Origin of the sequence: Vibrio sp. Vb339, assembly GCF_902751245.1 — a bacterium.
Lineage (GTDB): Bacteria > Pseudomonadota > Gammaproteobacteria > Enterobacterales > Vibrionaceae > Vibrio > Vibrio coralliirubri.
This window is the reverse complement of sequence record NZ_CADDIS010000001.1, coordinates 515,988-573,658: the sequence shown is the minus strand read 5'-3', so window position 1 is coordinate 573,658 and position 57,671 is coordinate 515,988. Positions and strand designations below refer to the sequence as shown.

Annotated in this window: 53 protein-coding genes and 2 pseudogenes (2 of these 55 cut by a window edge); 33 read left to right on the top strand and 22 right to left on the bottom strand. The window is 44.4% G+C overall.

From position 1 onward, the window contains the following. On the top strand, nucleotides 1–586 hold the 3' portion of the coding sequence (locus HRQ85_RS02610; RefSeq protein WP_172378604.1) for a Crp/Fnr family transcriptional regulator. 89 nt of this gene lie to the left of the window's left edge; 586 of the gene's 675 nt are visible here — the last part of the coding sequence; its start codon lies off the left edge, out of view; it ends in the stop codon at nucleotides 584–586. A 103-nt stretch (nucleotides 587–689) separates the two neighbouring features. Here the strand turns inward: HRQ85_RS02610 and HRQ85_RS02605 are convergent, their stop codons facing one another. The 3 genes from HRQ85_RS02605 to HRQ85_RS02595 form a co-directional block, all read right to left on the bottom strand. Then, nucleotides 690–2,174: a sulfatase family protein gene (locus HRQ85_RS02605; RefSeq protein WP_172378603.1), complete on the bottom strand. Its 1,485-nt coding sequence runs from the start codon at nucleotides 2,172–2,174 to the stop codon at nucleotides 690–692. 30 nt (nucleotides 2,175–2,204) lie between these two features. Then, entirely contained in the window at nucleotides 2,205–3,413 is a 1,209-nt protein-coding gene (locus tag HRQ85_RS02600) for an anaerobic sulfatase maturase (RefSeq protein ID WP_253918822.1), read from the bottom strand. Nucleotides 3,414–3,696: 283 nt separating this feature from the next. Beyond that, nucleotides 3,697–4,578, bottom strand: a complete 882-nt coding sequence (locus HRQ85_RS02595) for a LysR family transcriptional regulator (RefSeq protein ID WP_172378601.1) — start codon at nucleotides 4,576–4,578, stop codon at nucleotides 3,697–3,699. A gap of 281 nt (nucleotides 4,579–4,859) precedes the next feature. Here HRQ85_RS02595 and HRQ85_RS02590 point away from each other — a divergent pair, with 281 nt between their 5' ends. From HRQ85_RS02590 to HRQ85_RS02550, 9 genes are all read left to right on the top strand, one after another. Then, nucleotides 4,860–6,050 carry an MFS transporter gene (locus HRQ85_RS02590; protein WP_172378600.1) on the top strand — a complete coding sequence of 397 codons (1,191 nt, stop codon included), beginning with the start codon at nucleotides 4,860–4,862 and terminating at the stop codon, nucleotides 6,048–6,050. 391 nt (nucleotides 6,051–6,441) lie between these two features. Next, nucleotides 6,442–7,200: a helix-turn-helix transcriptional regulator gene (locus HRQ85_RS02585; RefSeq protein WP_172378599.1), complete on the top strand. Its 759-nt coding sequence runs from the start codon at nucleotides 6,442–6,444 to the stop codon at nucleotides 7,198–7,200. A 33-nt stretch (nucleotides 7,201–7,233) separates the two neighbouring features. After that, complete coding sequence (locus HRQ85_RS02580) at nucleotides 7,234–7,878, top strand: helix-turn-helix transcriptional regulator (protein ID WP_108093054.1); 645 nt, start codon at nucleotides 7,234–7,236, stop codon at nucleotides 7,876–7,878. A 122-nt stretch (nucleotides 7,879–8,000) separates the two neighbouring features. Then, on the top strand, nucleotides 8,001–8,663 hold the full coding sequence (locus HRQ85_RS02575; protein ID WP_102434231.1) for a hypothetical protein: 663 nt from the start codon (nucleotides 8,001–8,003) through the stop codon (nucleotides 8,661–8,663). A gap of 52 nt (nucleotides 8,664–8,715) precedes the next feature. After that, complete coding sequence (locus HRQ85_RS02570) at nucleotides 8,716–9,393, top strand: fimbrial biogenesis chaperone (RefSeq protein WP_108093055.1); 678 nt, start codon at nucleotides 8,716–8,718, stop codon at nucleotides 9,391–9,393. Nucleotides 9,394–9,437: 44 nt separating this feature from the next. Continuing rightward, on the top strand, nucleotides 9,438–11,852 hold the full coding sequence (locus HRQ85_RS02565) for a fimbria/pilus outer membrane usher protein (protein ID WP_172378598.1): 2,415 nt from the start codon (nucleotides 9,438–9,440) through the stop codon (nucleotides 11,850–11,852). Beyond that, nucleotides 11,845–12,726 carry a hypothetical protein gene (locus tag HRQ85_RS02560; RefSeq protein WP_172378597.1) on the top strand — a complete coding sequence of 294 codons (882 nt, stop codon included), beginning with the start codon at nucleotides 11,845–11,847 and terminating at the stop codon, nucleotides 12,724–12,726. Before HRQ85_RS02565 ends, HRQ85_RS02560 begins: the two co-directional genes overlap by 8 nt. A 52-nt stretch (nucleotides 12,727–12,778) precedes the next feature. Beyond that, nucleotides 12,779–14,134 (top strand): GGDEF domain-containing protein, encoded by a 1,356-nt coding sequence (locus tag HRQ85_RS02555; protein WP_172378596.1) that lies wholly within the window; start codon nucleotides 12,779–12,781, stop codon nucleotides 14,132–14,134. 156 nt (nucleotides 14,135–14,290) lie between these two features. Then, nucleotides 14,291–15,214, top strand: a complete 924-nt coding sequence (locus HRQ85_RS02550; protein ID WP_172378595.1) for a LysR family transcriptional regulator — start codon at nucleotides 14,291–14,293, stop codon at nucleotides 15,212–15,214. A 24-nt stretch (nucleotides 15,215–15,238) separates the two neighbouring features. On the opposite strand, the gene HRQ85_RS02545 is transcribed toward HRQ85_RS02550, so the two are convergent. From HRQ85_RS02545 to HRQ85_RS02525, 5 genes are all read right to left on the bottom strand, one after another. Beyond that, nucleotides 15,239–15,799 carry a sugar O-acetyltransferase gene (locus HRQ85_RS02545; RefSeq protein WP_061037884.1) on the bottom strand — a complete coding sequence of 187 codons (561 nt, stop codon included), beginning with the start codon at nucleotides 15,797–15,799 and terminating at the stop codon, nucleotides 15,239–15,241. Between the two features lie 202 nt (nucleotides 15,800–16,001). Continuing rightward, complete coding sequence (locus tag HRQ85_RS02540; RefSeq protein WP_050643444.1) at nucleotides 16,002–17,000, bottom strand: LacI family DNA-binding transcriptional regulator; 999 nt, start codon at nucleotides 16,998–17,000, stop codon at nucleotides 16,002–16,004. Between the two features lie 99 nt (nucleotides 17,001–17,099). Continuing rightward, nucleotides 17,100–18,539 carry a 6-phospho-beta-glucosidase gene (locus HRQ85_RS02535; protein ID WP_172378594.1) on the bottom strand — a complete coding sequence of 480 codons (1,440 nt, stop codon included), beginning with the start codon at nucleotides 18,537–18,539 and terminating at the stop codon, nucleotides 17,100–17,102. A gap of 169 nt (nucleotides 18,540–18,708) precedes the next feature. Continuing rightward, on the bottom strand, nucleotides 18,709–19,233 hold the full coding sequence (locus tag HRQ85_RS02530; protein WP_172378593.1) for a hypothetical protein: 525 nt from the start codon (nucleotides 19,231–19,233) through the stop codon (nucleotides 18,709–18,711). A gap of 51 nt (nucleotides 19,234–19,284) precedes the next feature. Then, nucleotides 19,285–19,674: a VOC family protein gene (locus tag HRQ85_RS02525; RefSeq protein WP_048609928.1), complete on the bottom strand. Its 390-nt coding sequence runs from the start codon at nucleotides 19,672–19,674 to the stop codon at nucleotides 19,285–19,287. Nucleotides 19,675–19,883: 209 nt separating this feature from the next. Between HRQ85_RS02525 and HRQ85_RS02520 the strand changes: the two genes are divergently transcribed. After that, nucleotides 19,884–20,783, top strand: a complete 900-nt coding sequence (locus HRQ85_RS02520; protein ID WP_082242634.1) for a DMT family transporter — start codon at nucleotides 19,884–19,886, stop codon at nucleotides 20,781–20,783. On the opposite strand, the gene HRQ85_RS02515 is transcribed toward HRQ85_RS02520, so the two are convergent. Further along, entirely contained in the window at nucleotides 20,780–21,682 is a 903-nt protein-coding gene (locus HRQ85_RS02515; protein WP_048609931.1) for a LysR family transcriptional regulator, read from the bottom strand. The two genes, HRQ85_RS02520 and HRQ85_RS02515, sit on opposite strands and share 4 nt — an antisense overlap. A gap of 188 nt (nucleotides 21,683–21,870) precedes the next feature. Between HRQ85_RS02515 and HRQ85_RS02510 the strand changes: the two genes are divergently transcribed. Continuing rightward, a complete protein-coding gene (locus HRQ85_RS02510) occupies nucleotides 21,871–23,943 on the top strand; it encodes an alkyl/aryl-sulfatase (RefSeq protein WP_081229243.1) in 2,073 nt (690 codons plus the stop codon). A gap of 127 nt (nucleotides 23,944–24,070) precedes the next feature. Here the strand turns inward: HRQ85_RS02510 and HRQ85_RS02505 are convergent, their stop codons facing one another. Together HRQ85_RS02505 and HRQ85_RS02500 are read right to left on the bottom strand one after the other, a co-directional pair. Then, entirely contained in the window at nucleotides 24,071–24,985 is a 915-nt protein-coding gene (locus tag HRQ85_RS02505; RefSeq protein WP_172378592.1) for a LysR family transcriptional regulator, read from the bottom strand. Nucleotides 24,986–24,994: 9 nt separating this feature from the next. Further along, on the bottom strand, nucleotides 24,995–26,368 hold the full coding sequence (locus HRQ85_RS02500; RefSeq protein WP_172378591.1) for an MATE family efflux transporter: 1,374 nt from the start codon (nucleotides 26,366–26,368) through the stop codon (nucleotides 24,995–24,997). A gap of 327 nt (nucleotides 26,369–26,695) precedes the next feature. On the opposite strand from HRQ85_RS02500, the gene HRQ85_RS02495 reads away from it, so the two are divergent. The 3 genes from HRQ85_RS02495 (at nucleotide 26,696) to HRQ85_RS02485 (ending at nucleotide 29,664) form a co-directional block, all read left to right on the top strand. Further along, entirely contained in the window at nucleotides 26,696–27,541 is an 846-nt protein-coding gene (locus HRQ85_RS02495; protein ID WP_048609935.1) for an enoyl-CoA hydratase/isomerase family protein, read from the top strand. Between the two features lie 210 nt (nucleotides 27,542–27,751). Beyond that, a complete protein-coding gene (locus tag HRQ85_RS02490; RefSeq protein ID WP_172378590.1) occupies nucleotides 27,752–28,573 on the top strand; it encodes an SDR family NAD(P)-dependent oxidoreductase in 822 nt (273 codons plus the stop codon). 215 nt (nucleotides 28,574–28,788) lie between these two features. Next, on the top strand, nucleotides 28,789–29,664 hold the full coding sequence (locus tag HRQ85_RS02485) for a radical SAM protein (RefSeq protein WP_172378589.1): 876 nt from the start codon (nucleotides 28,789–28,791) through the stop codon (nucleotides 29,662–29,664). 131 nt (nucleotides 29,665–29,795) lie between these two features. On the opposite strand, the gene HRQ85_RS02480 is transcribed toward HRQ85_RS02485, so the two are convergent. Then, nucleotides 29,796–30,380, bottom strand: coding sequence for a TetR/AcrR family transcriptional regulator (locus HRQ85_RS02480; RefSeq protein WP_172378588.1), 585 nt, complete (start codon nucleotides 30,378–30,380; stop codon nucleotides 29,796–29,798). A 119-nt stretch (nucleotides 30,381–30,499) separates the two neighbouring features. On the opposite strand from HRQ85_RS02480, the gene HRQ85_RS02475 reads away from it, so the two are divergent. Both HRQ85_RS02475 and HRQ85_RS02470 read left to right on the top strand, forming a co-directional pair. Then, nucleotides 30,500–31,387, top strand: a complete 888-nt coding sequence (locus HRQ85_RS02475; RefSeq protein ID WP_172378587.1) for a DMT family transporter — start codon at nucleotides 30,500–30,502, stop codon at nucleotides 31,385–31,387. 35 nt (nucleotides 31,388–31,422) lie between these two features. Further along, nucleotides 31,423–31,824 (top strand): SAM-dependent methyltransferase, encoded by a 402-nt coding sequence (locus HRQ85_RS02470; protein WP_172378586.1) that lies wholly within the window; start codon nucleotides 31,423–31,425, stop codon nucleotides 31,822–31,824. Nucleotides 31,825–31,881: 57 nt separating this feature from the next. Here HRQ85_RS02470 and HRQ85_RS02465 read toward each other — a convergent pair whose 3' ends face one another. Beyond that, on the bottom strand, nucleotides 31,882–32,583 hold the full coding sequence (locus HRQ85_RS02465) for a lipoate--protein ligase family protein (RefSeq protein WP_172378585.1): 702 nt from the start codon (nucleotides 32,581–32,583) through the stop codon (nucleotides 31,882–31,884). A gap of 183 nt (nucleotides 32,584–32,766) precedes the next feature. Here HRQ85_RS02465 and HRQ85_RS02460 point away from each other — a divergent pair, with 183 nt between their 5' ends. The 6 genes from HRQ85_RS02460 (at nucleotide 32,767) to HRQ85_RS02435 (ending at nucleotide 37,636) form a co-directional block, all read left to right on the top strand. After that, nucleotides 32,767–33,051 (top strand): hypothetical protein, encoded by a 285-nt coding sequence (locus HRQ85_RS02460; RefSeq protein WP_017059448.1) that lies wholly within the window; start codon nucleotides 32,767–32,769, stop codon nucleotides 33,049–33,051. After that, nucleotides 33,048–33,326: a type II toxin-antitoxin system RelE/ParE family toxin gene (locus HRQ85_RS02455; RefSeq protein ID WP_048610373.1), complete on the top strand. Its 279-nt coding sequence runs from the start codon at nucleotides 33,048–33,050 to the stop codon at nucleotides 33,324–33,326. Before HRQ85_RS02460 ends, HRQ85_RS02455 begins: the two co-directional genes overlap by 4 nt. Before the next feature lie 203 nt (nucleotides 33,327–33,529). Continuing rightward, nucleotides 33,530–34,429 (top strand): homocysteine S-methyltransferase family protein, encoded by a 900-nt coding sequence (locus HRQ85_RS02450; RefSeq protein WP_172378584.1) that lies wholly within the window; start codon nucleotides 33,530–33,532, stop codon nucleotides 34,427–34,429. A 113-nt stretch (nucleotides 34,430–34,542) separates the two neighbouring features. Next, nucleotides 34,543–35,553 carry a Gfo/Idh/MocA family protein gene (locus tag HRQ85_RS02445; protein WP_172378583.1) on the top strand — a complete coding sequence of 337 codons (1,011 nt, stop codon included), beginning with the start codon at nucleotides 34,543–34,545 and terminating at the stop codon, nucleotides 35,551–35,553. 10 nt (nucleotides 35,554–35,563) lie between these two features. Then, the gene (locus HRQ85_RS02440; RefSeq protein WP_172378582.1) at nucleotides 35,564–37,084 is read left to right on the top strand and encodes an SgrR family transcriptional regulator; all 1,521 of its coding nucleotides are present in this window, start codon (nucleotides 35,564–35,566) and stop codon (nucleotides 37,082–37,084) included. A 153-nt stretch (nucleotides 37,085–37,237) separates the two neighbouring features. Then, nucleotides 37,238–37,636 (top strand): DUF1090 domain-containing protein, encoded by a 399-nt coding sequence (locus tag HRQ85_RS02435; protein ID WP_172378581.1) that lies wholly within the window; start codon nucleotides 37,238–37,240, stop codon nucleotides 37,634–37,636. A 101-nt stretch (nucleotides 37,637–37,737) separates the two neighbouring features. On the opposite strand, the gene HRQ85_RS02430 is transcribed toward HRQ85_RS02435, so the two are convergent. The 4 genes and pseudogenes from HRQ85_RS02430 to HRQ85_RS02415 form a co-directional block, all read right to left on the bottom strand. Next, nucleotides 37,738–38,832, bottom strand: coding sequence for an HDOD domain-containing protein (locus HRQ85_RS02430; protein WP_172378580.1), 1,095 nt, complete (start codon nucleotides 38,830–38,832; stop codon nucleotides 37,738–37,740). Between the two features lie 235 nt (nucleotides 38,833–39,067). Further along, complete coding sequence (locus HRQ85_RS02425) at nucleotides 39,068–40,123, bottom strand: alcohol dehydrogenase family protein (RefSeq protein ID WP_172378579.1); 1,056 nt, start codon at nucleotides 40,121–40,123, stop codon at nucleotides 39,068–39,070. Beyond that, nucleotides 40,120–40,638, bottom strand: coding sequence for a TetR/AcrR family transcriptional regulator (locus HRQ85_RS02420; RefSeq protein ID WP_017085532.1), 519 nt, complete (start codon nucleotides 40,636–40,638; stop codon nucleotides 40,120–40,122). The genes HRQ85_RS02425 and HRQ85_RS02420 overlap by 4 nt, the downstream gene beginning before the upstream one ends. A gap of 167 nt (nucleotides 40,639–40,805) precedes the next feature. Further along, nucleotides 40,806–41,103 (bottom strand): annotated as a pseudogene (locus tag HRQ85_RS02415) (MFS transporter); the annotation flags it as partial. A 149-nt stretch (nucleotides 41,104–41,252) separates the two neighbouring features. Between HRQ85_RS02415 and HRQ85_RS02410 the strand changes: the two are divergent. Beyond that, a pseudogene (locus HRQ85_RS02410) lies at nucleotides 41,253–41,399 on the top strand (DUF1090 family protein); the annotation flags it as partial. A gap of 142 nt (nucleotides 41,400–41,541) precedes the next feature. On the opposite strand, the gene HRQ85_RS02405 reads toward HRQ85_RS02410, so the two are convergent. The 4 genes from HRQ85_RS02405 to HRQ85_RS02390 all read right to left on the bottom strand — a co-directional run bounded on the left by HRQ85_RS02405 (nucleotide 41,542) and on the right by HRQ85_RS02390 (nucleotide 46,805). Beyond that, nucleotides 41,542–43,371: a glycoside hydrolase family 28 protein gene (locus HRQ85_RS02405; protein ID WP_172378578.1), complete on the bottom strand. Its 1,830-nt coding sequence runs from the start codon at nucleotides 43,369–43,371 to the stop codon at nucleotides 41,542–41,544. Nucleotides 43,372–43,539: 168 nt separating this feature from the next. Then, complete coding sequence (uxuA, locus tag HRQ85_RS02400; protein WP_172378577.1) at nucleotides 43,540–44,724, bottom strand: mannonate dehydratase; 1,185 nt, start codon at nucleotides 44,722–44,724, stop codon at nucleotides 43,540–43,542. Between the two features lie 207 nt (nucleotides 44,725–44,931). Continuing rightward, entirely contained in the window at nucleotides 44,932–45,714 is a 783-nt protein-coding gene (locus HRQ85_RS02395) for an FCD domain-containing protein (RefSeq protein WP_172378576.1), read from the bottom strand. A 107-nt stretch (nucleotides 45,715–45,821) separates the two neighbouring features. After that, nucleotides 45,822–46,805: a TRAP transporter substrate-binding protein gene (locus HRQ85_RS02390; protein ID WP_171349907.1), complete on the bottom strand. Its 984-nt coding sequence runs from the start codon at nucleotides 46,803–46,805 to the stop codon at nucleotides 45,822–45,824. Between the two features lie 300 nt (nucleotides 46,806–47,105). On the opposite strand from HRQ85_RS02390, the gene HRQ85_RS02385 reads away from it, so the two are divergent. From HRQ85_RS02385 to HRQ85_RS02345, 9 genes are all read left to right on the top strand, one after another. Next, on the top strand, nucleotides 47,106–47,618 hold the full coding sequence (locus HRQ85_RS02385; protein WP_165906435.1) for a TRAP transporter small permease: 513 nt from the start codon (nucleotides 47,106–47,108) through the stop codon (nucleotides 47,616–47,618). Nucleotides 47,619–47,633: 15 nt separating this feature from the next. Then, the gene (locus HRQ85_RS02380) at nucleotides 47,634–48,941 is read left to right on the top strand and encodes a TRAP transporter large permease (RefSeq protein WP_050651086.1); all 1,308 of its coding nucleotides are present in this window, start codon (nucleotides 47,634–47,636) and stop codon (nucleotides 48,939–48,941) included. A 96-nt stretch (nucleotides 48,942–49,037) separates the two neighbouring features. Continuing rightward, a complete protein-coding gene (locus HRQ85_RS02375) occupies nucleotides 49,038–50,501 on the top strand; it encodes a fructuronate reductase (RefSeq protein WP_172378575.1) in 1,464 nt (487 codons plus the stop codon). Between the two features lie 12 nt (nucleotides 50,502–50,513). Continuing rightward, entirely contained in the window at nucleotides 50,514–51,926 is a 1,413-nt protein-coding gene (gene uxaC / locus HRQ85_RS02370) for a glucuronate isomerase (protein WP_172378574.1), read from the top strand. 3 nt (nucleotides 51,927–51,929) lie between these two features. Then, nucleotides 51,930–52,922 carry a sugar kinase gene (locus tag HRQ85_RS02365; RefSeq protein ID WP_172378573.1) on the top strand — a complete coding sequence of 331 codons (993 nt, stop codon included), beginning with the start codon at nucleotides 51,930–51,932 and terminating at the stop codon, nucleotides 52,920–52,922. A gap of 9 nt (nucleotides 52,923–52,931) precedes the next feature. Continuing rightward, entirely contained in the window at nucleotides 52,932–53,558 is a 627-nt protein-coding gene (locus HRQ85_RS02360) for a bifunctional 4-hydroxy-2-oxoglutarate aldolase/2-dehydro-3-deoxy-phosphogluconate aldolase (RefSeq protein ID WP_017068137.1), read from the top strand. A gap of 130 nt (nucleotides 53,559–53,688) precedes the next feature. Beyond that, nucleotides 53,689–54,192, top strand: a complete 504-nt coding sequence (locus tag HRQ85_RS02355) for a YgjV family protein (protein WP_172378572.1) — start codon at nucleotides 53,689–53,691, stop codon at nucleotides 54,190–54,192. Nucleotides 54,193–54,464: 272 nt separating this feature from the next. Then, the gene (locus HRQ85_RS02350) at nucleotides 54,465–56,513 is read left to right on the top strand and encodes a glycoside hydrolase family 3 protein (RefSeq protein WP_172378571.1); all 2,049 of its coding nucleotides are present in this window, start codon (nucleotides 54,465–54,467) and stop codon (nucleotides 56,511–56,513) included. 64 nt (nucleotides 56,514–56,577) lie between these two features. Then, the gene (locus HRQ85_RS02345; RefSeq protein ID WP_172378570.1) at nucleotides 56,578–56,958 is read left to right on the top strand and encodes a hypothetical protein; all 381 of its coding nucleotides are present in this window, start codon (nucleotides 56,578–56,580) and stop codon (nucleotides 56,956–56,958) included. 117 nt (nucleotides 56,959–57,075) lie between these two features. Here the strand turns inward: HRQ85_RS02345 and HRQ85_RS02340 are convergent, their stop codons facing one another. Further along, on the bottom strand, nucleotides 57,076–57,671 hold the 3' portion of the coding sequence (locus tag HRQ85_RS02340; protein WP_172378569.1) for a glutathione synthase. The gene runs 859 nt beyond the window's last position; the window shows 596 of its 1,455 coding nt (coding positions 860–1,455); its start codon lies off the right edge, out of view; its stop codon occupies nucleotides 57,076–57,078.

Genomic DNA, 57,671 nt, shown 5'->3' with positions numbered 1-57,671 from the left:
TACAATTAAGAAAAGCGATCCTATATTTCAACAGGGGCAAGAGATAAACGACATCATCTTCATTACTGGGGGAGCTATTTCGTTGTCTCGCAGTTCACGTTACGGTCGTCGATATCAGGTAGGGACATTCAACCACAATGGTTTTCTTGGGCTTATGGAGTTGTTTTCAGGGAAACCCTGCTTCTACTCAGTGAAAGCAGAATCTGATTGTGAAGGATTCATTATGAATGGAGCGATGTTTGCCGAGCTCATCTGTCAAACCCCTACCTTGGCAGCACATACTTTTAAACACCTCACCTCCAAATGGTATTTATCGGTCGAGAGAATGTCGCGTAATATTCTCCACTCAATCACCTATTGTGTAATTGATGATTTGTTGCAGTTTCACAGTATGAATCCAGACAAAGATTACATCGTAAACAAAAGCTTAGAGTGTGAACGACTAGGCACAAGCCTGCGCGTTTACAATCGAATTTTAAAGCAATTGAATGACAGCGGCGCGATTTCCGTTACAAGAAAAAGTATTCGAATCATCAACCTAGAAAAACTCGAAGCGACTCGTTTGAAAGAGTCCGAAAAGCAATAACGCCACTCACACTCGTTTCAGCGGTTTCCACAAACAAAAACGGTGGCACATAGGCCACCGTTATTTCGACTATCAATAGTCACTAGCTTGAACGAACTATGGGTTAGTTCCAGAGTTCATGTTTAATTATGTCCTCAGTGGTGAAGTTAGGGTAAGCCATCTTCCACATGTTCAAGCCAGAATATTCATCACTGGAGTATTGAGCAAAAAACTCATCCAGCGCTTTTGTCATCGTATCTTGAACCGCTTGACGTGGTGGCTCTGCGATATACGCCTCCCCCATAGGGTTACTCAAATCATACCAATGATCGATCGGCTCATTTTTCTTATTGTAGTAACGCACCAACTTCCAATGACCGTTAGTGATCATTCGTGCATTGCCACGCTCTGAGAATTGGTACTGACGCCAATCACGAACGCGCTCACCCTTCATCATAGGTAACAAAGACTTGCCTGGGCCATAGCTCGTATCATAACCTTTACCTTTGCTGGCGAGCTCCATGATGGTGGTATGCAGATCTAAGATATCAACAAACTCACCACGCACTTGTTTCTGACGCACCATGCCTTCAGGGCCTTTGATGATGAAAGGCACGCGAATCGTCTCTTCATAGAAATTGTATGGGAAGCTGGCGTTGATCTTACCGTATAAGCCATATTGCCCCATCAACAAGCCATGATCAGAAACAAAAGCGATCACGGTATTATCCATCAAACCACGTCCCTCTAAACCATCGATCAACTGGCCGACTTGTTCATCCAGTAAAGTCACTGCAGCCAGATACTGCGCCAGCTTCTCTTCATGATCAGACGGCACCAAGGTATAAGCACTCATGTGTTCGAGTACTGAATTCCCACCGTAAGACACCACTTTATGGGCAATATCGCGGTATTTCTCTACCAATCGTTCTGGTAAACCTTCAAAGGGGAAATGCGGCTCAACATAGTTAAGGCTAACAAAGAAAGGCTTATCACTTGGCTCATCAATGAACTTGATCGTCTCTTTAGTTAAGAACTGAGCTTGAATACCTGTGTGCTCTTCGTTTTCGCCATCACGAGAAAACAACACAGTTCCAGAATGGAGGTATTGGTTTTTCCAACCCGCTTCTAACGCGTCGTAACTCAACCAACGATCAAAACCGCGAATCGGATCTTTACTATCAGTCGTGGCGTGCCATTTACCAATTAATGCAGTGCGATACCCTTCCTCTTGCAAGCGCTCAGACAACAGTTTTTCGCCATCCAACCAATCAGCATCGTACTTAGGGTCTTCAGCTAAGAAGTCATACACACCATGCTGAGAGGGCATTTTACCGGTATGAAAAGAAGCGCGAGCGGCGGAGCTCACCGGTGCTGGTGTCATACCATTTTCGAAGCGAACACCTGTCTCAGAAAGATATTCTAGATTCGGGGTTTCAACATATTGGTTATGATGGCTCGTGGCCCAATCACCAAGATCGTCGGCCATAATGACCACAATATTCGGTTGTTGGGGTTGTTTGACTTCTTCAGCGATAACACTGCCTGAGCAGGTCATTGCCGCAAGCGCGAACGCTTTTGAAACCGCACTAAGCGGAAATTTTTTCATGTTCGACTCCATGAATATTCAGGGGATGAGTTATTGGGATTCTTTGTTTTTGATGATTTGCATGATGGCAGCAGGAGGATGCCCGGCTTGATAGAGCTTCTTCATAAGATCAATGTAAGGCGCTGAATACGAGAAAAACGTTTTATAGCCATGACAAAGGTAGTTTTGATCAGGCTTACCCGAAGAGGAGAAAGAAAAACGATGTTTAGGGCAGCCGCCATTGCACACCGCACGATATTCACAACGCAAACAATCTTGAGAAAGTGATTGCTTTTTATCTTGACCAAATTCTTGGTTCGCGCGGCTTTCGTTTATCTCTTTGATGGTAGTGGTATGGATATTCCCAAGCTTAAATTCTGGAAAGACATAATGGTCACAGGCGTAAATATCGCCATTGTTTTCCATCGCAAAGGCACTGCCACACGTTTCGGAAAACACACATAATTGTGCTGGCTGGCCACATGTCATTGCAAAGGTATTCTCAAATAGCTGTACCCACACCTTTCCGACATCTTGCCGTACCCACTCTCTAAAAATTGCAGCCATAAACAAGCCGTAATGTTCTGAACCCACGCTCCAATCACAAAGAGCTACCGCTTCCGACCGCCCAGGATGTAACAGGGTTAAGCCATCTTCCGTTTGCTGCTGCGCTTCACGTTCCACCAACGGAATGAACTGCATGTGCGCACTTCCGATCCCCTTAAGGTAGTGATACACCTCTAACGGAGATTTGGCATTCACATCACTGATAACGGTTAGTGTATTAAACTCAACACCAAAGGATTTGAGCAGATTAATCGCCGCTTCAACTTTGTGGTGAGTAGGTTTCCCTGAGCGTGTTTTACGATAGGCATCATGCAGATGTTGTGGGCCATCAATCGAAATGCCAATTAAAAATTGATGATCTTTGAAGAACCGACACCACGATTCATCAAGCAGTAAACCGTTGGTTTGCAGAGTATTGGTGATGGTTTTACCTAAGCCGTATTTAGCTTGCAGAGCCATCGCTTTTTCGAAGAAAGCCAACCCTAACAACGTCGGTTCGCCACCTTGCCAAGCAAAAGTCACCTCATTGGACGATTGCGCTTCAATATGTTGGATAACATAACGCTCCAACGTGGCGTCATCCATCTTCCAAGAGGTCGGTGAACTGGCAGATTCAGGATAGAGTTTTTCTTTTTCAAGATAAAAACAGTAGCTGCAATCAATGTTGCATTTAGAACCCGAAGGCTTTGCCATAACATGACAGCCTTGAGGTGAAAAAGTATCTATACCCATCTTCGATTACCTACTCAATTTCGATATGGGCATGCTAAAAACTGATAAGCTTCGTCAATAGGACAAATGTCCGAAAAGCGGTGGTTTTAATCAGTGAAAGTCAGTAAACGCTATTGAGATCACATCCACTGATCGAATATCAATACAACAATATGTGCTCTCCAAACATTGATACGAATACCCGTTCTCAAACGATTCAAATAACGATTTGGCTGTGTGCTACTAAAGAGTGCTTCATGCTTCCCTACAAGCTCAAACGGGGCTGAATAAAGTCAATAAACGCCGAGATACGTTTAGAGACCGATGACGACTTGTAGTAAACCGCATTCACTCGCTCTCGGTCTGTGTTGGCAAGTTTGTCTTGTTCCAGAATAGGGATTAGACGCCCTGCTGCCATATCTTCCTGCACCATAAACCCCGATAAACAAGCTATCCCATTTCCAGCTAATGCCAGTTGACGCACGGTTTCACCATTACTGGCTGTCACGGTAGGCGCGACATCACTTTGGTTTGGTAAAGGCCAATGGTTAAGCACTTTGTTCCCTGAAAAACCCACAATTTGATGTGAACTCAAATCTTCAGGTTTGGTGGGTAGCCCACGCTTAGCGAGATAATCAGGTGACGCCACAATATGGAGTAAACTTTTGCCTAACGGGCGCGCGTGCAGTGTTGAGTCGGACAACTTACCGATTCGAATCGCAACATCAGTTCTCTTTTCCAGAAGATCAACGAAGCCTTCGTTGGAAGTGAGTTCCAACTCAATGTCTGGATAAGCCTCTTTGAATGACTGCACCAAAGGCACTAGCTGATGGAATACGAATGGACTGGCGGCATCGACTCTTAAACGACCTTTTGGCAACTCTCCGCGCGACACGATTTCTTCTTCCGCGCTCTGGATCATCTGTAACCCCAACCTGACTGAATCGACAAACTGCCGTCCTTCTTCCGTCAATTCCACGCGTCTCGTTGTTCGGTTGAATATTGAGACGCCGAGTTGCGACTCAACCTTACTCACCGAGCGAGACACCTTGGCGACTTGCACGTCCAGCGCCTCTGCCGCCGCAGAAAAACCACCAGCATCGACGACGGTGAGTACTATTTCTAAATCATCTGAACGGGTTAACATGAGGCTCCTTCGCTATCTTCATTTTGTTTAATGTCATCTCGCTTGTGCTCATCACAGCTCTAATCATCTGTGTCTTTTCGATCTCATCAGCTTAATCCAATGATCGGCTAACTCTCCAATTATTGCAAATAACACAAAGGTTATTTGTTAATGACGGCATTTTTCACAAATATATTTTGCTAGATAATCCTCGCCATCAAACGAAGCGCTCCTATTGCAGTCACAAGCTGCCCCATTTTATCGCGCTCGGTATTTAACAAAGAACAGTAAGAGAGATGATTATGCCACTAGCATTACTCGCATTGACGCTCAGCGCCTTTGCCATCGGAACCACAGAATTTGTCATCGTAGGCTTGATTCCTACCATGGCGAGCGACTTGAATGTATCTCTGCCATCAGCAGGTTTATTAGTCAGTTTATACGCGCTTGGCGTTGCTATTGGCGCACCAGTATTAACGGCATTAACCGGCAAATGGAATCGTAAATCGGTGTTGCTGGCCGTGATGGCATTGTTTGTCATTGGTAACTTATTGGCGTGGCAAGCTCCAGGCTATAACACGCTGATCGCCGCACGAATTTTGACTGGCCTTGCCCATGGTGTGTTCTTCTCGATTGGGTCGACCATCGCGACAGGTTTGGTTTCAAAAGATAAAGCAGCCAGTGCCATTGCGATCATGTTTACGGGTTTAACGGTTGCATTGGTGACCGGCGTACCACTGGGCACTTATATCGGCCAAACCTTTGGCTGGCAAGCAACCTTCTTGATCGTGACTCTGCTTGGTCTTATTGCTCTTATCGGTAGCGCTATCTTGGTTCCAAGCAACCTTAAGCAACCACCAGCGGCGAAGATTTCGGCACAGCTAAAGGTTCTAACTCAACCACGCTTACTGTTGGTTTACGCTATCACAGCACTAGGTTATGGCGGCACATTCACAGCGTTTACGTTCCTTGCTCCAATACTGGAAAACGTATCAGGGTTTGATTCGAGCTCAATCAGCTTAATCATGTTAGTCTACGGTGTGTCAGTAGCGGTCGGTAACATCTGGGGCGGTAAAATGGCCGACAAGATGGGCCCAATTAAAGCACTGACCGTTATCTTCTCTGGTTTAGCCGCAGTACTGGTGGTATTCAACTTTACCGCAGTAAACCCTTACGCAGCTGTTGCCACCATTTTGGTTTGGGGTGCATTCGCATTCGGTAACGTTCCAGGGCTACAAGTGTATGTTGTTAAACTGGCTGAGAAATACACACCAGACGCCGTCGATGTCGCTTCTGGATTGAACATTGCAGCCTTCAACGTCGGTATTGCATTAGGCTCATGGGGCGGTGGTTTGATTGTCGCAAAATCTGGATTAATGAACACCCCTTGGGTAGGTGCTGTGATCGTTTTGATTGCTCTTGTTCTGACTCGATTCAGTGGTGCGTTAGATAAGAGAGGTCAACAAGTAGGCTCTCCTATCCAAAACATCTAGTTGGTCACTCAATAAATAAAATGGCGAATAGACTATCTATTCGCCATTTTTCTTTATTGAAAATCACCTTACTGATAAGTTCACCGCTAATACCTGATATAAGCGAATCAACATTGCTTCAGAAATAATTAGTATGGATACTATCAAATGTATTTTTTTAATATCAATTAGTTATTTAATTTGTTTTTTAATAATTTACTCATTAACTTTGATTTAGATCAATACTAATTAATTAACAATAATACCTTACGAAATCAAAGCCATATTATTTAGTTTTCACCCAATTGGGTGATGATAAAGACATCAATTGGTGACTAATATCTAGATAAGATAGTGGAAAACATAAGACAATATGAAAATATCCGCTTGATGCAAGCTTAAGGAATGAGAGATGCAGATATCAGAAAACACAATTCCATTAGATCATGGGTTTAATAAATCCCCTTCTGAATTAGAAGAGGAAATTAAAGATGGGCTCATAGAAATTGGGATTGAACATGCCACTTTAGTTATCATGTCAAAAAACAAAAAACCTGTTTTCAAGTATATAAAAAGTGTTAATGATAGAATCTCTATTTCAAAGCGAGTCACAGAGAAGCTTGACTCTTACCTATCTTTACTCTCAATGGATAAGAAAGGTCAATTATTCCATAGCCAGGACACCATAATTGAAAATCGAATCTTTGATCATCAAGAGCTGTCGATCATTACCCATGCTCTAAATCACTATTCAATCACTGATGAACTCTCTTACAATTATGAGATAGTCATTGTTCTCCACAGCATAAATGCACTGAATCCAGAAGAATTCCGCCAACTTGAGCTCATCTGTGACATCACTATCGCTTGGGCAAATTCTTGGATAGCTCACCATACAATGTTGTTGCATTGGAACCGCTACGCCGAACCTACAACCACAACCCTGCCCCCGATTCTTACAAAATCGGAGCTTGTTGTTTTAGAACTAATAATCAAAGGGTTAACTGGTTCAGAAGTAGCGAAAATACGCAATGTATCCAAAGAAACAGTCAGAACCCAAATCAAAAGCATTCTTCACAAAACTCAATGTAAAAATCAAAATCAGCTGATATCACGCTTTGGACAAGGCCAGTGGTTGATGAATAAATCAGCGCGCTTAGTTTACACATAATTCCGTCGAAAAACGCAACAAGGTAGGGTACTTATGTCACACCACCTTCCATCTCCATATATATGTTTAATTACTAGAGATGTCGTTTTATCTAGGGTTATACAAGACATTTTGAAATTTGCATTCCCATTGAGTCAGTTTCAAGTTCTTGAATCGTTTTCTGAACTTAATGTTAGTTATAGAGGCATCGTCATTTACGATAGGCAAACCATCCCCATGCCAAACAAATGTGGTTTATCTATCGTAAATAGGAAGGACAAATGGATTGCGATCAACATTACTAGTTCAAGTTGTTATGACTATTTACAGCTTGGATTCTTTGGTCAAATTGAAACCAATCACTTTGAATTTCTGCCTAAAGCCATTAAGTCTATTCAAGATGGTGAATTATGGTTCCCACGTCATGTGATGGAAAGTTTCATTATTGATTTATGCATTAATGACACACAAAAAACACCGATATCTATAACAGAAAAAGTTACGAGTAAATTTTCTTTGACGAAAAAAGAAAGGCGCGTTTTTGAGTTAATGTTACAAGGATTTTCGAACATTCAAATAGCAAGAGACACTAATGTGAGCATAAATACTGTAAAGACTCACGCTTACAACGTGATGTCTAAGTTAGATGTTCACTCGCGGTATGAATTATTTGCAAAAGCACATGAATTAACTGTTTAAAATTAGCACTCTTTTCATACTTGTTTATTAGATATATCACCCACCTTTGCGAGGCATATATCTCAACGACAAATTATTATCTAGTTGTTGTCAGTAATAACACAGGTAATGAGGGAATAATTATGAAAAAGTTAATGATAGCAGTAGCGGTAGCAGGAGTGATGTTTAGTGTAAATGGTTTTGCAGCATCAAATAGCGCATCTCCAGTAAGCTTCCAGGAGGTTGGGTTTCAATACAGTAATGATGCTCTGTTTGCTAACGCAAGTAACAGCGATGGTGCACATATTCGTATGGAAGGCACTATCCCACAACGTTGTGTGCTCAACTTACAGGCAGAAGGGCAAGCAAACTCAGTAAATGGCGATATCCGTTTAACAGGTATGCTCGATGACAGTAAAAACACAATTCTAGGTCTAACTAGTAAACCTGTAGCTAAACTTCGCGCGTGGTGTAACTACGGAAAATCAATGGATGTCGATATGACCGCAACACCATTCAAAATGACTCGTTTTGGCATGGCCATTGGTAAAGAACGCATCGATTACACATTACAAGCAAATCAAACCGATGTTTTCGATACGAGCAACGCAAGTGATGGCCTGTTTGGTCATACAACAGGCAACTTCAAAGTCAAATGGAGCGGTAAACATCAAGAAAACAAAATTGCTGAAATTCCTCTTTCTATCACAACAGAAGGTGCAGCTTTAGCAAGAGCAGGTAACTATCGCTCAACTGTGTATGTGAAACTCCAAGCAAAAACTTGTCACGCATTTTGCGGATTTTAGTTCATAAATTCGAGCCCACTAAAGTGGGCTCTTGTCACCAAGGAAGGGCTTTATGAAAACAACTATTTTAATTTTTAGCCTATTACTGCATCACGTCGCTGCCTTTTGCTATGAAATAACGCCCATGTACCAAGAGATGCAAGAGTTTGGCAGAAAAGCACTGACAAGCTACACCATCAATAATACTCAAGACCGTTCACTTCCAGTCGAAGTGGTCGTATACGATGTGACCTATGACGAAACAGGAGAAGTGCTCACATTAAATGAAGACAGCTTTCTAATTCTTCCCCCTCAAATTATGGTTAACCCCTTAAGTTCACAAAAAATTCGAGTTCGCTATATCCCAAGTGATGCTCTCACCACAACAAAATTGTATCGAATTGAATTCAACGAATTAGAAGTGAAAGGCCAAGAAGATAAAGAAAGTAAAATCAAAACACTACTGAGTTTTTCAACCCTCGCCTTTGTCTCACCAAACGCCTTAGAACCAACAATGAAAACCTCGCTCAAAGACAACAATATCATCGTTGTTGAAAACACAAGTAAAGTGCTCGTCAATCTACTTCAATCAGTGTTCGAACTGCAGACCAGTGATGGAAAAAAAGACCTTCCTTGGAATGAGATTGATACAAAAACAAGTGGTTACTTGATGCCAGGTGCGATCGCACATTACCCAATCCCAACGATTCTCGGCAATGTGAGTGGCATATCTGTAAAGCAAGAAAAATAACATTGAATTAAAAGCTTATACATTTTTAGTACTAGGAGGGGAACATGATCCGATCTTACGCAGCCCTCCTGTGTATCTCTTTATGTTTATTTGTAGAGCCTAGCGCTTATGCTGCTGATTGGTTGTTCCCATTCCCAATTAACTATCTCGGCTCAACGGTGGGCGATATCGATGCATTTTCTGATGGTAAAACCGTATCTAAAGTGAACACCGTTCAACTGAATGCACTTATTGGTCCTGTCCTGTCATCAGAAGTGTCAGGCAAGCTATCTTCATACAAAGAAAACTTTATTCCAATTGATGTCCTTGAAGAGTGGGGAGTTTTACTCTCTTTCTCCCCATCTGATATGGAGATTACATTGTCTTTTGTTCAAGATGCTAAAAAAGAGCAGACCCTGACATTCAACACACCTTACTCTCCCCCGATCTATTCAAAGTCATCATTTTTCACCAATATTAATAACTTGAACTTTGGCGTCTCTGATACACGAGGAATCGAAACTCAAAGTGACGAGCAACAATGGAATATTGAGTGGCTATCTACAGGTAACTTCGCTGGTGCTCGGGGAGTGAATTATAAACTTTCAGGGTATTTTGATGGCGGAACCGAAGACGAACAAACCTTCTATCGTGGTGATGTATCTGCCTTTGTCGACCGAGCGGATGTCCCTTATCGATTAACTTTTGGCGACCAAGTCAACAGCACGTCTGGGCATCTACCAAGTGAGCAATTTGGTGGGATCGGTTTTGAACGCAATTACTCAGCATTGCAGCCGAATCGCAGTATTCAAGTTGGCGGTACACAAGCGCTCATCCTAGAAGAATCAGCCGACATTGACCTCTACATCAACGGTTCTTACATCACTGAATTTCGTTTACCTCCAGGCCGTTACCAATTAGACGACCTACCGCTTTCTTCGGGAAGCAACGATGTTCGCTTGGAAATTGAATATCAATCAGGTCGAACTGATTCCATTCTCTATAGCGTGTTCTACAACTCTAAACTACTCAAAGAGGGAATCTCTGATTTTGGTTTGTACCTTGGTGCCCCTTCTGAAATTGAAGACAACCGCTATGAATACGATACTGGGAGTCTTATTTCCACCGCCTATTATGACTATGGTTTAACCGACTATTTGACGCTGGGGTTGAATGGGTTCTATCACAAAGATGGTTTCATATTAGGTGGTATATCTACCCTTGGTACACCACTGGGTAATATAGGCCTGCGGCTCTCTGGCAGCCAATCCAACGAGTATGACGAAACGGGGTACATCGCAAGTTTGGATTACGCAGCCTCCCTTTGGGATCAAAATAACTACAGTGCACCCAACTTGCGTATTGCGCTTGAATCTTATGATTCCTTTTCCTATCAACCTTGGACTGAAGAAGGTTCTACTGGCCATTCGGCAGCTGTCAGCTATACCTTTGGCATTACCGACGATATTTACTTATCCCTTTCATACAACCTAGATAAAGAAAGTGGCTACGATACTGAATGGAGTGCAGAAGCTTCAACATCTTGGTCTTATTCAAATGTTGTTATTGGCTTAGGTGTCACTCACGAAGAAGATCCGAACGAGGGAACTTCAAATACTGAAGGTGTGGTTTCGGTCGACTGGACTTGGAGTTCAGATGATGGTCAATACTCTGCAGATCTCGGTTACGCTAGTGACACTGAAGTATTAAGAGCCAACTTCAGCAAACCGAGTAAAAACCAAGTTGGTCAATATGGTTATGCGTTATCTGCAGACGTTGAATCTGATCAAGGCCAATATCAAGTACGTGGCGACTATGTAAGCAACCGAATTCGCTACGACGGTGACATCACCTATTACAACGCCACCGAGTCTGAAGACACCGTAGTCACCTCATTTAGACCAAGTACAGCGTTTACTATTAGCGACGGCGCTTTATCTTGGTCGCGCCCGATATACGGTGCGGCAGCGGTCGTACAAGTTCACGACACCTTAGAGTCTGAGGTACTGATCAACAGTGATGACGACGACAAAGCCGAAGCTATCTCTTCAAATAGTCTCAATAATGCCGTGAGCCTTTCCACCGCTCATACCTCTCAAAGCTTTACAGTGTATGCGCCCGATGCTCCGATTGGCTACGACATTGGTAACTACTTCTACAACGTTACTCCAGGAGCCTACACCAGCCACATTTTCACTGTTGGCTCAGACGCATCTAAAACCGTTATTGGCAAATTGAGCTTAGATGATGGGAAACCTCTATCACTAACTCAAGGTTACTTCATCAACGATACAGGCGATTCCATTCCATTTTTCACCAATAAAGGGGGTCGGTTCGTTGTAGAAGGGATCCGCAGCGGGCACTACAAGATTCAAACCATGGACTCAGAGATTATGGGACACATAAACATCTCGGAATCAGAGGACAATTTAATTCGTCTTCCAGAGATTCAACTCATACAAGGAGCGAACCATGAATAGAAAACCCTTAATAAAGACAATGCAATGGTTATTGGCGTCAACTCTACTTGCGTCATTTCTTGCATCACCCTCAATAGCTTTTGCCGCGAATTGCGCAGGCGTTTGGGACATCACTCAATTGAGCAATGCACCGATCGAATTTGATAAATCGGGCTATGCCAATATCCGATTTGAGTTGAAAAAACTTCGCTCTAAAGCTGAACAATGCGCACTAAAATCTGTGCGTTTAAAGGTGCTCGACCGTCCAAAATCTTCACATATTCACTTCATTAATCAGAATCAAACCATGCTGTCTTATGACCCTAAAGAGCGTGAATATTTACTTAGCTCTCAGCAGAATCGTCCGGTTCGCTTCTCATTAGTCGATCCCAAAGCAAAAATTAATTATGCGGCCAAGTATGCGGTGCCATTTCTCGTCAAATTGCAGTTCAAAAACGACCAGACCGTGACACTCTCAGCAAACGCAAACTACAAAGTTAAGTCATTCGTTTCTTTAGATTGGTCTGGCCGAGGTAACAATTTTCATAAAACAACATCAGGGTATCGCTGGGCTTTGGGTGTTCTATCAAACAGCAAGCGCTATCAAACCGACTTTGTAATCAGCTCAAATTCACGCACCGAGCTATGGGTAAAACCCAAATATCGACAGCTGGTCAATTCTCAGAATCCAAAATGGACGATTGAGTACAAACTTATCGTTGACGGGACTGAAATATCACCAACGCATCAAATGCTTCCGATAAAGCGTTATTCAAGGGGAAGACACAATATCCCTTTTGACTTAAAAATCACTGGAAATACAAACCTATCGCGAGCAGGACACTACAAAGAAGAGCTACAGATACAAGTAAAAGCCATAGACCCCATTTACTGAATGAGCAGGGGATACTCACGGGCTTTGAGTTTTAGAGACAAGGGTGAACCATATGAATATATTGAAATTCATCATCAAACAACGCCACTGGATGATAGCCTGTGTGGCACTGAGTATCTTATGTTTGCACATTGGTGATATTAGAAAGTTGATTGGGTTTGTTGAAAAAGACCAACAACATAGAACTCAGCTCATCCAGTTTCTTGTCCGAGATAATATATCCCGAACATTAGAAATATTAGGGGCTACGTTATCGCCTTCACTTGGCCACGTCGATATTAATAGCTTGGAAGGGGTACTTCATTCATCTTCATTTCCTTTCAGTAGTAGCGATATTCAAATCGTCGCGCGTCGCTTTGGTTTAAACCCTGAGTCGTCTACATTTACCAACGCAATCAAACATAAAAATACACTTTGGGGTTTAGATTATGACCAAGCAAACTCTCAAGTACATCTAATCGCAGGTAGCATAAAACCACCCAATTATTTTGAAACCCATTTTGACTTAATGCCCTACTTCCCGAAAATTAATTCTGGGTGGAACACCATCATAATGATTGAGAATGAGAAAAAAGAAGTCTTCATGCCTTCTGGTGAGCCAGCGAAAATCACGTTCACCAACAACCTCATTAGATCCGATCAAGTAAATGCTGATTCAACCCTCCACTTTACCGAGACACACCTCGGGAACTTACCGTTCTTTAGGCTCAGCTCTCACGACAATCGATATTTTCATTTGATCACAGTGCCTCTCCCCCAACTAAACGCGAAATTGTTGGTGTTCGACAACATGACCTCCTCCGTTGTTGAGATCATTGTCTCATTGCAAAATCTCATTGAGATCATTCTGTTGTTGGGGTTGTTCTACGTATTAATGCAGGCGTTTTCTCGCTATCAAGACAGAACAGCGCAAGCACTACAATCAGATACGCTTACAGGGCTTAAAAACCGGCTTTACCTTGAAACTGCAAGTTCGCGTATTGAACAAACCCAACAACATGAACAAGCTCGCTGTGTCGGCGTTATCGCCATAGACCTCGACCATTTTAAGATGATCAATGATAAATATGGCCATCACATAGGCGACTGTGTTTTGGTTCGAGTGAGTGAAATATTGTTGGAGAGTGTTAGAAGGCACGATGAGTGCTATCGGATCGGAGGTGATGAATTTATTGTGATCATTAAAACAGAGAAGCAATCTGATATCGTAAAACTCGCCGACCGTATTCGCGCTAAAATATCAAGCGATCAGCAGTTGCACAATCAAGTCAACGGAGGCATTTCAGCTTCATTAGGGCTTGTGGACTTATCAACAGGTCAATCAATTGAAGAGGCCATCATTTCTGCTGATGAACTTTTGTATCAAGCCAAGCACCGAGGAAGAAACCTAGTACAGAGCTCAATTTAAGGCGATGAACAAGGATATAGCATCGAATGAAATCATTCGGGATAAATGAACATTAAAGAAAGCCTATAAAGTCTCATTCCACCTCTATTAATGGTGATTTTTAGCACAACAGTCGGTATAAGTTGAACAATCAATATGCCGACAACACGATGACCAATGAAATATTCAGACTTTAGCCTTATTCCAACTTTCGTTGCGATTATGGAAGAGCGCAGTTTTAGCCGCGCTGCAAAAAGGCTTGGTGTCAGTCAATCTGCAATAAGCCAAAGTGCAATTCGACTTAAGGCTCTATTTGATGACCCCTTATTTCTCCGTGAAAGCCATGGAATAACACCTACTCAAATGGCAATCAGTATCTATCCGACGCTAGCCTCTGCGGTCGAAGACATCAAACTCACTACACCTTATTATCGTACCTTTGACCCAAAACATTGTGAGCGAGAGTTTGTCGTCTCTGCGTTAAGTGTATTCGGTTTAAGCATCCTACCTGTCGCATCAAAGCTTATTGGTCAAGCAGCTCCCTTGGCAAGCATCAAAGCAGAAGCACATGTAAGCCAATCAGAGACAATAAGTATGTTGAGAAAAAGGTTCGATATCACCTTAGACGTTGATTATGGTCAATACCCACAACTATGTTCAGAAGTGATCGTCAAAAACCAGCTCAATGTTATTTGCCGCAAAGAACACCCTCGATTAACTGGTTCGACTATTACAGCAACAGAGTTTTTAAATGAAAGACATGTCACACATACGGTACCCGGTCAGGTGCAAAGCTATTTACTGAATAAAGGGCTAACTGCAGAAAGGTTATTAAGAAAACGAGACATTGCATGGCACTCGAACAGCATCACGGAAATGTTGCCGATTATTGAACAAAACGACTATATCGGCATATTTCCAAGCACACTTTTAGATCAGTACTTTCGTCATTTCAACCTGAAAACATTGCAATGCGATTTCTTACCTGATTGGTTGAGTATTTCAATGTTCTGGCATGCATCAAGAAACAATGACCCAAGCCATCAATGGCTTAGGAGTATTTTTTCTGAAACATCTAAACAGCTGATTCAAAACGATTAAATCATTTCTCAAGTATCGACGAGCTTACTCGTTATCGATCGCTTTCAGCACTTTACATGGATTACCGACGGCAACCACATTGGCTGGGATGTCTTTGGTCACCACACTGCCTGCGCCAATCACGCTGTTTTCGCCAATGGTGACACCGGGGCAGATGATTACACCACCGCCAAGCCAAACATTGTCGCCAACATTAATCGGTGTGCCAAACTCAACGCCTTCTTCTACACGGCCTTTCACATCGAGTGGGTGACCTGCAGTCAGGATTTGAACATTCGGGCCAAGCAGCACATTGTCGCCAATGGTCACTTCAGCCACATCCAAAATCACACAGTTAAAGTTAGCGTAGAAGTTCTTGCCCAGCTTGATGTTCGAGCCGTAGTCACAACGAAATGGAGGTTCTAGATGCGCATTTTCACAGCCCGGAATGAGCTCTTGCGTTGCCGCTTCCCATTCAGGTGTGTCAGGAATACTGTTATTGAGTTTTTGAAGCACCTTACGACATTCGATACGAGCTGAATAAAGCTCTTTATCCCAAGCCTGATAGGGTTCGCCTGCTAGCATTTTTTGTTTTTCTGTTTTCACGTTACTTACCTGTTCTCACATCACTTAGCTATTTTCATATTACTTAGCTAGTTTCACATTACTTAACTAATGCTGGTCAATTCATCGACCAAAAACGCAATATCGCATATCTAAATAACAGTGAATAAGGAGTGTTTGAGCTTGGTTTAAGAGATGCGCAGCTCATCACTTTTTGTAGGTAAAATATGAAATTCGAACAGTGCTAATTTAGCTTCGCTATCGAATCACGTAGCACCAAACTGCCGGTGGTATTGATGGTGGTCGCTTGCTCTGTTTCACCGACAATTTGCAGGATCGCCTTTTGCGTCATTTGCTCTAATGGCACACTGACAGACGTTAAGCTTGGCGTTAAAAACGCCCCCACTTTGCTGTTATCAAAGCCGACGATAGAAACGTCTTTAGGTAATGAGTACCCAAGTTCAGTTAACGCCTTAATCGCACCAATCGCCATATCATCGTTTTCCGACAAGATAGCAGTGAATATGGTTTTGCTTTTAACCAGAGCCTGAGCCGCGTGATAACCGCTCTCCATCGTCCAATCACCTCGAACAACTTTGGCCTCATCCAATGCAGTACCATGTTTAGTTAGCACATCTTGATAGGCTTGGTAACGCAACTCATCTGTCGAAGAACCGGCTTTTCCTCGAATCACTGCAATGCCTGTATGGCCTTGCTCGATGATGTGTTCAACCATCAAACAAGCGCTCTGATAATGGTCGGTGGTAATGGCATGATTAGGCTTCGACGGCATTTCTCGGTTGAGTACAATAATCGGTGTGTCAGTGCTTTCGATGACCTTTGCAATCTCACTTTCATTTAAGCACTGTGGGTAGATGATGATGCCCGCGCACTTCATATCCAGCAGGAAGTTTATCGCCTTTCTTTCGTCTTCGGCGCTGTGTTTGCCATCGGTGATCACCAGTTGGTGATTCGACTTTTCGCTATAAGAAGCCGCGTGATACATCAAGGAAGAGAAATAAGGGCCATTGAACAACTCATTGGTGATTACAAAGCCGATGAAATTGGTCTTCTTGGTCGCCAATTGCTGAGCCAACAAGTTCGGTCGATAACCTGTTTCTTGAATCGCATCAAATACCTTTTTCACCACATCTGGGCGCACGATGTTCTTGCCATTTAAGACACGAGAAACAGTCGATTTAGATACGCCTGCGCGGTTTGCGACATCAAGCATGGTTACCATTCGCTTCTTTTCCTTTATAAAAAATTAGCCGACATAGGCCGACTAATTCATTGCAAAATGACAGCTCACAGTTCACATAACTGCGCTGGGAAATGCATTCTAAATAGTGGCACCGTTAGATGCAATCACGCCTTTATACCACTCGAACGACTTCTTGCGTTTGCGTTCTAGTGAGCCAGATTGATCGTTGTGCTTATCTACGTAAATGAATCCGTAGCGTTTTTTCATCTCGCCCGTGGTGAACGACACTAAATCGATACAGCCCCAAGGGGTATAACCCATCAAATCAACACCATCAATCGCAACGGCTTTTTTCATCTCTTTGATGTGGTCGCCAAGGTAAGCGATGCGGTAGTCGTCATTAATGCTGCCATCTTCTTCAATGGTATCAACAGCGCCAAAACCGTTCTCAACGATAAACAATGGCACTTCATAACGTTCATACAGAGACGCTAAACAGAAACGCAAACCCGTTGGATCAATTGGCCAGCCCCAATCGCTAGACTGGATGAACGGGTTATCGACCGAATTTTCATGACCGCCGTCCATCGCTTCTTCTGTAGATTGGTGAGAAGACGAGTCCAAAGTATTCGACATGTAGTAACTAAAGCCAAGGTAGTCCGCTTTGCCTTCTTTCAAGATCTGTTCATCTTCTGGCTGCATCTCAATATTGAAGCCTTTAATAGCCCAATCACGCTTGGCGTAGCTTGGGTAGTGACCGCGTACCATTACATCTGAGAAGAAATAGCGATCACGCATCGCTTGCTGTGCCACCATAATATCTTCTGGCTTTGAAGAACGAGGATAGAAAGGCACCATCGCACACATTGCGCCGATTTGAAGATCTGGATTGATCTCGTGACCTTTTTTAACCACCAACGCACTGGCAACAAATTGGTGGTGAACCGCTTGATACATGGCTTCTTGCGGCTTTTCGCATTGTGGAAACTTCACACCAGAGCATAACCAACCGAAGATGTCTGCCGAAGTGTTCATCTGGTTGTTGATCTCATTAAACGTCATCCAGTATTTCACTTTGTGTTGGTATCGCTCCATCACCGTAGTTGAATACTTAACGAAGAAGTCGATCACTTTACGGTTCATCCAGCCGCCATATTCGTTAGCTAGATGGTAAGGCATTTCAAAGTGACTCAGTGTTACCACAGGCTGAATGTCGTATTTCAACAGCTCATCAAACAGGTCATCGTAAAATGCTAAACCCGCTTCACATGGCTCAGCTTCATCGCCATTTGGGAAAATACGCGTCCAAGCGATACTGGTACGGAAACACTTAAAACCCATCTCAGCGAGTAACTTAATGTCTTCTTTGTAGCGATGGTAGAAATCCACTGCGACTTGGTTTGGATAGTTTTCGCCATCAATCACGCCATCGGTGATTCGACGTTGTACACCATGAGCGCCCGCTGTTAATACATCAACAACACTGACACCTTTACCATTCACATCCCAGCCGCCTTCTAACTGATGTGCTGCAACCGCACCACCCCATAAAAAATCGTTCGGAAATTCGTTGTTCATACCATTACTCGCTACAAGTTATTCGTGAAAAAGACCAGGATTAGAGCTGCGCTCACAACTCTGAAACCGATTTCAATAAAAGCAAAGATACAGATTGAAACCGGTTTCAGCAACAGTTAAAAGATCTTTTTTGATCGAGCTAAAGACTAATCAAGAGTCAGCATTACGATCAATGCTGCTCAAAATACTGATCATGCAGTGATTTGCCAGATTGGTCTTGAGTTCCCGGGTAGAACTGAACGAGTGTCTGATCGGCTAGTGTGAGGTGAATCCAACCCTCTTTGACTTTCAACCAGTTGGTGCCGTTGGTCTCATAGACCGCAGGAAAATTGCCCCAGCCTGACTCTGATACCTGCAGCTCTTGAAAGCGGTCGATCGGCGTTAGCTTATTGCTGTCGAAGTTTGCGTCGGCATAGACTGATAAAGGTTCAATAGCATCGTTTGGCTTAAACGTGTAACAGCTGACAGCGGCTGAAATGCGATCAAACCACTGGTAGGGTTGTGCGCCTGTTAAATCGTAGACCGTGCAATCGTTAAATTGAATGGCCCACTCTTGATGGGCTTTGAAGCCAAGATACCCAACGGGTTGGGATGGTTCAGGCTTCGAGTCAGCCTCTGGTTCATATACCGGTTCTGAGGTAGCACATCCCATCAGCCCAAGACTAAAAAGGAAAGTCACAGCACGCTTCATCATTGTAATACCTCAGTTCCGTTAGTAGATGAGTAACTCAATTAAGTCTCTACATTAAACGGTAAGTTCCAAACGATTACCATCAGGATCGAGTACACAGCTCTCATAATAGCCATCGCCTGTTCTTCTTGGGCCATCTAAGCGCTCATAGCCGTCTTCGACCAAGCGTTGAGTGAGTGCATCGACCGCTTGCTCCGACCCCAATGAAATCGCCATATGAACAAAGCCTGTAAACTGATCATAGATGTCATCTTTCGATTCAGGAACCGAATCCATTTCCATGATCTCTAGGCGGCTTCCAGTTTCAAATGAGAGGAAGTACGAAGAAAACCCTTTGGTTGGGTTGTGATATTTTGAGTTCGATGTCGCACCGAAATAGTCTTCGTAAAATCTCTTCAAAACTTCGAGTTTTTTGGTCCAAATTGCGATGTGTTCAATCTTCATTTTGTTTGCCTAAGTTTGATGTCTAACGCTAGATTACCCGCCAAATCAGGAAGGATAAACAGAACAGAATTCATCAAAAGTGTTCCTATTTAGCGAGCCGTTTGGTTATCAAAATCACAACAATTAGCTGCACAGTATTAATATCTAAGCTTGTGTAATATATAGCTTTGATCAATAGTCGGTGTTTTACACATTCTGAGATATACGCCGTGAACTTTCTAAAATTAATAACTCTCGCTGCGATATGGGGCGGTTCGTTTCTGTTCATGAGAATTGCCGCTAATCCATTGGGCCCAGCAGTGTTGATTGAAGCAAGAGTACTATTTGCAGCAATCACGCTACTGTTGGTGTCTTTGTATTTAAGAAAAAAGCTGACGTTCAACACTCACGCTAAACACTTCTTTATTCTTGGGTTGTTTAATACCGCAGTTCCCTTTTTACTGTTCGCTTATGCCGCGCAGACACTGAACGCCTCGACACTCGCCATCTTGAACTCTACCGCGCCAATATGGGCAGCAATCATTGGTGCGGTATGGACTAAAACAGCACTCGAGGCGCGAGTTCTATTAGGACTTGGGATTGGGGTAGCGGGAGTAGGAGTACTCGTTGGTTGGGATGCAATAAACATTGGCCATGAGGCTGTACTTCCTATTTTAGCTGCGGTGATGGCTGCCTTTAGCTACGGAATAGCATCAAACTATACCAAACAAGCACCTAAAGTTGAGGCATTCAATAATGCACATGGCAGCATGTGGGCGGCGGTCTTAATCGTATTGCCGTTTGTCTTTTTTATGCCGATGAGAGAGGCTCCGGATCTAACCATCACCACATCGGTGATCTTATTAGGCGCCGTGTGTACTGGCCTTGCTTACTTGCTTTACTTCAATCTCGTTTCTGAATTGGGTGCGCCTTCGGCTCTGTCTGTTACCTTTTTGATTCCAGTGTTTGGCATCTTATGGGGCAACCTTTTCTTAGACGAAGCGATTGGCCTTAATACTATTTTCGGATCGGTTCTGGTTATTACCGGTACCATGTTAGTAACCGGTATGACGCCTTCTAAGATGATAGAGAGCGCCAAACAAAAACGAGCAGCAAGAGCGGCTCGTTAATCAGCCATGTATTGTTGAATCTTGTTTCTCAACCACTGATGAGCAGGATTCAAATCGGTTCTCTTATGCCAGATCATGTATTGCTGCATCGGTAAGATTTCAAACGGCTGATCAAGGACTTGAAGCTGGAAAGGTTCAGAAAATTGATTGGCAAAATCACGCGACGTACTGCCAACACAATCTGAGCCCGATACCAGCACACACATGGTCATCAGTGAGTCACACTCTGCACTCACTTTTCTCTGTTTCAGTGGTGACTTGGTAAAATAATCTGCCGTATATAAACGGGTTCGACGCATTCTAAAAGTAACATGCTTTTCGTTGTAATATTGCTCTTCAGTCACTGAACCATTGATTCTAGGATGCCCCTTTCGAGCTATCAATACGAGTGCATCCTCAATCACAGGCTGCTTCATGTAGCCGTTAACTTGCGGGTAATGGATATCAATCGCTAAATCAGCTTGTTGCATGCTCAAGCCTTGCAATAATTCTTCTTCGTTGTTCGGCACCATATTGAATTCAATCGAGATATTGCCCAACGTCTCATCTTGCTCGACGAGAGGTTGAAGCTTGGTTAATCCAATCTCATTCACCAGGATACGAAACACATGATGCTGCTGATTATCAAATGTCTTTAAAGTGCTTACTGCGCTGCTTATCCCTTCTAGAGCAGGCTCTACTCGGTCTGCCAATTGCACCGCAGCGTTAGTCGGAATAATCCCACGCCCTTCACGAATAAACAGGTCGGTATCAAGCTGAGATTGCAATCGCTTCAATGCCCCGCTAACCCCAGGCTGAGTCATACCAAGCGATTCTGATGCAAGCGTGATCGACTTTAATCGATACACTTCTAAGAACACGCTCAATAGATTTAAATCCAACTTTTCCACGTCGCTCACCGTTACTCTCCCTGTCAATGTGGTCTTAATCAATCATAGGTCAGGATTCGCCTTCGTTCCCCAACCATTGCATGACTCAATACATAGCCAATCGTGATGTATTAAATAAAGCTTACTTTATTTTTTGCTATATGTCTTATTCCTATAATCGCCTCAACGAAACAAAATTCTGAAATGAAGAGGCTCTTATGACGACTTCACGCACGTTCAAAAATGCATCACTGTTCCTAGCTATCTCGCTCGCATTCCCTGCAGTTGCAGCTAACCATGACCACGCACACTTCAGCGAAATTGGCGACCAAGGTGGCAAAAGCGCAACCGAGATGACGACCAAGGCAAACCAAGAGTTCGCAAAAACACTTAACTTTGCCGACACTCGCGCTTTCGACAATAACAACAAGGGTCTTATTGCTAGCTTCGACCAAGAGACGGGCGACATCATTCGCAATAGCTTTAACTTTATCGACCCAAGTGTGACGAATGCAGACCAAGCACCAGATTCAGTAAACCCTTCACTGTGGCGCCAAGCGGTATTGAACCAAGCAGCAGAAGGCTTATATGAAGTTGTTCCGGGTAAAGTTTACCAAGTTCGAGGTGCTGACTTAGCGTCTATCTCTTTCATTCGTAGTGACAACGGTTGGATCGCTTACGACGTTCTTCTTACCAAAGAAGCGGCCGCTAAATCACTCAAATTCTTCAAGAGCAATGTGCCTGATGGCGGCGAACTGCCCGTCGTTGCTATGATTTACTCTCACTCGCACGCTGATCACTTTGGTGGCGCAAGAGCAATCAAAGACGCATACCCAGATGTAAAAGTGTACGGTTCGAAAAACATTACTAAAGAGATCGTCGACGAAAACGTATTGGCGGGTAATGCAATGTCTCGTCGTACCGCTTATCAGTATGGTGCAACCCTGAACCGACACGAGCACGGTATTGTTGATGCTGCACTGTCGAAAGGGCTATCAACCGGTAGCATTACTTACGTACTGCCAGACTACGAGCTGAACCATAACGAAGAGATTGAAACTCTGGTTATTGACGGCCTAGAAATGCAATTCATGGATGCTTCAGGTACCGAAGCGGCCTCTGAAATGGTGACGTATATTCCAAGCATGAAAGCACTTTGGACTGGCGAACTGACTTACCAAGGCATGCATAACCTGTACACGCTGCGTGGCGCTAAAGTACGTGACGGCTTGAAATGGTCTAAGAAGATCAACGAGATGTTAGTCACTTGGGGTGAAGATACTGAGGTGCTGTTTGCGTCTCACTCATCGCCAATCTGGGGCGAACAAGAGATCTCTGATTACCTAAAAATGCAGCGTGACGCTTACGGTTTTACTCATAACCAAACGCTTCGCTTAGCCAATAACGGTGTGGTTCTGCAAGATATCGGGGACGAGATTTACAAGGTAATGCCAGACAGCATTCAACAGTCTTGGCACACCAACGGTTACCACGGCACTTACTCTCACAACGCTCGTGCGGTGTACAACATGTACCTTGGTTACTTCGACATGAACCCAGCTAACCTAAACCCATTGCCAATCAAGCCAGAGTCAGTGAAGTTTGTTGAGTACATGGGCGGCAGCGACGCTGTGATTGAAAAAGCGCAGCAAGACTTCCAAGAAGGTGAATACCGCTTCGTTGCAACAGCACTGAATAAGGTGATTCAAGCAGAACCAGAGAACAAAGTTGCACGCGGCTTATTGGCTGATACTTACGAGCAGTTGGGTTATCAATCAGAAGGTGCAGGTTGGAGAAACATCTACCTAACCGGCGCTCAAGAGCTTCGTATTGGCACACAACCGGGCGCACCGAAAACAGCATCACCGGATGTGTTAGCGAACATGACCATTGAAAACCTACTCGACTACTTAGCCGTAAAAGTGGATTCGCTAAAAGCACAAGAAACACCATTTACGTTGAATATTCAGCTACCAGACGTGCAAGAGTTCTACTACGTTGAAATGTCTAACGGTAACCTGAACAACATTCAAGTGAGCGAGCTACAAGACGCCGATACGACACTGATCATCAATAAGTCTGACGTGTCTGACATCGTGCTTAAGAAAACAAGCCTAGGAAAACTGTTAGAAGACGGACAAGCAGGCGTGAAAGGTGATAAGACATCACTTAACAAACTGCTGTCTTCACTGACAGAAGCTGACACCTCTTTTGAGATTGTACCGCGTCCAAACAAAGGCGAAGAAGTTGATGCAGAGCTATACCAAGATTCAGCGGTACACGCTCATTAAGCGCCAGATACACTAAATAAAAACAACAGCAGTTAGCTAGAAAAACGTTCTATAAAGAACATAAAAACAAGCCCCTACCTTTTGGTCGGGGCTTTCTTATTTGTTATCAATAAGTGTTTCTGAATCGCTACTGAGCTTGACCGTTTACTTCGCAATCCCAATAAGAAGGTGAACCATAATATTGAACAAAGTAGTCGATAAATACGCGTACCTTAGGTGCAAGCAACTGAGCACTCGGGTATACCGCCCAGATAGCCGCCTCATCTTTTAAAGGGTAATCAGGCAATACCTCAACCAGCGAACCTTCCGCGAGCTGCTTATAAGCAATCCATGACGCGCACATGGCAATGCCTAAACCATCAACACACACATCCCTTACCGCTTCACCGTGATCAACGCGGATAGCACCTTTCTTCTTGATGGTGACATCGCCTTCTGGTGTATCGAACGTCCAACCTTCTAAGCCGGTTTGATTGATGCATTGATATTGCTTGAGGTCTTCTGGTGTTTTGGGATAGCCATGAGCTGCCAAATATTCTGGCGACGCACACAGAATACGTTTATCAGTCGAGAGCTTACGAGCGATCAGGCTTGAGTTTTGTAGCTCCGCATTACGAATCGCCACATCAAAGCCGCCATCGACCAGATCGACAATTGAATCACTGAGTGAAATGTCCACCGACAGATCTGGATACTTAGCCAAAAAGCCTTTTAGCGCTGGCATAACATGCATGCGACCAAACGATGAAGGCGCAGATATTCGCAACACCCCTTTTGGTAATTCATTACCAGTTCCGACAGAGGCAACGCCCGCTTCGACACTCAAAAGGATTTGCTTGGCGTGAGGAAGAAATGCCATGCCTTCTTCGGTCAGGGAAACCTTCCGCGTGGTGCGATGCACAAGACGAGCACCTAGGCTCTCTTCGAGCTTTCCGATATGAATGCTGGCTACCGGAGGTGACAACCCAAGCTCTTGTCCTGCTTGACTGATATTGTGCGTAGACGCGAGTCGCACAAACAATTTTAGATGTTCAATATTCATCAATAATGGCTAACCTGCGCTGAGTACACGCTGCTTATTGGCCACAGCGGCACGAGGGATAATGTGAGTTTTAATATAGGCATTAAGCTTAAACCATGCAAAAGCGCCCGCTAAAACATTGGCGACGGTCGCAGCAATAACCGCATTGATCATGTCTCCGGTTATCGAGCCGAGCCATAACGCCGGAATGTAGAAAACAAACAAGCGTAAGAAAGAGACATTCAAAGCTTTACGAGGCACACCCAAAGCATTAAACACCGAAGCAACCAACATGCAAAGCCCAAGCGGCCCATAGCTGAACGGGATAAATAACAAGGTCACTTCAAACCAGCAGCGTATGTTTTGTTCTTCCGAGATGACAGGAATAATCCAGCCACTAAACAGCGCCAATAATGCGGCCATCACGGTGTGGAAAACTAATAAGAACTTCGCTGTTGTATTCAATAGCTCAGGGATTTTGCATCGCTGCTGCGCCCCTAGGTAACGACCAATCATAGGCGGGATAGACATGGTCAGAGCAAGAGAAAACACCAGCATAAAACTTTCAACACGGGCGAGTAAGCTCCAAAAAGCCATCTCATCGGTTCCGATTCTCGCAATCAAAAGCATTGAGAAGAACGCGCTGACCGCAGGTAATATCTGATTCGCAGTGGTTGGCATTACCGTCTTGAATAACTCAAAACTGTAGCCTTTGATTTGGTTACGGCACGCGCCATTGAAGCCAAACCAACCTTTGCCGCGAGACTTGATTAGCATGTAGATTGCGCCGAATGCGTAGCCAATGCTCGATGCGATCGCTGCCCCGGCAATGCCCATATCCAAGCCAAAGATCAGAATAGGGTCGAGAATTAGGTTAATCACGCTGGCAGCCAAGAACATGCTGCCGGTTGTTTTGGTATCGCCATTGGCACGATAAACGCAGGTGGCCAGATAAAGCACCGCCACCATCAATGCACTGAACAACCACAGTGGCCAGTACACATTAAAAATAGACAGCATGGATTGGTATTGAGCGTCAGAGACATCATTCACAAACGACGCAAAAACAGAATCGCTAAAAACAATCAGCCCTATGCAGATCAAAGCAATCACCAAGACTCCAAATCCGACCGACAGCGTGGCAATTGAAGTAGATTTACGTTGCTCTTTTGCCCCTACCGCTTGAGAAATAATGGACGTTGCCGCCACACCGATGCCCACTTGAACCCCGGTAAACGCCGCTTGGAATGGCAAGGTGATACCGTGAACCGCCAACTCATTAACCCCTAGCTGACCAATAAAGATCGAATCGACCAATTGCACCATCATGATCGCAAACACACCCAGCGTCAGTGGCAGCGTTTTCTCAATAATGGTTTTCAAAGTCGCGGATCTCATCTGCATAAGTCGGTTCACTCTTGTCTGTACCTTGGGGCTAATTACCTAATTGAGCAGTATACGAAGCTAAATGAAAAGGATAAGAGCGCCAGACAAGGAATGAGTTTTTAGATTTCGTTGACAATCGAATTGGCAAGATACCTTCAACGTTATAATAACCATCTAAGACATTGAATAAATTAAAATTATAAAACGCGCCAAAACTCTTAATAATTCGTTAATAGTGTTTCGTTTAATGGTTAATTGTTGGTTCGAACATTCCTCGCTAGCCTGAATTTAGGTCGCATTCACACTGAATAGGCTGAAATGAAATCTCTCAGAAGGAATATGGAAATGGCATATCAAGGTTATACAACGTTTAAAGCTCAAGCCGAGGATGGGATTCTTACCGTCACTTTTGACTTCGGTACTGTGAATGTTCAAGGGCAAGAGATGCTTGCCGACCTCAATGGTTTAGCAATGAGACTAGAGCGCGATCGTGACATCAAGGTCGTGGTATTTCAGTCAGCAAACCCTGAAGTTTGGGTCTGTCACTACGACACCAATTTATTGAAAGACATGTCGACAGAAGCCGTTTCTCGTGAAGAAGCGAAGTTACTCGACCTGCAAGTGGTGCTGGAAAGAATCAGCAAACTGCCACAAGCCACCATTGCCAAGCTTGAAGGGTTCGCCCGAGGTGGAGGCCACGAATTTGCACTGGCGTGTGACATGCGATTCGCGGCTCGCGGTAAATACAAATTCATGCAAATGGAAGTGGGTATGGGCATCCTTCCATGTGGTGGTGGCGCATCACGTATGGCACGCCAAGTCGGCTTAGGTCGCGCACTCGAAATCGTCCTAAGTGCACGAGACTTTGATGCTGACGAAGCCGAAGCATACGGCACCATCAACAAGGCACTAGAGCCGGATGAAATTGGCGAATATGTTGATACTCTAGCCAAACGAATCGCTCAATTCCCTGCCGAATCGATCAATGCATGTAAGCAAGCGGTGTACGAGTCTATCGATAAACCGATCGACGAAGCACTCAAAGCGGAAGCATATTGGTTGTATCAAGCTACGAGCAAAACCCCTGCGGTTAAGCGCTTCCAAATTGCCGATGAGCAAGGCCTAGAGCACGATATGGAAAACCAACGTAACTGGGAAACTCTGGTTATGAACGTTCAAGACATCAAATAACTCGGTCACTTCTCTTAATTTGGGTCAGCCACAAACTGGCCCATTGTCTTACTTAATCGTTAAACGCCAACGGTTAACCACCAAGTGTTAAAATGGTCATTATTTGCCCCATAGACTCACATTTGAGTCTTCAGCTTGTGAGCCAAATGCAACTATGTGTCATTAATCTTTGTTATAACGTTGTTCAAACTATTTTTTGAAGGACGGAATATGCAAAAAATAATTCTGATCACAGGGGCCACGGATGGCATTGGTTTAGAGACCGCAAAAGCACTAACACAGCAAGGGCACCATGTTCTGATTCATGGTCGCAACCCAGTTAAGGTCAATAAAGTCGTGACCGCTCTGTCTCGCCTGTCTAAGAATGCAATCATCGAAAGCTACATCGCAGACCTATCGACGCTCTCTGAAGTTGAGGCGCTCGCAACCCAAATCAAAAGCGATCACAAACGACTCGATATACTCATTAACAACGCAGGTGTGTATAAGGTGTCGGACATCACCACTCCAGACAATCTTGATGTGCGTTTTGTCGTAAACACCATTGCGCCGTATCTACTGACAAAAAAGCTGCTTCCTCTTTTTGATGCGACAGGTCGTATCGTCAACCTATCTTCAGCAGCCCAAGCCCCCGTCGATTTAGATGCATTGATTAGCCCGAATGCGGGTGAACTTGATGGTCCGGTTTACGCGCAAAGTAAGCTGGCGCTAACTATGTGGTCCATCGAATTAGCCAATACTCTTTTAGACAAGGGCACCGCAATTATCCCTGTAAACCCAGCCTCTTTCCTTGGCAGTAAATTGGTGAAAGATGCTTATGGCGTTGATGGAAACGATCTGGCGATTGGTGCCGATATTCTTTGTCGTGCTGCGCTCAGTGATGAGTTTGCCAACGCTTCCGGTCGATATTTTGATAATGATTCTGGGTTGTTCAAAGACCCGCACGCCGACGCATTAGACAAGAACAAGAACCACAAGCTGGTGACAGTGCTTGATCAATTACTCGAAGAAAAGCTGTGCGTTGCGAACTGATCATTCATTAGTAAAGAGACCACTAACACTCCCCACCACCACCACACACACAATCCAAGCCGCAGTTCTATCTATACAGACAAAGAACTGCGCGCTCTTTCGATTATTAAAATTTCTTTAATACTGATTCCCCGCTTTGCCCAATTATCACCCAAGATGCAGGTTGCTAAACTTGCCCTCGTCGAAACAACACAGGCTACGGCCGAGGGGCACTTATGCGTTTTGAAGGTAAAGTTTATCGTCCTTGGATGGAAGCAGAGAGCGTACTCATCCAGACAACATTGGGGTGCAGTAATAACCAATGTACCTTCTGCACGATGTTTGATGATAAGCGTTTCAAAGTAAGAGATATCAAAGACATCTTTGAAGATATTGATGCGGCGAGAAAGATCTACCCGCATGTTGAATCTATCTTTTTGGTCGATGGTAATGTGATGGCGATTAGAACCGAGATGCTGATTTCGATTCTGGATTACATCAAGATCACCTTCCCAGTGATCAAGAACATTTCTCTGTATTCAGGGTTCAATGACTTCCGCCGTAAGAGCTTGTCTGAATTAAAAGAGATTAAGTCGGCAGGTTTAAGCATGGCCTATTCCGGCTTGGAGTCCGGTGACCCAATTGTGCTTGAACGCATTCAAAAGCGCATGACGCGTGAGCATGCAATTGAAGGTATGAACCTAGCCCGTGAAGCAGACATCAAGGTGCTGGCTTCTTTCATCTTTGGTCTTGGCGGCAAAGAACGTTCTGTCGAGCATGCGATTAATACCACCAGCTTGCTGAACATCATGCAGCCGGATGCGATTGCACCAATGGCTTTAGCCGTTCAACCGGGATCGGTGTTGGAAAAAGAAGTAAACCGTGGCGAGTTTGTTTTACCAACGCCATTACAGATTCTGGAAGAAGAAAAATACTTGCTCGAAAACCTAGAAGATTTCGATTGCTACTACTGGGGCGACCACGGCAATAACATCTCACCAATGCGTGGTATGTTGCCTCAGGCTCGCAAGCCGTTTCTTGATAAGATCAATCAAGACATCGCGCATAACCCAATCACCAAGCAAAATGTTATTAAGACCTTTGCTTGGTAATAGCTCGATTTAATTCGTAACCAGTAAACGTAAACAGACCAAACGACAGGCGTTGCAACTCCATATTATGGAATAATCAAAGTCCAGCAGCGCCTAACGTATATCTTACTTTTTCAGATTCACAGCCCTACCTAAGCCAAAGCCGCTAACAACAAGTCAGTACTCGCTTCAACGTGAGCTGTAATCTCTTGTTCTGTGGGTGCAGGCATTCCCATCAACACACCCTCTCTGACACTCATCACCATACCAAGCCAAAGCTTAATTTTGGTTTGTGGTTCTTCAATATCGAATCGCTCACTGAAAAACTGAGCAAGCACGCGATCGGTATCATCTGGGCCAACGTCCATAAAACGACTAACTAATTCTGGAGACTTACTGCCTTCTGCTATCAACAGCTTAAAGGTCGCAATATGTTCGCTCGAAAGGTGAAACAAAACGAAGTCTTTTGCAAAGCCCAATAGCGCTTGTCGAGTATCGGCGTGTTGCAAATGCACCACCAACTTATCGTCTGTCTGGCTACCCATTTGTCTTAACGTCGCTTCAAACAACACATCTTTAGAAGAGAAGTAACGATAAAGCGTTTGCTTGGTCATTTCCGCTTCACTAGCGACTCGGTCCATGCTGGTTTGCACATAGCCTTCCGCGAGGAATATCTCCTTCGCCGCTTTTAAAATCGCGAGTCGTTTCTTCTCTTTATTCTGCTCAATCTTGCTCATTACTTCATCCACCCCAAAACAGAGATCATACTTTAAAGTATGATTTGTGTTGACTCAACCAATTTTTAAAATCATGCTCACCAGTATGATTTATTGATAGCAGATAATTGGATAGAGAAATGACGACAATGAACCTTCCTAAAATTGAAGCAAGAAACACACGAACCCTCGGCTTTACGCTCGCGATCGCAGGTGCCGTGTTAATGAGTATTGACCCAATCTTCATTCGTTATGCCGGTGTCAGCGGATTCGATACTGCCTTTTTGTTCGGCTTATTCAGCGCTATCTCGATGCCGATTTTGCTTAAGTTCAACGACAAACGTGGAATACGAAAAGCAGTCGTACAAAGCGGTTGGCCATTGTTAGCAGCGGGTATTCTTATGCTCGGCAGCGCTTCAGGCTTGGTGTTCAGCATCAAGATGACCTCGATTGCCAATACCTTTGTGATCCTCAGTGCAGCCCCTGCGGTTGCGGCTATTTTCAGCTGGTTAATCTTGAAAGAAGCCACCAGCCGTTCAACTCTGATTGCCATTGTTGCGGTAATGATCGGTATTGCGATTGTGGTTTCAGGTTCGTTTTCTTCAGGCAATTGGATGGGCGATGCGTTGGCTGTGTTCGCGGTGATCTGCCTTTCAATGATGTTTACCTTGCTGCGTAAATATCAAGACGTCAGCCGATTGGCGAGCGTTGGCCTAGGTGGTTTGTTGCTAGCAGTTGTGATGTTTTTCTTTGCAACGCCATCAAGCTACAGCGTTGAAACGTGGTTAATCATGGGCATGATGGGCTTGTTTACGGCTCCTGTCGGCCGAGTGTTATCTATGGTCGCAACGCGCCACATTACCGCGCCAGAGGTATCAATGACTCTGATGTTAGAAACCGTGTTAGCACCAGTTTGGGCGTTTATCTTCTTCACCGAGATCCCGCCAACAACCAGTATTGTCGGCGGTGTGGTGATCTTGATTACGATCTTCATCTACACCTTAGTGACGATGAAAAACCAAGAATAATTAAGAACTAATAAAGAGATAAATAGGAGCTGAATATGTCTGAAGAACTGAAATTTATTGGTCGAATTACTACGCCTTATCACTCGATTTCGGAGTGTCCGAATAATATCCAACCGGACAACGGTCCGATCTGTGAAATCATCTTAGATGACGTTTATCAGCAAGGTTTGCTCAGCTTAAACCGTGGCGACCACATCTTGATCTTGTATTGGTTAGAAGGTGCGAAACGAGACGAGTTAATACAAAGCTGGGATGAAGAGACGCCGACCAAAGGCACCTTTGCACTGCGTTCACCGCACAGACCAAACCCTATAGGTGCCGCCGTGCTACCGATTGAAAAAATCGAGAATGGCACCGTAAGCGTGAGAGGCTTAGATTGCTTGAACAACACACCACTGTTGGATATCAAGCCAGCGATCTATAGAGAGAAGGGATAAGCGAGAAATTGGTCTTCCTAAACCAAGATCGAGCTGTGTGTTAACGAAAGGTTGGTATCACGCATGCTTGATGAAAGCTTGGCTTAACTGCTGAAAGAGTGAGTCTACATTGGGAAGGGTTGTCAAATGCGCGGACAAGGGAGTATGAACCTGCGCGTCCACTACGGTTGGATTCCCGCAAACTTGATTATAAAAATTCACTGGCGCAACGATGTTTTCTAAGTCGACATCCAACAAGATACAGGCTTGCGAAAGTACAATTTGGCCGCCTCCTTGTTTAAGTAAAACACGCTGCGCAGTACCCACTAATTTTTGTTTGTTGATATTGAGATTATAGTCGCCATCACAATAAGAACCAGGAGTTGCGTGCACATCCACATCGATGCCCAGTTCTTTAAAAAACAGGGTTAATACATCACATAAATGTCGATACGCTTTTTGGATGTTGTAGGCTTCATCACGAGGCCAATGGTAAATGTGCGATAGGTTAATGATCCCCGGCAGTTGGGGAACGGGAGCACCACCCGTTTTACGTGAGGTGAGTTGCCAGCCTTGTGCAGCAAGTTGTTTTCTAGATTCCACCGTCACTGGCCACTTTTTACCTGCGGGCAAAACGAGTGTCGGCGTTTTTGCTTGCCACAGCATTAAGGCTTGTCCAATCTCACCCGCCTGAATTTGCTGCAATAATTCAGCTTCTTTTTCAAACGCACGATCAACATCAATGTGCGGGTAACGTACGAGTTTATTTGTTAACTTCAATGCACTTTCCTCTACAGACTGTGGTGACCTACCATTTCACGTTCTGAAGTGATTGATGATAGATAGAGCTATATAAGATAGAAACAGCGCCCAAATGTAGTTATTGGCGCCATAGTGTTTGTTAGTTGCCCATCTCAAAGTCGAGTGCTAACATTTGTACACACACCAATAAAGGAATACATCATGGACACTAGAATTCAATTTCGTGTTGATGAAGAAACAAAACGCCTAGCTCAACAGATGGCTGAGAGCCAAGGTCGTACACTGAGTGGTGCTTGCCGTGAGCTTACTGAGCAACTCGCAGAGCAACAAAGACAGACATTATCTCACGATGCATGGCTAACTGAACAAGTAAACCTAGCATTTGAGAAGTTTGACTCAGGAGAATCCGTTTTCGTTGAACACCAAACGGCTAAATCTCGAATGGAAGAACGCAAAGCCAGAATCCGTAATCGAGGTAAGCAATGATTTTATGGGAAGAAGAATCACTCAATGATCGTGAAAGGATCTTTGAGTTTATCTATGACTTCAACCCTGATGCGGCAGAGAACGCTGACAACCTCATTGAAACAAAAGTAGAAAACTTGCTTGAGCAGCCTCTAATGGGTGTACAGAGAGACGGCATTCGTGGACGATTACTTATAATTCCTGAGATTTCAATGATCGTCTCCTATTGGATAGAAGGCGACGTTATCCGAATTATGCGCGTACTGCACCAGAAACAAAAGTTCCCAATGGATTGATTACTTCCTCTGGTATGCCACTCATGCGTATAGATATTGATTCGTGTGGAGGTGCACATTATTGTCAAAGAGCGATCTAAATTATGCCTTGGCTATCTCCAAAACAGTCCGACACCTTTTCTCGATAACACTGGCTTCTGTCTAACAAGGTTGTCTGATATGGTGGCGGCAGAACTTCAGCAATTGTTTAGATAGTATTGAATATGAAAACACTAACCATACTTGATGGCGGCATGGGCCGAGAACTCAAAGAAATTGGCGCGCCATTTTCTCAACCACTTTGGAGTGCTCAAGCGCTGATTGAAGCACCCGAATTTGTTAGCCAAGCGCATCAAAACTTTGTCGATGCAGGTGCTGAAATCCTAATCACCAATAGCTACGCCTGTGTGCCTTTTCATTTGGGTGAAGAGCTGTTCAAACAACGAGGCTTTGAACTAGCCGCACTGTCTGGCGAACTGGCTAAAGCAGTTGCAGACAATGCTTCTCACACCGTGAAAGTGGCGGGCGCGATTCCACCGCCATTTGGCAGCTACCGACCAGACTTGTTTAAAGTCGAAGAAGCCGCGCCAATCATTCAAACGCTTTACGATGCTCAAGACCCAAACATCGATCTTTGGATAGCGGAAACCATCTGTAGCCTGCAAGAATTCGATTCCATTCATGCGGTACTTAAGCAGTCCGATAAGCCGTGTTATTACGCATTCAGTTTGGAAGATACCAAGGGCGATTCTGCCAAAATTCGTTCAGGCGAGAGCGTAACAGATGCCATCAAACTTGCCTGCCAATCGAACGCGACAGGCATTATGTTTAACTGCTCAGTGCCTGAAGTGATGGACCAAGCCATTATCGATGCCAAGAAGGTGATCGATGAGCTAGGCCGTGATTTAGACATTGGTGTCTACGCCAATAACTTTGCGCCTATCAGCAGCGAACATGAAGCGAATGATATGTTTCAAGAAATGCGTGAGCTGGATGGCCAAGGTTACTTAGCTTACGCAAAACGCTGGCATGCACTGGGCGCAAATATCGTAGGTGGCTGTTGTGGCATTGGGCCAAAACACATTCAAGCCCTAGCCGATTGGAAACACTCAATACAGAGCTAATCTTGAGCTTCAACTAGAATAAAATAAATAGAGAACAGGTTGAGAAATCTGTTCTCTATTTGTATGTGGCGTCTCTGAGTACACTGATACAAAACAACGATTTGGAGTAACTGATGAGCGACACGCAACGCAAAATTAAATGGGGCATCGCAGGGCTAGGCAATATCGCCAATCGATTCGCAACCGCAGTCACAGAGCACTGTCTGCATGGTGAACTGTATGCTGTTGCCGCCAGAGATCACTCACGTGCAGCCACGTTCGCCAACAAGTTTGGTTGCGACAAGGCTTATGGTTCTTATGAAGAAATGGCGAATGACCCAAATGTTGAAGCGGTTTACATCGCTACGGTTCACCCATACCACCAGCCACTCGCCGAACTGTTTCTAAAGAATAAAAAACATGTATTGGTTGAGAAGCCGGCTTTTACCAACCTTGCTGACTGGCTTGAGATGAAAGCCCTCGCCAAGCAAAATGGCGTGATGCTGTTAGAAGCGATGAAAACTGTGGTGTTTCCCGCGTATCGTGAGCTCCAATCATTCTTGGTCGACAACCACATTCAGATAGACTCAATCGAAGCCAGCTTTGGTAACCAGCACGACTATGATCCCGATTTGTTTATCTTCAATCCGGATTTATCAGGCGGAGCAACACTCGATGTCGGCGTCTATGGGCTTTGGTTCTTCTACGATCTGTGTCGAACGCTGGGTATGAACCCTTCAAAACCTCAGGTAGAGATGTCGTGTCTTTATGAGGGGGCGAATGTTGATACCAATGCGTGCTTTACCTTCTCTGGCGATATGAACGGTAAGATATCGGCATCAACAGTGCAAAACCTTCCCCGCTCAGCACACTTGAGTGGACCTGATACTAAGATCACCATCCACGAAAAATGGTGGAATCCGGCCTTTATTGAGATAGAACATCAAGGCCAAAAGTCGACCATCAACTACCGAGTGACAGGGAATGGGTTCGAGTTTGAAATCGACCATTTTTCAGAGTTAGTCCTTCAGGGCAAAACTGAATCGAATATCCTAAGCTCAGAGATAACCTCTCTAGTTCTCGACACGATGGAAAACGCACTGATTGACTCTGGCTATCCACATTTAACTCAACCTCGTCGTTAGGAAAAGCAAATTGGGCAACCTTAAGCGCAAGCTTGAACTGTATGAAAAGATATTTCAGGCTTTTGGGCCTGGAGTATCACATTGTCAGGTCAACCAACTGGCCACACTGCTGCACGTGAGTGAACGTCACGTTCAGACCTTACTCAAAGCGATGACAGCACAAGGCTGGATTGAGTGGCAAGCTAGCTCAGGCCGCAGCAAGAAGGCACAACTCACGTGTCTGGTTGAACCCATTGAGGCGTGTTACCAATACGCACAAACCCAAGCTGACGCAGGCAACATAGAACAGGTGTTTAGCACCTTGAGCTTCAATGGCCGCAATGCTGGCGCTGAGTTGCAAGCCTTTCTAAGCAATACCAATCCGTCGGCGCAAAATATCGCGTACATCCCTTTTCACCGAGAACTCGAGGCGCTTCACCCTCAACGAGTACTTAGACGCACCGAACGTTTCTTAGTGATGCAAGTTTGCCAACGCCTAACCTCCGTTAAGCACGGCAAACTCAGCGGCGATCTAGCGTATCATTGGCAGCCTAATCTAGATGCGACACAGTGGCACTTTCAGATTCGCAATGGTGTTCACTTTCATAACGGTCGAACGCTTGAACCTCAAGACATAGCACGCAACCTTAACTCTCTCTGCCAAAGCAAAATATGGCGTCGCTGTTATCAGCATATTGATGAGGTCTCTGTCTCGGCAGGCAATGTGGTTGTCGTGAAATTGAATCAACCTGATTGGCATTTACCGCGCCTACTTGCTAGGGCTGAAGCCTCCGTATTCGATCACCCATCACCGACTGATAGGCTGATTGGATCTGGCGCGTTCTCATTAGACATCTTCTCAAGCAAGATGTTGAGATTGAGCCGCAATAGCGCCTATTCACACAACACGCCGATTCTCAATCGAGTCGAGTTGTGGGTCTACCCGGAATGGGCACAGAGCAAAGCCTGCGCTCAAAATCAGGTGTGCGTGAAACTGCCCGAGAAAACGACCACCGTGCGTGGCGATGACCATGCTTCCCAACCGGATTTCGGCTCAACGTTTTTCAAGGTTCAGAACCCAACATTAACTAAGTCAGTTCGTGAATTCACCGTTGAAGACACCTCTGAATGCCAAGCCCTTTTCGATCAGTTGTCAGTGTCTGGCGACCACAAAACCAGCGTCGAATATGGGCACTACCTAACTAACTACCTAACTACTAAAGACGTCGCGCTATGCAGCATTATTGATGAGAATGACACCTTCACTTCGTGGTTAAGCTTCTTCAGTCGCTTCCCGTTTGAGGACTTAGCGCTGCCTGCTGAGATGCTAGAGAAAATCGAACAAGGCTCAGCCTCAATAAGAAACCAGCCCAACGTTAAGTTAGCGATGAATACACTGTTGGAACTCAAGCATTGGTTGAATGACTCTGGGGTTGTGGTTGAGCTCAAGCAAGAGGCGTTCAACTTAGAGGTTTCAGAAAAGATACACGGCGCGCAAGTGAATGGTTTCGGTTGGTGCGAACTCGATCAGTTGTGGATTAACCATTTGTAAATCTAGCCATGTTCAAAAATAAGTCATTAGGCACAGCGACTTATCTTTAACACTCCCCTGCCAATAGCAAAGAAATGGGGTGCTAATGTACTCTCGAAGTGAGACTCAACAAATATAAGCACAAACTAAATAGATCCAATAAGAAGGTAAGCCATGACTCGACACCTAACAGGCTCATTACTGTTTCTTTGCGTACTCTCTTTTAACAGCATGGCGAGCACCCAATGCGACGTACTTACAGGCTGTGAAAAGAAGTTCTGTGAGATCGAATATCAGATAAAGAAAGCGGAACAGTACGACAATAAGTACAAAGTAGAGCGATTAACAAAAGCGTTGAAAGCCGCGAAAGAGAACTGCACCAATGAAGGTTTGAAGGATGATCTCCGTGAGAAGATTGAATCCAATGAACAAGATTTAGCTGAATACCAAGCCGATTTAGAAGAAGCAAAAAGAGATGAAAGAGCGGATAAGATTCGAAAGTATGAGGGTAAGATCGAAAAAGAACTGCGTAAAATCGATGAATTGAAACAAGAGCTGGCTAAGATCCCTTAATCGATAATTGAAACAAAAATGGTCTTACTGCTTAGTAAGACCATTTAGAAAATACCGCTTTAGGACGACTTCAGAATCAACCTAGCCAACGCCAGGCGTTATTATCCTACCAGCGCCAATTCAGACTCTTTATAAATCCGGCTAGCCACTTTGTATGCCGCCGGAGACGTTAGTGTTTCTTTGCATCTGCGCTTAAACTGCTCGACTTCAATCGTTTGTTCCTCCAGTAAATAGTACAACTCAGTCAAATAGTTGGCTTCAAACACAGCTTGACCAAGTGGTGTGCATTCGTATCGGCTCGACTCTTGGTAGCCAATTGCAGTCAACACAGATTCTGGCAGCTCCCAGAACTTAGCAATGGTGTAAGTCAGGCGAATAGAGTAGCTGTTCATCAGGCGCTTCAATGCTAACGAGTTAGGTGGAACAGAAGGATCAACATGCTTGAAGGCTTCTACCATCATCTGGAAAATGATCATCTTGCCTAAGTTGCGAATCAACCCAACAAAGTACGCCGCCGCTTGATCTTCTTGAGATGAAGAGTCTTTCATCAACTCCTTAGAAAACGACGCAGTCTGAACACTGTGATTCCAAATTTTCTCACCGAAGTGACGCCAGTAAATATTGTTCCCCGGCGTGAAGTTCTTCATGTAGCTATTCACCACCCCTTCAACAAGCCCTTGAGATCCCATATTGAGGAATGCTGTTTTTAGGTCGGTAACCTGTTTTTCATTGCGTTTGTAAAAGGCGCTATTTGCCAACTTAATTACATCGGCAGCCATACTCGGCTCACGCTCAATCACTCTTAACAGTGCATCGACATCAAACTCATCGCTCTGTAATTCTGCCATTAACGTGGTCACAGAGGCTGGCATCACAGGCAGTTCATTAAGCAAGGCTTTTGGAGAGCGAATCAAGCGTTCGATCTGACAAGCGACAAAATCACTAAATGGGTCTGACTCCGTGCGAAGGCGAGACTCTCCAAACAAATAATCAAGGAACTCACCATCATGAAGGCTAAGCGTCTTATCGACGATCAATGATGATGGTTGATCGGACGACGGCGGAACAAAAATTGAAGACTGAACAGAATCAGTAGCAACGGTTTGTTGTTGCTCTTGTTGGGCAGGCTCTGCAGAGGGTTTGTTTTTTGAATCAACAAAAGGTGAGAATAGTGCCTGCAATACCCTTTTAAACATCAATACGGCTCCTAGATGATTATCAAACAATTCGGGATATATAACGGCGGTGATTATCGCACAGTTAATTCATAAACCACACAATGACAAATGAATCATTAATTTCTCAGCTGTATAGGATCTGTTACTCAACAGGCTGCGAGACTGTGCCTACCAGCACTCACTAGAAACAAAAAAGCGAGCACATAACGCTTGCTCGCTCTTATATAGGTTAGATGCATGACAATATCTAAAGTTAACTCTGGGCTACTTCTAGTACGATCTTACCGACGTGTTTTTTCTTCAAAAATTCATCTTGTGCAGTATGAATTTCAGCCAACGGGAAAGACTGTGCAACGATAGCGCCAATCTGCTGCTTCTCAATACGGTTGATTAGATTCTGGAATACTTGTGGTTCTAAAACCGTGCAACCAAAAAAACTGAGATCCTTGAGATACAAAGTGCGAACATCAAGCTCAACCATAGCGCCACCAATCGCGCCAGATACGGCATAACGACCGTGTGGTTTCAGCACTTCAAGGAATTCCGGCCACTTATCACCGGCGACTAAGTCGATAACCACATTCACACTGCTTTCGCCTAGCGCTTTAACCAAATCCGCATCACGAGCAATCACTTCATCAGCGCCAAGTTCAAGTAACTGTTGGTTCTTGCTTGGGCTAGTGATGGCAATAACATACGCGCCGCGAGCTTTTGCTAGCTGAATAGCCGCAGAGCCCACACCGCCCGATGCACCTGAGATAAGCACGCGATCACCTTCAACCACATTCGAGCGAGTGAACATGTTCTCTGCTGTTGAGTAAGAACATGGGAAAGACGCTAGCTCAACATCCGACATAGAACTGTTCACCGCGTAAGCATGCTTAGCTGCTACTTTGGTGTATTCAGCGAAACCACCATCGCACTCAGAACCGAAATACCATGGCTGTGGCAGATCTCGTCCATATACTTCTGTTAAACAAGGTTCAATCAGAACACGCTCACCAATACGCTCAGCCGAAACTTCGTTACCAACGGCTACGATGAAACCACACACGTCAGCACCTTGGATTCGAGGAAATTTCAACGCTTCACCCGACCAACTGGCATCGTCTGAATCGTCACTTTTTGAGTACCAACCGATTCGTGTGTTGATATCTGTATTATTAACACCTGCTGCCATGACTTTGATCAGCACTTCATTAGGTTCAATTTGAGGAACAGCGATATCTTCGCGGTAGCCCAGCATTTCTGCTCCGCCGTGACCTAGCATCTCTGCACCTTTCATTGTTTTTGGTATCTCGAAATTCATACTGTTTCCTTGAGTAATTTTGTCACCATATTCTGTGCCGATGCCACTGCTTCTTCGCCTAAGACTGGCCACGCGCTTGATACGCCTTCATGAAGTAAAAACAGCGGTGTCGCGAGATCCTCTCGCAGGCTCTGCTTGCCTATTAGCAAACGAACTTGTTCTTTATGCTGTGTAACCGCTTGGCTGATAAGCTCATTATCGGGAAACGCGGCCATCGCATTCATCGACATACACCCGTGCGGCGCATATTCTTCTAACCATTGTTGGAGCTTGTTGAAGATATGAGTAACCGATTCGAGCCCCTTTTCAGGCGACGTTTCCAACAAGAAATCTAGGTAACGTTGGTGTCGATACTCCAAGGCACCAACGATCATCGCTTCTTTTGAAGGGAAGTGTTTATACAAGGTTCTTAGGCTTACATCGCACGCTGTTTTCAGCTGTGCAACGCTCGGCTCAGCGAAACCTTGTTGGCTGAACGCTACTTCAAGGCTTGCTGCAATCTGTTCTCTCAACATAGTGCTCTCTCAATACCCGACAAAGGGTAGAATGATTGTTCTACTTACAGAGTAGAACGATCACTCTACCCCTGTCAATATCCAAATTTACAAACCAAGAAATGATAAATTCCGCGCCAAAGAGGACGCGGAATTTATCAATATGAATGAGAGACTTACCGTTAAATCTAGAGTCGGCTGTGTATCGTCACCAACACAGACAAAGCGCCGCAAAGTACCAACACCCCCTAAATTTTGAACCATTCCCGCTAAAGCGAGCCCTGAGCCAATCAAGGTGTAGTACATCAAACCAAATAGTGCACCTGCACTTCCCGCTTGAGATTGGTAGCCAACTAATTCGCGACTCAACACATTGGGAATCGCAATACCAAATGCCATGACCACCAGCAGCATCATCAGAATTAAAAACCATATTGAGTGTTGTGAAAAATAGACACCCACCGCATCTATCGTTTGAAGCCTTGCCAGTAGCGAAGTGATCGGGTGCTAATGTACTCTCGAAGTGAGACTCAATAAATATAAGCACAAACTAAATAGACCCAATAAGAAGGTAAACCATCACTAGACACCTAAAAGGCTGATTACTGTTTCTTTGCGCATTCTCTTTTAACAGCATGGCGAGCACCCAATACGATGCACTTGTAGGATGTGAGAAGAAGTTCTGTGAGATCGAAAATCAAATAAAGAAAGCTGAGCAGTACGACAATCAGTACAAAGTGGAGCGATTAACAAAAGCGTTGAAAGCCTCGAAAGAGAACTGCGTAAAATCTATAACTTGAAGTAAAAACAGGCTAAGATCCCTTAATAGATAATTGGAAAAATAATGGTCTTACTTCTTAGTAAGACCATTTAACTTGTATCTTCAGGTTGAACGGAGCTAGTCTCTCTAGGTTTGAAAGTTAACTACGATCGCACATCTATATAAACCGTATGATAGCCTTTCCCTTGCCCATCATTTGCTACTAGCTGTACTCTATAAACTCCAGATTTTTTGAAGGTTACTTCTGTTGACAATTTATTCTGAGATGAGAATTCAACGTTTTTAGGGTCACCATACTTAAAGTAAGTGGTTTTGTTATTTTTACCTTCACCGGTAGGATATTTATCTACATCATTAGGTATTACAGTCCATTTTAATTCGAAATCATCTCCATCTTTGTCAAAAACATTACCGCTAAGAGATATAGTATCACTAACATTCAAATCTAGGACTTGATCTTCTCCAGCATATACATCTGGTGGGATGTTTGTGGATTGTTTAATAGTCGTTTCACTAGATGATCCATCAACCACTGCAGTTAATGGTTTATCACCTACGGTAAAATTACGGAAGTAGACTGAATCAAAATCCACATCATTAATCACTACAGGTTTCTCGCCATTTTCTAAGCTTACATTATCGAAAACAAAGTCTTTAATTGGGGTTGTATCTGTTCCTTCTAGTAACATAGGCTTTATTGACCAACCGCCAGTAATATTTTCAAAACGAATGTCTTTATAAATAGGATCTCGATTGTAGGCAACACTCTTGTGGTCATAATTAGTAGTAATTTCTATCATTGTTAGTTTTTTACTATTTTCTGGCACATCTGCTAAATCCTCAATATTCATATTACGTACACGGATATGCTCGTATTGTGCCCCTCTATTTTTATTGGTTTTGAAATAGAATCCTTTACGTAAATTTTTAGCAACCGCATCTTCTATAAATATATTTCTAACTCCACCAGAAGCCTCTGAACCAAGTGCAACCGCATCATCAGCTAAGAATTTTACATTTTGTACTACGATATTTGAACTAGGTATTCTTTTCTTAAGACCATCAAGGTCTCGGCCTGATTTAATTGCAATTGCATCATCACCAGTATCAAAAACAACATCATGAATATGAACATTGCTGGTTGCCTCTATATCAATACCATCATTGTTTTTATTCAAGGATTGCATCGTTATATCACGTACAGTAATATTATTAGACATATAGAAATGATTTACCCAAAATGGAGCATCTATAATGTTAACACCTTCCAAAAGAATATCTTCTGAGTCATAAAACATAATAAATGCAGGACGCAGTAAATCAGCTTCTTCGTATTTCCGCTCCCAGATTGGAGCTATGGAGTTATTTTGTGCCCTTAACTTAGTCTCGGCATCACTCTTTGGTGAACCAGACACTCGTTTTAGAGATTCGTCTTTTGCCTTTTGTACCCAAGTAGACCAACTTTCTTCCGCTTGACCATTAAGAGTACCAGAACCTGTGATTGCTACGTTTTTCTTTTGATACGCATAAATTGCAGGCGCAAAGTTATATAGGTCTACACCTTCATACCTAGTTAATACTTGTGGGAGATAGCTACTATAATTTGTAGAGAATAGTATTTCAGCCCCTTCTTCTAGATGAAAGTTAACATTATTTTCTAGAAAAATCGGCCCATCAACTAAAAACGTACCAGAAGGGATAATTACTTTTCCTCCACCATATCGAGAGACATCACGAATTGCTCTTTGTATAGACTCTCTTGCATCAGTTTTTCCATCACTAATTGCTCCATACAAATCATCTGTTACTTTAATATTATAATCTTGAAATGTTGGAACTGTTATATTAGACAATATAACAGGAACTTGAGCCCAAGATCCTTGGTAATTGTTTTCACTCTCAGATTGAGCAGCAAAACAATTACTCGAAGCCAGCGCAGCTGCTATCGAAAAAATTAAAAATGACCTTTTCATATAAATGTTCCCTTTTATTGGATAAAGAAGTACGGATTAAAAAGTTATATTTTTTTGATAAATAACTAGATGTCAATTAATTGTTTTAGATCACAAACCTCTAAATATTTCATTTAAGAACAGAATCAAATTGAGTCATTTAGAGGCGTGTTTTGAGTGATATATTACTTATTTATAGAAAGCACGTTTCAATGCCATTTCTAGACCACGAACTTCAGCCAAGCCTTTCAATCGACCAATTGCCGAGTAACCTGGGTTAGTGGTTTTCTTCAGGTCATCTAACATTTGATGGCCGTGATCCGGACGCATTGGAATTAAGCGATGGTCACCCACTTCTGCACGACGGTGTTCTTCATCCAAGATAGCCATCACAACGTTGTACATGTCCACATCACCATCTAGGTGCGCTGCTTCATGGAATGTCATTGGGTTGCTTTCTTCACGCTTGGTTGAGCGCAGGTGCGTAAAGTAGATTCGGTCACCGTGCTTTTTAATCATATTGACCAGATCATTGTCGCCACGAACACCGTATGAACCCGTACACATCGTCAAGCCATTCATTTTGCTCGGTACATGCTCGGTCAACCAATCAATGTCTTCGATCGTTGAAACGATACGAGGTAAGCCTAGAATGGGACGCGGTGGATCGTCTGGGTGAACCGCCATCTTCAAGCCATTCGCATCACAGATAGGCATCAGCTCAGCGAGGAAGTAAGACATGTGGTCACGTAGTTTATCTTTGTCGATTCCCGCATAGCGATCTAGCTGTGCTTGAAACGCTTCTAGTGTGTAACCTTCTTCAGCGCCTGGCAGGCCAGCGATGATGTTGTTGGTCAACTGCTGAATTTGCTCTGGCGTCATGTTGTTGAAGTAATCCAACGCTTGCACTTGCTCTGACTCTGAATAGTCCGATTCTGCACCTGGGCGCTTCAAGATATGCAGCTCAAATGCCGCAAACGCGATTTGGTCAAAACGCAGTGCGCGAGAGCCATCAGGCATTTCAAATTCTAAATCGGTACGCGTCCAGTCCAACACGGGCATGAAGTTATAACAAACCGTATCGATTCCACATTCTGCAAGGTTAGACAGGGTTTGTTTATAGTTATCAATCCACTGCTGGTAGTTGCCAGTTTGAGTTTTGATCTCTTCGTGCACAGGCACGCTTTCTACAACCGACCACGTTAAACCTTTCTCTTCGATAATGGCTTTACGCTTAAGGATTTCTTCTTTTGTCCAAACTTCACCATTTGGAATATGGTGCAGTGCATTCACAATACCAGTTGCGCCCGCTTGACGAATATCGTCTAGCGAAACTTGATCATTAGGGCCGTACCAACGCCACGTTTGTTCCATGAGACTTACCTTTCTTTAAGACGCACTTAGCCGGCTTGAATTAATCAAGCTAAATGCAATAACGACTTCTTAATGGCAGCAATGACAATTACTGCCCGAGATAGCACCGGTCTACGCCGGTCTAAAGACGATTACCTATTTACAACCTAGTGAATGAATCAGCTTTCAAGAGGAGCCTTGTCGCTGAATTCAACTTTAACTTCAGAACTAGCTTTCTGAGCTAAGCAGCACCACTGGATTGGAGCTAAATAAGTAACCATCAAAGTTTGGGTCATCAATGTCTGACAGCGCTAACAAACGCTGTTTAACATTCTCAAGGTGTTGCCACATTGCGTTCTTAGCAGCGACAGGGTCTTTGCGCTGTAAGGAGGCGAGGATACGAGCGTGATCATCTAACCATTCTTCACGGTAATCTTGACCACTGATGTGAGAGTGGAGTTTATTCCACATTGGACTCTTTTCGCGTCGCTCCCAGGATTGTTTCAACATATCTACCAGCACAGAGTTTTGAGTGGCCTCTGCAATACACATGTGAAATCTTTCATCTCCGCTGCAATCGGTGGTGCCGCTTGCAAGCTCTTCGCGCTCGAGTTCGAGTGCAGAGCGCATCTTAATGATGTCGCCCGGAGTGACCTGAGTTGCCGCAAACTCCGCGATATTACTTTCTAGTAATTGGCGGGCCTGCAGCATCTCGAATGGACCAGCATCATCGCTGACCACATTCTCGCGAGAATGAGTTGGAATGTTCAGGACATAAACACCCGACCCTTTTTTCACCTCAACTAAGTTTTCAAGCTCCAGCATGATGATCGCTTCACGCACCACAGTGCGGCTTACATCTAGACGATCAGCAATATCGCGTTCTGGAGGTAACCTATCTCCGACCTTATACAGGCCTTCAATCAGTTCTTTTCTTAGTACTAACCCTATCTCCTGATAAGGTCTTTTCGGCTCGAAAGGCATCATGATGATATTGTCACTTCTTTCCATTGTATTTCTCTCGCCATCATAATGACCAAATATAATTGGTCAACCTCTATATCTTAAAATGCAGTAACACCTTGTTTTTGTATTACTCTTTTTTCTATATTTGCTCGTTATTCAACAGCCTGAATACGGTCAATCAATGCGCTCAATTCTGGGTCCGCTTTATCTAGCGCGTCGTACATAGGTTGAACCGCTAGTGCGAACGCAGCCTTGTCTGGTTCCACAAAAGTTACGCCCATTTTCTCGGCTTTAGCACGCTCTTTTGCTTCCGATTCAGCCCACAATTTTTTCATCAATTCAGATGAATCACTTGCCGCTTTCATTAGTGCATCTTGTTGTTCTGTAGTCAGTTTATCGTATGCTTTGGTTGAGATAACCAACACATCCGGAACCATCGTGTGCTCATCTAAGCTGAAGTATTTAGACACTTCGCTGTGACGGCTCAAGCTGAAAGAAGGAATGTTATTTTCAGCCGCATCCACGACACCTTGCTGTAGTGCTGTGTACAACTCACCGTAAGCGAGTGGCGTTGGGTTACCGCCTAACGCTTTCACCATCGCAATTGCTGATGGGCTTGGTTGAACACGAACTTTCAAACCTTTCAGGTCTTCTGGTGTGTTAATTGGTTTATTGGTATAGAAGCTACGCGCACCAGCGTCGTAGTAAGTCACACCAATAAAGCCGCTATCACGAGAAGAGTTAAGAATGTCACGGCCTACTTCACCATCAGTTACACTGTAGTAGTGCGCTTGATCTCGGAATAAGTAAGGCATGTTGAATGATGAATAAGCAGGAGAAAAAGCTTCTAATTCAGCAGCATTACTTTTCACCATATCTAAAGCGCCGTTCTGCATTAGCTCCATAGATTCGCGTTGTGTACCCAGTTGAGCATCAGGGTAAATACGAATACGCACTTCACCATCTGTCATTTCTCGTACTTCTTTTGCCATAAACGTCATCGCTTCATGCACTGCATGGTCGCGTGGGTGGTTATGGCTCAGTTTTAATGTTGTTGCTGCATAAGCAGAAGCTGTTGCGCCGAAAGCGAAAGTAGCACCAACAACCGCACTAATCAGAGTTTTACGCGTCATCATCATTCTTATTCTCCGTGGATTGGTTATCCAATGTGTAGGGTATTTATTGTTCTTAGGCCATATTGGCGATCAAAAAACCAACCGTCAAAGCTGAAATCAGAATTGATTGACCAATATCACAATAAAAACCCACAAATTGGTCAACCAAAACCATTTGTGAAGTTGCTCACGCCAACCAAAGAATGAATAGCTTATGATTCGACCAGATTTTTGAACATCCCTACCCCTACATAGAAATAATTTCTTACATTGGTAAACCAATTGTTATGAGATACGCAATTTTGTTGAAAGGAAATAAACATGAATAAATTGGTCAGTTACATAAATAAAGGGTTGGCCGCCTTTACAGTGTCTCTATCGTCTTTCTTAGTGCTGTGTGTGATATGGCAGGTTCTATCCCGCTATGTTATTGGCAAACCAAGTACTGTGACCGACGAGCTCGCGCGTTACCTCTTTATGTGGGTAGCCCTAATTGGTGCCGCTTACACAACAGGTCTGAAACGCCACCTTGCCATTGACCTATTAACAATGAAGCTGACTGGCAAGCGCAAATTAATCAACGAAATCGTTATCCAAATCGCCATTGCAACCTTCTCTTATATCGTTCTAGTACACGGTGGAAGTCAGCTTGCAGCTAAAACGCTTGCGATGGGACAGCTGACTCCGGCACTCGGTTTAGAGATGGGTTACATCTACTTCTGCTTACCGATTAGCGGCGCGTTAATGATTTTTTACTCCGCCGTATTTACCTACGAACGCGTTAAACAATTAATGTCAGGTGACGATTTGATCACCGACTCACAACTTGATTGATAGAAGGATTTCACAATGGAATGGCAAGTAATACTGACCTTATTCGGTAGTTTCGCGGTACTGCTTACAATCGGTGTACCGGTCTCTTTTGCAATTGGCTTATCGTCACTAGCAACCATCTTAATGAGCTTACCGCTTGAACCTGCAATCGCGGTGGTTGCTCAACGTATGGCCGCTGGCCTTGATAACTTTGCGCTATTGGCAATCCCGTTCTTCATTTTAGCGGGCAACATCATGAACCAAGGCGGCATCGCGCTGCGTTTGATCAACTTCGCGAAAGTGTTAGGTGGTCGTCTTCCGGGTTCATTGGCACACGTAAACGTGATGGCAAACATGATGTTTGGTTCGATCTCAGGGTCAGCGGTTGCATCGGCGGCTGCAGTAGGTGGCACCATGTCTCCCCTGCAAAAGAAAGACGGCTACGATGAAAACTTCTCAGCAGCGGTAAACATCACTTCGTGTCCAACCGGTCTATTGATTCCGCCAAGTAACACGCTGATCGTTTTCTCATTAGTTTCTGGTGGTACTTCCATTGCGGCGTTGTTCTTAGCGGGCTACATCCCAGGTCTAATCATGGGACTCAGCATCATGATTGTGGCGGGTATCATTGCAAAACGTCGTGGCTACCCACTTGCAGAACGTCCTTCAATGTCTGTGGTATGGGACACCTTCTTAAAAGCGGCACCTTCTTTAGCGCTAATCGGCATCATCATGGGTGGCATCATTGGCGGTATCTTTACTGCGACTGAAGCTTCTGCAATTGCTGTGGTATACACCTTCGTTCTAGCGGTACTTATCTACGGTGAAGTGAAATGGCGTGAGATTCCAAAGATAATCCTTGAGTCTGCAGTAACGACATCTATCGTATTGTTGCTCGTTGGTGCATCAATGGGCATGTCTTGGGCGATGGCGAACGCCGATGTGCCTTACATGATTGCTGATGCATTACTGGCGGTTTCTGATAACCCGCTAATGATTCTATTGATCATCAACATCATCCTGCTGATTGTGGGTATCTTCATGGATATGACACCAGCGGTACTGATTTTCACACCAATCTTCTTACCAATCGCGCTAGACCTAGGCATCGACCCTGTTCACTTCGGCATCATGATGACCTTCAACCTTGCTATTGGTATCTGTACGCCGCCAGTGGGTAGTGCTCTATTCATCGGTTGCTCGGTTGCCAACATTGCCATCGACAAAGTCATCAAACCTTTGTTGCCATTCTATGCTGCGCTGATTGCAGCCCTAATGGCCGTTACTTTTATCCCAGAGCTGAGCTTGTTCCTACCTGAATTAGTACTGGGCTACGGTTCGTAATTAGGTCGCAGACACATTCTAAGACTGCTAAACACTCAAACGCTTTATCAAATAATAAAATCCCGCTGGTTCGCTGGCGGGAAAAGGAACTGAATAATGAAGACTGTTGCTAACTCTACGCTGCCAAACACTGTATTACGACCTGACTACGACCGTTCAACACTCCAGAGCCGTATCGTGCACCTTGGTTTTGGTGCCTTTCATCGTGCGCACCAAGCGCTGTTCACCAATGAAATGCTCAGCAAAACCAACACTGATTGGGGCATTTGTGAGATAAACCTATTCGGCGGCGAAGATTTGATTGAATCACTTCGCGCGCAAAACCACCTTTACACCGTTGCTGAAAAAGGCGCAGAATCCACAGACGTGAAAGTGATCGGTTCAGTGACCGAATCTCTTCATCCAAGCTTAGACGGCATCAAAACCGTATTAGAAAAAATGGCCGAACCTCAAGTGGCTATCGTGTCTATGACCATCACAGAGAAAGGCTACTGCGCTGATCCAGCGACAGGAAAACTCGACAAAAATAACCCATTAGTCATCGCTGACCTAGCTAACCCAAGCGAACCTAAATCAGCATTAGGTTACATTGTCCAAGCCCTCAAAATTCGACAAGAACGTGGCTTAACACCATTCACGGTCATGTCTTGCGATAACGTGCAAGAAAACGGTCATGTAGCAAAAGCAGCGATCATTGAGTTTGCTCAACTGCTTGACCCAGAATTACGTGATTGGATTGAAACCAATGTCACTTTCCCATGCACCATGGTTGACCGCATCGTACCTGCAGCAACAGAAGAAACACTAACAGAAATTGCAGAACTGCTAGGTTGTGAAGACCCATGTGGCATCGCCTGTGAACCCTTCCGCCAATGGGTAATTGAAGATAATTTTGTTGCGGGTCGTCCAGACTGGAATGTTGCTGGTGCAGAGTTCGTAGAAGATGTAGTGCCTTACGAAGAAATGAAACTGCGCATGCTCAATGGCAGTCACTCTTTCCTTGCTTACCTTGGATATCTTGGTGGCTACGACCATATTTCCGACACCATGACAGATGCAGGCTACCGAAAAGCCGCTTTTGACATGATGATGAAATCACAAGCACCTTCGCTAACGATGCCTGAAGGGACTGATTTGGAAGGTTACGCGACCTTGCTGATCAACCGCTTCACCAACCCAAGCTTGAAACATAAAACCTGGCAAATCGCGATGGATGGCAGCCAGAAGATCCCTCAACGTATGGGTGGCAGCTTACAATTCCATTTAGAGCAAGGCTCAGATTTCTCGTGGCTTGCAACCGCCATCGCTGGCTGGATGCGTTATGTATCTGGCGTTGATGAGCAAGGCAATGAGATCGATGTGCGCGATCCTATGGCAGATACACTTCGCCAGATCTGCGACCAGCATGGGCTCAATGTTTCCGTAGTTCCGGCATTGCTTGCAGTTGAAGCGATTTTCCCTGCCGAGCTAGGTCAAAACCCGCAGGTCATTGATGCAGTAAGTTCAGCGTACCAATCACTAATTGAACACGGTGCCGTTGCGACCGTGGCTGCGTTATAAGGAATACAAACAATGAAGAATTTCTTATGTGAAGACTTTTTACTGTCAAATGAGACTGCACGCCGTTTGTACCATGAACACGCAAGCCACCAGCCGATTTATGACTATCACTGCCACCTAAACCCGGCAGAAGTGGCTCAAGATCGTCAGTTCGAAAACATGTCTAAGATTTGGCTTGAAGGTGACCACTATAAGTGGCGTGGCATGCGTTCAGCAGGGATTGATGAACGTCTGATTACTGGAGGTGCTAGCGATTATGATAAGTTCATGGCATGGGCTAGAACCGTCCCTCAAACCTTAGGTAACCCACTCTACCACTGGACTCATTTAGAACTACGCCGCCCATTTGGTATTACTGGCACTCTATTTGGCCCAGAGACAGCCGACCAAATTTGGCATGAAGGCAACGAGCTATTAGCGACACCGGAATTTAGTGCTCGTGGCATCATGAAGCAAATGAATGTGGTGATGGCAGGGACGACAGACGATCCGATTGATTCTCTTGAACACCATAAAACGATCGCTCAAGACAGTTCATTTGATGTGAAGGTTCTACCAAGCTGGCGCCCAGATAAAGCGTTCAAAATTGAACTTGATGGCTTTGCTGATTACCTACAAAAATTAAGCATGGTTGCTGACGTTGGAATCACTCGCTTCCATCATCTATTGAGTGCCTTAGACAGCCGCCTAGCGCATTTCAACGACCATGGTTGCCGTGCAGCAGACCATGGTATCGAAGTGGTTCGCTACGCGCCGGTTCCATCAGAATCCGATTTAGATGCTCTGTTAGCTCGACGCCTCAATGGCGAAACGCTCACCGATTTAGAATGTGCACAGTTCTCAACAGCGGTTCAAGTGTGGTTAGGCAAGCGTTACGCTGCAATGGGTTGGGTAATGCAGCTTCATATTGGTGCTCAGCGCAATAACAACACGCGTATGTTCCAACTGTTAGGCGCTGATGCAGGGTTTGACTCGATTAGCGACAAGACGTTTGCCTTCGAATTAGCTCATCTGTTGGACGAGATGGATCAAAGCAACGAGTTACCTCGCACCATCCTTTACTGCTTAAACCCTCGCGATAACGAGATGATGGCAACCATGATTGGTAACTTCCAAGGTGGCGGCATCGCGGGCAAAGTTCAGTTTGGTTCTGGTTGGTGGTTCAACGATCAGAAAGACGGCATGCAACGCCAAATGGAGCAGTTATCTCAACTTGGTCTGCTTAGTCAGTTTGTTGGAATGCTGACTGACTCTCGCAGCTTCTTGTCGTACACACGCCACGAATACTTCCGCCGAATTCTGTGTGACATGCTTGGTCGTTGGGCTGAAAACGGCGAGGTGCCAAACGACATGTCACTGCTTGGCCCTATGGTCGAAGACATCTGCTTTGGAAACGCAAAACGCTACTTCGAAGAGAGGGCGTAACCCATGAAACATATCGCCATTATTGGTGAGTGCATGATCGAGCTTAACGGCAAACCGTTCGGCTCAATGCATCAAACGTTTGGCGGAGACACACTCAATGCTGCGGTCTATCTAAGCCGCGGCTGCGAGGCCAACCTCAATCAAGATGACATCAAAGTGTCCTACGTCACGGCTTTGGGCGCAGACCCGATTAGCAAGGGAATGTTAGAACGCTGGCATCAAGAAGGGGTGTCGACTGAACTTGTTCTACAAGACAGCCAACGTACTCCGGGTCTATACCTGATTCAGCTTGATGACGCAGGTGAGCGTACCTTCTTATACTGGCGTAATCAGTCAGCAGCACGGTACCTGTTGCAACATCCAGATTTTAGCCAGATAAAACAAGCTTTGCGCAACGTCGATATGGTCTTTCTCAGTGGCATCACATTAGCGATTCTACCCGAGCAAGATCGTATCCAGTTATTGAACATCTTGGTTGAATTGAAGACGCAAGGCGTTGAGATCGCCTTCGACAGTAACTTCCGCCCTGCGCTTTGGCCACAGGACGAAAACCAAACCGTCAAAAACAACTACCAAGCCATGTATACATTGACGGATTTAGCATTGGTGACATTCGATGATGAACAGTTAATTTGGGGAGATAGCTCTCCAGAGGAAACTATCGAACGTCTAACGGCGCTGGGGGTTAAGCGATGCATCGTCAAACTGGGTGCAGATGGCTGCCTCATTCAAGATGCCACAATTCAGGGTGACATAAATCCAGATTCTGGTACCGCTTCGGCTCCACGGGCGGTGCCGACCCTACCTGTTGAACATGTCGTTGATACGACCTCGGCAGGAGACTCATTCAATGGCGGATTTTTATCTGCTTACCTTGCGGGCGAAGACTTAACAAAGTCATGCCAGCGCGGCAATGCCATGGCAGGCGTCGTTATCCAACATCGTGGTGCCATTATTGCAAAAGAACTAACTCAAACGGCCATCACAGCCATTTAAGGAATACCAATGTCTAACATCAAACAACAACTAAAAACACTGAAAGTTATCCCTGTGATCGCTATCGACAACGCTGAAGACATCATCCCTCTGGGTAAAGTGTTAGCTGAAAATGGTTTACCTGCAGCAGAAATTACATTCCGTTCGGAAGCTGCAGTTGAAGCTATTCGTCTACTTCGTGAATCACAACCAGATATGTTGATCGGCGCAGGCACTGTACTCAATCGTGAGCAAGCGATCGCCGCAAAAGAAGCAGGCGCAACGTTCGTCGTTTCTCCAGGGTTTAACCCAAACACGGTAAGAGCCTGCCAAGAGATTGGTATTGATATCATTCCTGGGGTCAACAACCCGAGCACAGTAGAAGCCGCTCTAGAAATGGGCTTAACCACATTGAAGTTCTTCCCAGCTGAAGCATCAGGTGGCATCAACATGGTTAAGTCACTTCTTGCGCCTTACACGGATATTGAGATCATGCCGACCGGTGGCATTAACCCAAACAACATCAAAGACTACCTAGCGATACCTCGAGTACTCGCATGTGGTGGTACTTGGATGGTGGATAAGAAGCTGATTGAAGAAGGCAATTGGGAAGAACTGGCTCATTTAACTCGTGAAGCCGTTAAGTTAGTCAATTAACCCTAATGCAATAGCAACTTCAATATTATATCTAGCCCTCCTTTTGGAGGGTTATTTTATGGTTGAGCATTATTCTTTCAAAGTTAATATTTAATCGTGATCGATAGCATCTTAAAAATAAAGGCTAAATATGGAAAACTGGATAACACAAGGTATTGGCGGCCTGGCTTTTTGTATCGGTGTAATGGCCTTTTGGCAAAAAGATGATATGCGTTTTCGCTACCAGATGATGATCTTTTGTTTTGTCATGAGTATCCATTTCATATTAATGGGTGCCATAGTGGCGGCTATAGGTGTCATTATTAATGCTATTCGCAGTTACGCATCGATAAAAACTCAATCACGCAAAGTGATGTGGTTCTTTATTGGCTTGATGTGGTGCATGACTTTGCCCAACATGAACCATTTCTTTGAGTTTATTACAGTTGTTGGTTCATCCGTTGCGACATGGGCACTCTTTTCAAGACAAGGCATCGCCTTGAGAACATTGATCTTATTCAATTCCTTCTGTTGGGCTAGCCATAACATTTGGATTGGTTCGATTGGCGGGTCCTTTGTCGAAATCACCTTTATTGTCACCAACATGGTCACTATCTATCGTTTACATCAGCGCAGATTGTTAACTATAAAATAGGCAATATATTTTTTATTCTAGATTTAAAATATGGAAGTAATACACCACTAATTAAGCGGGGTAATAATTGGATATCAAAAAAATAATCATAGATAAGTTTACGTTATTTAAAGTTCGTCAATATATTTCCAATACTAAATTGAATTAAATCACCAATTAAATTTATATGGTGATCCAAATCTTTAGTTTGATTGATTTTGGTTAACCAATAATCTGTTAATTATTAAAATTGGTCATGTACTTATTATTATACTAACAATAGGATCGTGACCATGAAGCGTCTTACCCGGACACCTATAGCAATCGCGTTGCTTCTTGCGGGATGCAACTCATCTGATAGCGACAATAACCTCCAGCAACCCCAAGTTCACTCTCGTGTTCATGATGTCTTGAACATTGAGGGTTACCAGTTCCGAGACTCTAACGGCAATGGAACACTGGAACCCTTTGAAGACTGGCGATTATCTCCAGAAGAGCGAGCAGCAGACTTGGTTAGCCGAATGACGTTAGACGAGAAAGCCGGCATGATGCTCATTGACACCTTAAACTCAGCCGAGGGTGGGCTTGTTAGCAGTGCCGGGCAAGACATGATTGCCGATGCCCAAATGACGCGCTTTATCTTCCGTAACAGCGTAGTTGAAACCCCAACTAACACACCTGATTGTGATGCTGGCCGTTCAGGCTGTCAGATAACCCCAACAGAAGCTGCCCAGTTCATGAATAGTGTTCAAGAACTGCGTGAACAAACTCGAATGGGTATCCCCGCTCTATTTAAGTCCAATGCTCGTAACCACATCGATCCATCTGCAAAAGCAGGGATCAACATTTCTTCAGGTGCCTTTTCGGCTTGGCCTAAAGAGGCCGGTTTGGCAGCCACTCGCGACATGGATTTAATCACTGAATTTGCTGGCATCATGAATGAAGAGTGGTCCTCAATTGGCCTGCGCAGTATGTACGGATACATGATGGATTTGGCGACAGAACCTCGCTGGTATCGAGTACACGAAACCTTTACCGAAGATGCAGATTTAGCATCTGACATTATGCGTTCACTGATCAAAGGCTTGCAGGGTGGCGGTGAGGTCAACGAAGACAGTATCGCGCTAACCATCAAACACTTCCCTGGCGGCGGTCCACAAGAAAACGGCGGTGACCCACATTATGACTTTGGTAAGAACCAAGTCTATCCAAAGAACAATTTTGATTACCACCTAAAACCGTTTATTGCCGCGATTGAGGCTGGTGCTTCTTCAATCATGCCTTACTACGGAATCCCTGTAGATCAAAAGTGGATGCCAAATGATGTTGGTATGTCTTTTTCAAAAGGTATTGTCACCGACCTGCTCAGAGACGAATTGGGCTACACAGGTAACGTGAACTCAGATACCGGCATTATTGGTGAGCGAGCATGGGGTGTAGAATACAAAACGATTGATGAGCAAGTTGCAATGGCGGTCGAGGCTGGAGTCGATGTTCTTTCAGGTTTCCATGATAAAGAAGTCATCGTGAAACTGGTCGAAAAGGATCTGATCACCGAAGAACGTGTCGACCTATCAGTAACACGCTTACTTGAAGAACAATTCAAGCTTGGCCTTTTCGAAAACACTTACGTTGATGAGAAAAAAGCCCAAGAGATTTTAGGCAATGAGAAGTACCAAGAACGCGCTGATTACGCACAGAAAAAGTCTGTCGTCTTACTTCAAAACACCAATAAGACTCTACCTTTAGCTGAATCAACCGCACAGGCTCCTGTTGCTCTGTATGTCATGGGAATGGACGAAAACATTGCTGGAGACGACAAGTACAACTTTACCGTGACTTCGGGTGATTACGAAGCGGGAGAAACGCGTCCACCAGTACCAGCCGATACGGACTATGCGGTTATTCGTGTTCGCGTATCTAACGAAGGTTCAGATCCTGATCTTATCTTTGGTGGTGCGAACCCAGACGAACTCGATATTCTTGCATTCAGTGAAATGGCTACAGCTGCATCTTGGCATATTGAACCAAGCCTAAGCGACATCAAAGCCGTTATGAGCGAAGTGGGTGCTGACAATACAGTATTGTCCATCAACTTTAGACAACCCTTCGTGCTAGACGATCAAAGTAATCTTAAGCAAGCCGGTGCCGTGATAGCCACATTTGGTGTCTCGGACAGCAACCTAATGGAAGTGCTTTCAGGCAACTTTGCTCCTCAAGGAAAACTGCCATTTGCTTTAGCGAACAGCGCCCAAGCCATTCAAAACCAAGACTCAGATTACCCTGGGTATGATCAAGCCGACACCCTTTACCCGTTCGGACATGGTTTAAGTTACGAATAATATTTGAGCTAATTCAGGCAGTGTTGAGCACTGCCTTTCCTTCTTAGATACCAAGGACAAAGTCATGGAACATATCTTACAACTGGGTTGGGATGACCACGCTATTCCACATAAAATCTGGATAGAACAATACTACGATGGGTGTCGTATCTGCTTGAAAGTCGTAAAAGACGTTGAGCCAGAAATGCTTTCATTGATCGTTCCAAATATTGATGTGCAAACCACTCATAAGGCGTGGCAAGGTAAAGCGACCAACATTACACCGGCCTATGATGACGGCGTGTTGTTCACTCAAACTCGCTCGCTATTCAATTTACCTCACGGCTGTGTGATCTGGGCGGTAACACATATCCAGATGCAAAATGGCTTAAAAATGTCGGCAGACAAATTGTGTTTCGTACCAAAATACAACAATCAAGATTCTTGTTTTAAGGTTCCAGCATAACGTAACAACAAGCTGAGTCGCTTATCCAACTTGGTGCTAATCTGCAAAAGAACCATAAAAAAGGCCAGCGTAAAAACGTTGGCCTTACTGCTATCTGTTATTCGTCAGAATTCAGAACTAATCAATCAACACCAACGAATCGAGAATCCCTTTACCACTGTGGATTCCACCTTCATTTTCGCTAGCGGGTTTACTGCGGATCAAGTAACCCGCGTAGCCGTCTAGCTCTGTTACTGGTTCACCTTTGAAGTAAGCGGTGAACAAACCCACTTCGCTGACTAAGTCTGTCACGAGCGTTTGTTGAGTGTCACGCACTGCAATAGTCGGCACGTCACGTTCATGCGGGTACAAGCGCTGCATCAATGCCCACGCGTCGTACTCTTCTGGTTTAAGCTGGCTCAGTTGTTCGCTGATGTCGTCACCAAATACGCAGTGGCCACCGCCCTCACCTTGGTTTTTCAGCACCCACTCTTGCTTATCAGCTTGCGTGTTAAACCACTCAATCGATTCACTGGTGATTGGCTTCATGTCAGCTAATACACTCTTGACCAGTTCGGCTTCTTCTAGCGTTAAACCCCAGCGGGCGTATTCTGCTGCTGGCATAATGGTCAGCAGCATTTGCATGGTTTTGCTGGTCGCTAATTGCTGGCTGATAGTCGCGTTCATTGCGACATGGTGTTGCTCCATAAACAAGCGAGTCTGACTTAGCGTGT

Coding starts and splice junctions, on each gene's coding strand:
- HRQ85_RS02605 (WP_172378603.1), bottom strand. CDS start 2,174: ATGAAAAAATTTCCGCTTAGTGCGGTTTCAAAAGCGTTCGCGCTTGCG.
- HRQ85_RS02600 (WP_253918822.1), bottom strand. CDS start 3,413: ATGGCAAAGCCTTCGGGTTCTAAATGCAACATTGATTGCAGCTACTGT.
- HRQ85_RS02595 (WP_172378601.1), bottom strand. CDS start 4,578: ATGTTAACCCGTTCAGATGATTTAGAAATAGTACTCACCGTCGTCGAT.
- HRQ85_RS02590 (WP_172378600.1), top strand. CDS start 4,860: ATGCCACTAGCATTACTCGCATTGACGCTCAGCGCCTTTGCCATCGGA.
- HRQ85_RS02585 (WP_172378599.1), top strand. CDS start 6,442: ATGCAGATATCAGAAAACACAATTCCATTAGATCATGGGTTTAATAAA.
- HRQ85_RS02580 (WP_108093054.1), top strand. CDS start 7,234: ATGTCACACCACCTTCCATCTCCATATATATGTTTAATTACTAGAGAT.
- HRQ85_RS02575 (WP_102434231.1), top strand. CDS start 8,001: ATGAAAAAGTTAATGATAGCAGTAGCGGTAGCAGGAGTGATGTTTAGT.
- HRQ85_RS02570 (WP_108093055.1), top strand. CDS start 8,716: ATGAAAACAACTATTTTAATTTTTAGCCTATTACTGCATCACGTCGCT.
- HRQ85_RS02565 (WP_172378598.1), top strand. CDS start 9,438: ATGATCCGATCTTACGCAGCCCTCCTGTGTATCTCTTTATGTTTATTT.
- HRQ85_RS02560 (WP_172378597.1), top strand. CDS start 11,845: ATGAATAGAAAACCCTTAATAAAGACAATGCAATGGTTATTGGCGTCA.
- HRQ85_RS02555 (WP_172378596.1), top strand. CDS start 12,779: ATGAATATATTGAAATTCATCATCAAACAACGCCACTGGATGATAGCC.
- HRQ85_RS02550 (WP_172378595.1), top strand. CDS start 14,291: ATGAAATATTCAGACTTTAGCCTTATTCCAACTTTCGTTGCGATTATG.
- HRQ85_RS02540 (WP_050643444.1), bottom strand. CDS start 17,000: ATGGTAACCATGCTTGATGTCGCAAACCGCGCAGGCGTATCTAAATCG.
- HRQ85_RS02535 (WP_172378594.1), bottom strand. CDS start 18,539: ATGAACAACGAATTTCCGAACGATTTTTTATGGGGTGGTGCGGTTGCA.
- HRQ85_RS02530 (WP_172378593.1), bottom strand. CDS start 19,233: ATGATGAAGCGTGCTGTGACTTTCCTTTTTAGTCTTGGGCTGATGGGA.
- HRQ85_RS02525 (WP_048609928.1), bottom strand. CDS start 19,674: ATGAAGATTGAACACATCGCAATTTGGACCAAAAAACTCGAAGTTTTG.
- HRQ85_RS02510 (WP_081229243.1), top strand. CDS start 21,871: ATGACGACTTCACGCACGTTCAAAAATGCATCACTGTTCCTAGCTATC.
- HRQ85_RS02505 (WP_172378592.1), bottom strand. CDS start 24,985: ATGAATATTGAACATCTAAAATTGTTTGTGCGACTCGCGTCTACGCAC.
- HRQ85_RS02500 (WP_172378591.1), bottom strand. CDS start 26,368: ATGCAGATGAGATCCGCGACTTTGAAAACCATTATTGAGAAAACGCTG.
- HRQ85_RS02495 (WP_048609935.1), top strand. CDS start 26,696: ATGGCATATCAAGGTTATACAACGTTTAAAGCTCAAGCCGAGGATGGG.
- HRQ85_RS02490 (WP_172378590.1), top strand. CDS start 27,752: ATGCAAAAAATAATTCTGATCACAGGGGCCACGGATGGCATTGGTTTA.
- HRQ85_RS02485 (WP_172378589.1), top strand. CDS start 28,789: ATGCGTTTTGAAGGTAAAGTTTATCGTCCTTGGATGGAAGCAGAGAGC.
- HRQ85_RS02480 (WP_172378588.1), bottom strand. CDS start 30,380: ATGAGCAAGATTGAGCAGAATAAAGAGAAGAAACGACTCGCGATTTTA.
- HRQ85_RS02475 (WP_172378587.1), top strand. CDS start 30,500: ATGACGACAATGAACCTTCCTAAAATTGAAGCAAGAAACACACGAACC.
- HRQ85_RS02470 (WP_172378586.1), top strand. CDS start 31,423: ATGTCTGAAGAACTGAAATTTATTGGTCGAATTACTACGCCTTATCAC.
- HRQ85_RS02460 (WP_017059448.1), top strand. CDS start 32,767: ATGGACACTAGAATTCAATTTCGTGTTGATGAAGAAACAAAACGCCTA.
- HRQ85_RS02455 (WP_048610373.1), top strand. CDS start 33,048: ATGATTTTATGGGAAGAAGAATCACTCAATGATCGTGAAAGGATCTTT.
- HRQ85_RS02450 (WP_172378584.1), top strand. CDS start 33,530: ATGAAAACACTAACCATACTTGATGGCGGCATGGGCCGAGAACTCAAA.
- HRQ85_RS02445 (WP_172378583.1), top strand. CDS start 34,543: ATGAGCGACACGCAACGCAAAATTAAATGGGGCATCGCAGGGCTAGGC.
- HRQ85_RS02435 (WP_172378581.1), top strand. CDS start 37,238: ATGACTCGACACCTAACAGGCTCATTACTGTTTCTTTGCGTACTCTCT.
- HRQ85_RS02430 (WP_172378580.1), bottom strand. CDS start 38,832: ATGTTTAAAAGGGTATTGCAGGCACTATTCTCACCTTTTGTTGATTCA.
- HRQ85_RS02425 (WP_172378579.1), bottom strand. CDS start 40,123: ATGAATTTCGAGATACCAAAAACAATGAAAGGTGCAGAGATGCTAGGT.
- HRQ85_RS02420 (WP_017085532.1), bottom strand. CDS start 40,638: ATGTTGAGAGAACAGATTGCAGCAAGCCTTGAAGTAGCGTTCAGCCAA.
- HRQ85_RS02405 (WP_172378578.1), bottom strand. CDS start 43,371: ATGAAAAGGTCATTTTTAATTTTTTCGATAGCAGCTGCGCTGGCTTCG.
- uxuA (WP_172378577.1), bottom strand. CDS start 44,724: ATGGAACAAACGTGGCGTTGGTACGGCCCTAATGATCAAGTTTCGCTA.
- HRQ85_RS02395 (WP_172378576.1), bottom strand. CDS start 45,714: ATGGAAAGAAGTGACAATATCATCATGATGCCTTTCGAGCCGAAAAGA.
- HRQ85_RS02390 (WP_171349907.1), bottom strand. CDS start 46,805: ATGATGACGCGTAAAACTCTGATTAGTGCGGTTGTTGGTGCTACTTTC.
- HRQ85_RS02385 (WP_165906435.1), top strand. CDS start 47,106: ATGAATAAATTGGTCAGTTACATAAATAAAGGGTTGGCCGCCTTTACA.
- HRQ85_RS02380 (WP_050651086.1), top strand. CDS start 47,634: ATGGAATGGCAAGTAATACTGACCTTATTCGGTAGTTTCGCGGTACTG.
- HRQ85_RS02375 (WP_172378575.1), top strand. CDS start 49,038: ATGAAGACTGTTGCTAACTCTACGCTGCCAAACACTGTATTACGACCT.
- uxaC (WP_172378574.1), top strand. CDS start 50,514: ATGAAGAATTTCTTATGTGAAGACTTTTTACTGTCAAATGAGACTGCA.
- HRQ85_RS02365 (WP_172378573.1), top strand. CDS start 51,930: ATGAAACATATCGCCATTATTGGTGAGTGCATGATCGAGCTTAACGGC.
- HRQ85_RS02360 (WP_017068137.1), top strand. CDS start 52,932: ATGTCTAACATCAAACAACAACTAAAAACACTGAAAGTTATCCCTGTG.
- HRQ85_RS02355 (WP_172378572.1), top strand. CDS start 53,689: ATGGAAAACTGGATAACACAAGGTATTGGCGGCCTGGCTTTTTGTATC.
- HRQ85_RS02350 (WP_172378571.1), top strand. CDS start 54,465: ATGAAGCGTCTTACCCGGACACCTATAGCAATCGCGTTGCTTCTTGCG.
- HRQ85_RS02345 (WP_172378570.1), top strand. CDS start 56,578: ATGGAACATATCTTACAACTGGGTTGGGATGACCACGCTATTCCACAT.